This is a genomic window from Photobacterium sp., from assembly GCF_057456235.1.
In genome coordinates this window covers 1-57671 of record NZ_JBVCPH010000019.1, presented here as the reverse complement: position 1 = coordinate 57671, position 57671 = coordinate 1, and the positions used below count along the sequence as shown (strand labels likewise).

Annotated in this window: 50 protein-coding genes and 3 tRNA genes (1 of these 53 running past the window's edge); 18 read left to right on the top strand and 35 right to left on the bottom strand. The window is 49.7% G+C overall.

The genetic code is table 11. From position 1 onward, the window contains the following. On the top strand, positions 1-579 hold the 3' portion of the coding sequence (nudC, locus tag AC2204_RS18050; protein WP_318927126.1) for an NAD(+) diphosphatase. 207 nt of this gene lie to the left of the window's left edge; 579 of the gene's 786 nt are visible here — the last part of the coding sequence; the start codon falls outside the window, past its left edge; the stop codon is at positions 577-579. 209 nt (positions 580-788) lie between these two features. Then, entirely contained in the window at positions 789-1856 is a 1068-nt protein-coding gene (gene hemE, locus AC2204_RS18045) for a uroporphyrinogen decarboxylase (protein ID WP_318927125.1), read from the top strand. A 136-nt stretch (positions 1857-1992) separates the two neighbouring features. Here hemE and AC2204_RS18040 read toward each other — a convergent pair whose 3' ends face one another. Together AC2204_RS18040 and AC2204_RS18035 are read right to left on the bottom strand one after the other, a co-directional pair. Continuing rightward, positions 1993-2589: a uracil-DNA glycosylase family protein gene (locus tag AC2204_RS18040; RefSeq protein ID WP_318927124.1), complete on the bottom strand. Its 597-nt coding sequence runs from the start codon at positions 2587-2589 to the stop codon at positions 1993-1995. A gap of 27 nt (positions 2590-2616) precedes the next feature. After that, positions 2617-3528, bottom strand: coding sequence for a D-2-hydroxyacid dehydrogenase (locus AC2204_RS18035; protein ID WP_318927123.1), 912 nt, complete (start codon positions 3526-3528; stop codon positions 2617-2619). 68 nt (positions 3529-3596) lie between these two features. Here AC2204_RS18035 and AC2204_RS18030 point away from each other — a divergent pair, with 68 nt between their 5' ends. Further along, positions 3597-4184: a YjaG family protein gene (locus AC2204_RS18030; RefSeq protein WP_318927121.1), complete on the top strand. Its 588-nt coding sequence runs from the start codon at positions 3597-3599 to the stop codon at positions 4182-4184. 61 nt (positions 4185-4245) lie between these two features. On the opposite strand, the gene AC2204_RS18025 is transcribed toward AC2204_RS18030, so the two are convergent. Beyond that, positions 4246-5301, bottom strand: coding sequence for a hemolysin family protein (locus AC2204_RS18025; protein WP_318927120.1), 1056 nt, complete (start codon positions 5299-5301; stop codon positions 4246-4248). Between the two features lie 226 nt (positions 5302-5527). Between AC2204_RS18025 and hupA the strand changes: the two genes are divergently transcribed. Beyond that, a complete protein-coding gene (gene hupA, locus AC2204_RS18020; protein WP_107284603.1) occupies positions 5528-5800 on the top strand; it encodes a nucleoid-associated protein HU-alpha in 273 nt (90 codons plus the stop codon). Between the two features lie 103 nt (positions 5801-5903). Beyond that, positions 5904-6542 carry a DUF1481 domain-containing protein gene (locus AC2204_RS18015; protein ID WP_318927118.1) on the top strand — a complete coding sequence of 213 codons (639 nt, stop codon included), beginning with the start codon at positions 5904-5906 and terminating at the stop codon, positions 6540-6542. A gap of 94 nt (positions 6543-6636) precedes the next feature. On the opposite strand, the gene purD is transcribed toward AC2204_RS18015, so the two are convergent. Both purD and purH read right to left on the bottom strand, forming a co-directional pair. Beyond that, positions 6637-7926 carry a phosphoribosylamine--glycine ligase gene (gene purD / locus AC2204_RS18010; protein ID WP_318927117.1) on the bottom strand — a complete coding sequence of 430 codons (1290 nt, stop codon included), beginning with the start codon at positions 7924-7926 and terminating at the stop codon, positions 6637-6639. A 209-nt stretch (positions 7927-8135) separates the two neighbouring features. Continuing rightward, positions 8136-9743: a bifunctional phosphoribosylaminoimidazolecarboxamide formyltransferase/IMP cyclohydrolase gene (purH, locus tag AC2204_RS18005; protein WP_318927115.1), complete on the bottom strand. Its 1608-nt coding sequence runs from the start codon at positions 9741-9743 to the stop codon at positions 8136-8138. Positions 9744-9976: 233 nt separating this feature from the next. Between purH and zntR the strand changes: the two genes are divergently transcribed. Further along, complete coding sequence (zntR, locus tag AC2204_RS18000; protein ID WP_318927114.1) at positions 9977-10384, top strand: Zn(2+)-responsive transcriptional regulator; 408 nt, start codon at positions 9977-9979, stop codon at positions 10382-10384. 30 nt (positions 10385-10414) lie between these two features. Here the strand turns inward: zntR and AC2204_RS17995 are convergent, their stop codons facing one another. Then, entirely contained in the window at positions 10415-10624 is a 210-nt protein-coding gene (locus AC2204_RS17995) for a hypothetical protein (RefSeq protein WP_318927113.1), read from the bottom strand. Between the two features lie 229 nt (positions 10625-10853). Between AC2204_RS17995 and ppnP the strand changes: the two genes are divergently transcribed. Beyond that, on the top strand, positions 10854-11135 hold the full coding sequence (gene ppnP / locus AC2204_RS17990; RefSeq protein WP_318927111.1) for a pyrimidine/purine nucleoside phosphorylase: 282 nt from the start codon (positions 10854-10856) through the stop codon (positions 11133-11135). A 212-nt stretch (positions 11136-11347) separates the two neighbouring features. On the opposite strand, the gene fis is transcribed toward ppnP, so the two are convergent. The 11 genes from fis to AC2204_RS17935 all read right to left on the bottom strand — a co-directional run bounded on the left by fis (position 11348) and on the right by AC2204_RS17935 (position 23235). Further along, on the bottom strand, positions 11348-11644 hold the full coding sequence (gene fis / locus AC2204_RS17985; RefSeq protein WP_005372656.1) for a DNA-binding transcriptional regulator Fis: 297 nt from the start codon (positions 11642-11644) through the stop codon (positions 11348-11350). A gap of 23 nt (positions 11645-11667) precedes the next feature. Further along, on the bottom strand, positions 11668-12633 hold the full coding sequence (dusB, locus tag AC2204_RS17980) for a tRNA dihydrouridine synthase DusB (RefSeq protein ID WP_318927150.1): 966 nt from the start codon (positions 12631-12633) through the stop codon (positions 11668-11670). 174 nt (positions 12634-12807) lie between these two features. Next, positions 12808-13692, bottom strand: a complete 885-nt coding sequence (prmA, locus tag AC2204_RS17975) for a 50S ribosomal protein L11 methyltransferase (protein ID WP_318927070.1) — start codon at positions 13690-13692, stop codon at positions 12808-12810. Positions 13693-13868: 176 nt separating this feature from the next. Continuing rightward, on the bottom strand, positions 13869-15323 hold the full coding sequence (gene panF / locus AC2204_RS17970; protein ID WP_318927069.1) for a sodium/pantothenate symporter: 1455 nt from the start codon (positions 15321-15323) through the stop codon (positions 13869-13871). Next, entirely contained in the window at positions 15316-15597 is a 282-nt protein-coding gene (locus AC2204_RS17965) for a YhdT family protein (protein WP_318927067.1), read from the bottom strand. Before AC2204_RS17965 ends, panF begins: the two co-directional genes overlap by 8 nt. 259 nt (positions 15598-15856) lie before the next feature. Beyond that, entirely contained in the window at positions 15857-17200 is a 1344-nt protein-coding gene (accC, locus tag AC2204_RS17960; RefSeq protein ID WP_318927065.1) for an acetyl-CoA carboxylase biotin carboxylase subunit, read from the bottom strand. A 12-nt stretch (positions 17201-17212) separates the two neighbouring features. Further along, on the bottom strand, positions 17213-17674 hold the full coding sequence (accB, locus tag AC2204_RS17955; RefSeq protein ID WP_318927064.1) for an acetyl-CoA carboxylase biotin carboxyl carrier protein: 462 nt from the start codon (positions 17672-17674) through the stop codon (positions 17213-17215). A 27-nt stretch (positions 17675-17701) separates the two neighbouring features. Next, entirely contained in the window at positions 17702-18154 is a 453-nt protein-coding gene (gene aroQ, locus AC2204_RS17950; RefSeq protein ID WP_318927063.1) for a type II 3-dehydroquinate dehydratase, read from the bottom strand. A 450-nt stretch (positions 18155-18604) separates the two neighbouring features. Further along, on the bottom strand, positions 18605-20554 hold the full coding sequence (acs, locus tag AC2204_RS17945; RefSeq protein WP_318927061.1) for an acetate--CoA ligase: 1950 nt from the start codon (positions 20552-20554) through the stop codon (positions 18605-18607). A gap of 201 nt (positions 20555-20755) precedes the next feature. Beyond that, complete coding sequence (locus tag AC2204_RS17940) at positions 20756-21379, bottom strand: 3'-5' exonuclease (RefSeq protein WP_318927059.1); 624 nt, start codon at positions 21377-21379, stop codon at positions 20756-20758. 53 nt (positions 21380-21432) lie between these two features. Further along, positions 21433-23235 carry a DUF294 nucleotidyltransferase-like domain-containing protein gene (locus AC2204_RS17935; RefSeq protein ID WP_318927058.1) on the bottom strand — a complete coding sequence of 601 codons (1803 nt, stop codon included), beginning with the start codon at positions 23233-23235 and terminating at the stop codon, positions 21433-21435. 266 nt (positions 23236-23501) lie between these two features. On the opposite strand from AC2204_RS17935, the gene AC2204_RS17930 reads away from it, so the two are divergent. Then, on the top strand, positions 23502-24719 hold the full coding sequence (locus tag AC2204_RS17930; protein WP_318927057.1) for a 3-phenylpropionate MFS transporter: 1218 nt from the start codon (positions 23502-23504) through the stop codon (positions 24717-24719). Positions 24720-24832: 113 nt separating this feature from the next. Continuing rightward, positions 24833-28294 carry a PAS domain-containing hybrid sensor histidine kinase/response regulator gene (locus AC2204_RS17925; RefSeq protein ID WP_318927056.1) on the top strand — a complete coding sequence of 1154 codons (3462 nt, stop codon included), beginning with the start codon at positions 24833-24835 and terminating at the stop codon, positions 28292-28294. A 108-nt stretch (positions 28295-28402) separates the two neighbouring features. Here AC2204_RS17925 and AC2204_RS17920 read toward each other — a convergent pair whose 3' ends face one another. The 7 genes from AC2204_RS17920 to aspA form a co-directional block, all read right to left on the bottom strand. Further along, positions 28403-30106, bottom strand: coding sequence for a sodium:solute symporter family protein (locus tag AC2204_RS17920; protein WP_318927055.1), 1704 nt, complete (start codon positions 30104-30106; stop codon positions 28403-28405). A gap of 10 nt (positions 30107-30116) precedes the next feature. Beyond that, positions 30117-30383, bottom strand: coding sequence for a DUF4212 domain-containing protein (locus AC2204_RS17915; RefSeq protein ID WP_318927054.1), 267 nt, complete (start codon positions 30381-30383; stop codon positions 30117-30119). Positions 30384-30828: 445 nt separating this feature from the next. After that, complete coding sequence (locus AC2204_RS17910; protein WP_318927148.1) at positions 30829-31467, bottom strand: response regulator transcription factor; 639 nt, start codon at positions 31465-31467, stop codon at positions 30829-30831. Between the two features lie 157 nt (positions 31468-31624). Next, a complete protein-coding gene (locus AC2204_RS17905) occupies positions 31625-33469 on the bottom strand; it encodes a protein-disulfide reductase DsbD (RefSeq protein ID WP_318927053.1) in 1845 nt (614 codons plus the stop codon). Between the two features lie 125 nt (positions 33470-33594). Beyond that, positions 33595-34512, bottom strand: a complete 918-nt coding sequence (locus AC2204_RS17900) for a LysR family transcriptional regulator (RefSeq protein WP_318927052.1) — start codon at positions 34510-34512, stop codon at positions 33595-33597. 433 nt (positions 34513-34945) lie between these two features. Beyond that, positions 34946-36247 (bottom strand): anaerobic C4-dicarboxylate transporter, encoded by a 1302-nt coding sequence (locus tag AC2204_RS17895; RefSeq protein ID WP_318927051.1) that lies wholly within the window; start codon positions 36245-36247, stop codon positions 34946-34948. Between the two features lie 105 nt (positions 36248-36352). Beyond that, complete coding sequence (aspA, locus tag AC2204_RS17890; protein ID WP_318927050.1) at positions 36353-37813, bottom strand: aspartate ammonia-lyase; 1461 nt, start codon at positions 37811-37813, stop codon at positions 36353-36355. A 565-nt stretch (positions 37814-38378) separates the two neighbouring features. On the opposite strand from aspA, the gene AC2204_RS17885 reads away from it, so the two are divergent. Then, positions 38379-38936, top strand: coding sequence for an FxsA family protein (locus AC2204_RS17885; RefSeq protein WP_318927048.1), 558 nt, complete (start codon positions 38379-38381; stop codon positions 38934-38936). 112 nt (positions 38937-39048) lie between these two features. On the opposite strand, the gene AC2204_RS17880 is transcribed toward AC2204_RS17885, so the two are convergent. Further along, a complete protein-coding gene (locus AC2204_RS17880) occupies positions 39049-40437 on the bottom strand; it encodes an MATE family efflux transporter (protein ID WP_318927046.1) in 1389 nt (462 codons plus the stop codon). Positions 40438-40660: 223 nt separating this feature from the next. Here AC2204_RS17880 and AC2204_RS17875 point away from each other — a divergent pair, with 223 nt between their 5' ends. Next, complete coding sequence (locus tag AC2204_RS17875; protein ID WP_318927045.1) at positions 40661-40951, top strand: co-chaperone GroES; 291 nt, start codon at positions 40661-40663, stop codon at positions 40949-40951. 41 nt (positions 40952-40992) lie between these two features. Continuing rightward, positions 40993-42639 (top strand): chaperonin GroEL, encoded by a 1647-nt coding sequence (gene groL / locus AC2204_RS17870; RefSeq protein ID WP_318927042.1) that lies wholly within the window; start codon positions 40993-40995, stop codon positions 42637-42639. A 648-nt stretch (positions 42640-43287) separates the two neighbouring features. Here groL and epmB read toward each other — a convergent pair. Then, entirely contained in the window at positions 43288-44310 is a 1023-nt protein-coding gene (gene epmB / locus AC2204_RS17865; protein WP_318927040.1) for an EF-P beta-lysylation protein EpmB, read from the bottom strand. 33 nt (positions 44311-44343) lie between these two features. Here epmB and efp point away from each other — a divergent pair, with 33 nt between their 5' ends. Next, positions 44344-44910 (top strand): elongation factor P, encoded by a 567-nt coding sequence (gene efp, locus AC2204_RS17860; RefSeq protein ID WP_318927038.1) that lies wholly within the window; start codon positions 44344-44346, stop codon positions 44908-44910. 112 nt (positions 44911-45022) lie between these two features. Here the strand turns inward: efp and frdD are convergent, their stop codons facing one another. The 4 genes from frdD to frdA are packed head-to-tail and all read right to left on the bottom strand — an operon-like array spanning position 45023 to position 48336. After that, positions 45023-45385: a fumarate reductase subunit FrdD gene (frdD, locus tag AC2204_RS17855; RefSeq protein WP_318927037.1), complete on the bottom strand. Its 363-nt coding sequence runs from the start codon at positions 45383-45385 to the stop codon at positions 45023-45025. A 10-nt stretch (positions 45386-45395) separates the two neighbouring features. Then, positions 45396-45779 carry a fumarate reductase subunit FrdC gene (gene frdC, locus AC2204_RS17850; RefSeq protein WP_318927035.1) on the bottom strand — a complete coding sequence of 128 codons (384 nt, stop codon included), beginning with the start codon at positions 45777-45779 and terminating at the stop codon, positions 45396-45398. Positions 45780-45781: 2 nt separating this feature from the next. Beyond that, a complete protein-coding gene (locus AC2204_RS17845) occupies positions 45782-46522 on the bottom strand; it encodes a succinate dehydrogenase/fumarate reductase iron-sulfur subunit (protein WP_318927034.1) in 741 nt (246 codons plus the stop codon). Further along, positions 46522-48336 (bottom strand): fumarate reductase (quinol) flavoprotein subunit, encoded by a 1815-nt coding sequence (gene frdA, locus AC2204_RS17840; protein ID WP_318927032.1) that lies wholly within the window; start codon positions 48334-48336, stop codon positions 46522-46524. Before frdA ends, AC2204_RS17845 begins: the two co-directional genes overlap by 1 nt. A gap of 552 nt (positions 48337-48888) precedes the next feature. Between frdA and epmA the strand changes: the two genes are divergently transcribed. Then, positions 48889-49860 (top strand): elongation factor P--(R)-beta-lysine ligase, encoded by a 972-nt coding sequence (epmA, locus tag AC2204_RS17835; protein ID WP_318927030.1) that lies wholly within the window; start codon positions 48889-48891, stop codon positions 49858-49860. A gap of 120 nt (positions 49861-49980) precedes the next feature. Here the strand turns inward: epmA and AC2204_RS17830 are convergent, their stop codons facing one another. The 5 genes from AC2204_RS17830 to rsgA all read right to left on the bottom strand — a co-directional run bounded on the left by AC2204_RS17830 (position 49981) and on the right by rsgA (position 56537). Next, positions 49981-51864, bottom strand: coding sequence for a methyl-accepting chemotaxis protein (locus AC2204_RS17830; protein ID WP_318927028.1), 1884 nt, complete (start codon positions 51862-51864; stop codon positions 49981-49983). Between the two features lie 236 nt (positions 51865-52100). Then, positions 52101-52817, bottom strand: coding sequence for a glycerophosphodiester phosphodiesterase (locus AC2204_RS17825; protein ID WP_318927026.1), 717 nt, complete (start codon positions 52815-52817; stop codon positions 52101-52103). A gap of 31 nt (positions 52818-52848) precedes the next feature. After that, a complete protein-coding gene (locus AC2204_RS17820) occupies positions 52849-54264 on the bottom strand; it encodes an SLC13 family permease (RefSeq protein WP_318927025.1) in 1416 nt (471 codons plus the stop codon). A 138-nt stretch (positions 54265-54402) separates the two neighbouring features. Then, positions 54403-55281, bottom strand: a complete 879-nt coding sequence (gene asd / locus AC2204_RS17815) for an archaetidylserine decarboxylase (protein ID WP_318927024.1) — start codon at positions 55279-55281, stop codon at positions 54403-54405. Between the two features lie 203 nt (positions 55282-55484). Further along, complete coding sequence (gene rsgA / locus AC2204_RS17810) at positions 55485-56537, bottom strand: small ribosomal subunit biogenesis GTPase RsgA (protein WP_318927147.1); 1053 nt, start codon at positions 56535-56537, stop codon at positions 55485-55487. 79 nt (positions 56538-56616) lie between these two features. Between rsgA and orn the strand changes: the two genes are divergently transcribed. From orn to AC2204_RS17790, 4 genes are all read left to right on the top strand, one after another. Continuing rightward, entirely contained in the window at positions 56617-57162 is a 546-nt protein-coding gene (orn, locus tag AC2204_RS17805) for an oligoribonuclease (RefSeq protein WP_318927023.1), read from the top strand. Positions 57163-57291: 129 nt separating this feature from the next. Then, positions 57292-57368, top strand: a tRNA-Met gene (locus AC2204_RS17800). A gap of 22 nt (positions 57369-57390) precedes the next feature. Beyond that, positions 57391-57466, top strand: a tRNA-Gly gene (locus AC2204_RS17795). A 59-nt stretch (positions 57467-57525) separates the two neighbouring features. Next, positions 57526-57601: transfer RNA gene (locus tag AC2204_RS17790), tRNA-Gly, on the top strand. The last annotated feature ends 70 nt before the right edge of the window (positions 57602-57671 follow it).

Below are 57671 nucleotides of genomic sequence, written 5' to 3'. Positions count from 1 at the left end.
GAATTGTTGGGTGTCGATGGCGAGCTATTTGATCTGGCCGGAAAAGCGACTCAGCTATCGCACATGAAGCAATCCGAAACATATTGCCCCAATTGTGGCGGACAGTGTCAGCTGGCGGCAGAGCAATTGGCCATGGAATGCCAGCAGTGCCAGCGTATCCATTACCCCCGAGTGTCGCCATGTGTGATTGTTGCGGTCAGAAAGCAGGATAAAATATTGCTTGCTCAGCACCCTCGGCATAAGACAGGGATGTACACGGTTATCGCCGGTTTTGTCGAAGCCGGTGAAACCCTGGAGCAATGTGTGGCGCGCGAGATCGAAGAGGAAACAGGAATTAAGGTGGCGAATATTCGTTACTTTGGCAGCCAGCCGTGGGCTTTTCCTTCCAATCTGATGATGGGTTTTTTAGCCGATTACGAGAGTGGCGAAATCAAGCCCGACTATGAAGAGCTGAGTGACGCGATCTGGGCATCGGCTGATCGTTTGCCACCTGTTGCGCCGGAAGGGACGATAGCCCGTCAGCTGATAAATCACACCTTGGCGCTGATAAAAAGCAGCAGTATAAAAAAACCCTCCTAAAGGAGGGATAAGGTGCAGTTACATGCTCATCGACGAGCAAGATATTCTTATTATTGCTAGCGCGCAGATTTTGTATCACGGCTGACTGCTATGTCGCAAATATGGTGAAGAGATTGTTGTAATAAATATGACCGGCTTAACAATTGGGTTCTTTTGTTGCAGCCGGGGAGTGCTACAATACGTCGCAGAATTTATCCATGGAGTCCTCAATGAGCGAATTAAAGAATGACCGCTACCTACGTGCGTTATTAAAGCAGCCGGTAGATTGCACACCAGTATGGATGATGCGTCAGGCTGGCCGTTATTTGCCAGAATACCGAGCTACACGTAGTGTTGCAGGTGACTTTATGTCGCTGTGTAAGAATGCAGAATTAGCCAGTGAGGTGACCTTACAGCCACTGCGCCGTTTCCCTTTGGATGCTGCTATTTTGTTTTCTGATATCCTGACTATTCCGGATGCGATGGGGCTGGGCTTATATTTTGAAGCCGGTGAAGGCCCGAAGTTTGAGCGTCCTATAACCTGCAAAGCCGATGTCGATAAAATTGGTCTGCCGGATCCGGAAGGGGAGCTGCAGTATGTCATGAATGCAGTGCGTCAGATCCGTAAAGATTTGCAGGGCGAAGTGCCACTGATTGGTTTCTCTGGCAGCCCGTGGACACTGGCGACTTATATGGTTGAAGGTGGTAGCTCGAAAGCATTCACCAAGATCAAAAAAATGATGTATGCCGAACCTGCAACACTGCATCTGCTACTGGATAAGCTGGCAGACAGCGTGGTTGAGTACCTGAATGCGCAGATCAAAGCGGGTGCGCAGTCTGTGATGGTGTTTGATACCTGGGGAGGTGTATTAACGCCTCGTGATTACAACGAGTTCTCACTGAGCTATATGCACAAGATTGTTGATGGTCTGATCCGTGAAAATGAAGGCCGTCGCGTGCCCGTAACCTTGTTCACCAAAAATGGTGGCATGTGGCTAGAGAAAATCGCCGCAACGGGTTGTGACGCCGTTGGTCTGGACTGGACGATTGATATTGCTGACGCTAAGCGTCGGGTCGGCGATAAAGTTGCCCTGCAGGGCAATATGGACCCATCGATGCTATATGCACAACCTGAACGTATTCGCCAAGAAGTCGCGACGATTCTTGAAGGTTATGGTGACGAAGGTACCGGCCACGTATTTAACCTCGGCCATGGTATCCACCTCGATGTGCCGCCAGAGAATGCCGGTGTGTTCGTGGATGCGGTGCATACGCTTTCTAAGCCGTATCATAAATAAGAGCATATGCGAGTGCCTGGTGGCGAGTTGCCAGGAAAAGCATTGAAAGCCCGTGCAAGTGATTGCGCGGGCTTTTTTTTATCGGTAAGAACGATGCTATGACCCTGAGATCCTGTGAATAAGCAGTTTCGAGTTGCTAGCCTCTCGTCTCTTTCAAATGCTGGTGGACGTAATCGCGGATATACGGCACCACCTCTTCCTCGAACCACGGGTTGTCTTTCAGCCAGCGGATATTACGCGGCGACGGGTGTGGCATCGGAATGTATTTTGGAGCCCACTGCCGCCAAGCCCTGACGGTATCTGTCAGTGTTTTCGGCTTGTCTTTCAAATACCACTGCTGAGCATACTGACCAACTAATAATGTCATACCGATATTGGGTAATAATGACCATACTTGCGGATGCCATTGCGGCGCGCATTCCGGGCGCGGCGGGAGATCGCCGGATTTCCCCCGGCCCGGATAGCACAACCCCATCGGCATGATGGCGATTTGGCGGGCGTCGTAGAAGGTTTTCCTGTCGAGCTCCAGCCAGCGGCGAAGGCGGTCGCCACTGGGGTCATTCCAGGGGAGCCCGGTTTCATGAACACGGGTTCCCGGCGCCTGGCCGACAATCATCATTCTGGCACTGCTGGCTGCCTGGATCACCGGACGCGGACCGAGTGGGAGATGATCCTTGCAGATCTCACAGCGGCGTATTTGATCCAGCAGATTATCAAGTTGTTGCGGTGCCATAATTACCTTCTTCCTACACCAACGTTCCTAATAGCCACGTTTAAAGTCAATTTGGTACATCAATGGTTGCTGCTGGAGAAAGCGCAGATAGTTTGCAGCAAAGATGTCAAACACTTGCTCAGGAAAGCTCTCTGCGGCGATATGCGGGGTGATTGTTATATCAGGGTGCAGCCAGAAAGGATGCTGCTGGTTAAGCGGCTCATGCTTAAAAACATCGAGGAAAGCATGGGCAACATGACCTTGCTTGATGGCAGACAGCAATCCCTCTTCGCAAACCGCATTTCCACGTCCCACATTAAACAGTAGCGTATTTTGGCAATGGCCGAGGCTGGTGGCATTGAGCAGGTTGTCAGTTGCTGATGTTGCGGGCAGGGTAGAGACCAGAATATCGGCCTGAGCGAGTGCTTGCGGGAGTTCGGATAACGGATAGGTATGGGCAAAAAAGTGACCGGCCGGTTCACCCGAGCGGTTCACGCCAATGATCTGTAGCCCCATTGCCTGCGCGGCTTGGGCCAGATGGCTACCGATGGTACCGGTTCCCAAAATAACCAGGGTTTTGTTGCTCAACGCCGCATAGGTGTGGGGCTGCCATTGGCGATGTTTCTGTTGCTGTCGGTAGCGAGGAAAATGGCGGGTATGCGCCAGTGTCAGGCCAATGACATACTCGGCGATGAGTTGTCCGAAGCATCCGCGAATATTGGTCAGCGAATAGTCCTGACGCAAATCCGGTTTGGTCAGGGCATCGATACCGGCAAAGGTCGACTGCAGCCAGCACAGAGCCGGATAATCGTTAAGGTGTGCGGCGATTTTTGGCGGATCTGCTAAAATAATCGCAGCCAGCCTGGGATCATCGGTGATCTTAAGCTGTGGCAATTGTGCCTGCCGGAGCAGCCGTTGATAAGTTTCCTTCTGTCGGGAGACGATCAGTATCTTGTTCATTGCTTTTCCTTTTGTGCTGACGAGTTATGCATTAAACTCCCGTGCAAATCACTATCGTAGATTATCCCATGCTTAAGAATCCTGTTCAGCTTCGCTTAGAAAAATTAGAACCGTGGCAACACCTTACTTTTATGGTCTCACTGTGTGAACGAATGTATCCAAATTTTGCCTTATTTTGTGAGGAAACGGAGTTTGCGGAGGCACAAAAATACCGCATCATTCTTGATAGTATCTGGGAGATCTTAACGGTTAAGAGTGCCAAGATTAACTTTGAAAATCAGCTGGAAAAGCTGGAAGATTTGGTACCGAGCGCCAATGATTTTGATATTTATGCAGTAAATCCAGCTATCGATGCCTGCGTTGCTTTGGCGGATTTACTTCATGCCATGCTCGATCGTGATTTGATGTTAGAGACAGTCAGCAAGATCAGTAGCTTGTCTGCTGAAACCGTGGCTGATCTTGTGTTTGCCCAAACGGGTGTCGAGATCACCAACGAAAACCAAAAAGAAAATGAAGCCGTTTGCGAAGAATGGGATGTGCAGTGGGCAATTTTCCGTGCGCTGAAAGAAGCGGAACGACGCGATATCGAATTGATCAAAAGCCTGCGTGAAGAATTACGCGATGAGCCCGTCAGTAATATTGGTATCGCACTATAACTGTTCTGATATGCCGGTAGCGAAAAGAGGGCCGACATGGCCCTTTTTAAGCTGAATTTGATCACTCATCATCTTTGCTTTCAATCATACGGTGCTGCTTTTTCCATTTCTCCCAGCGTTGATAAGCCAGTTGCTGCATGTCGGTATTTTTGTCGGCTTCATCGACAATTTCTTCGCCAACCAAACTTTCAAAAATATCTTCCAGTGTGACCAGCCCCTGGACCGTGCCATATTCATCAACGATTAATATCAGTTGTGAGCGTTCTTTCATTATTTTATCAAAGGCTTGCGGGACACTCGCAGTATTCAGCACGACCGGGATCGGACGCATCAGGGTGCCCAGCTCGTCATTAGCGCGGCCAGCCTGATTGGCGGTAAACAGTTCTAAGCGGTGGACAAAGCCCAGAATGTTATCTTTTTGTTCGCTATACACCAGTGGACGTGAGAATGGGCTATCATGGTGCTCGGTTAAAAAATCCTCGATCGATTGTTCTGCTTTTACGCGAAATAGCACCGGCCGCGGCGTCATAATTTTCGTGACACTGACATCACGGAACTGCAGCAGGTTGGTCAGAATTTTTGACTCACCTTCAGCCAATTCTCCGGACTCTTGTGCCAGCATTGCCATGGCAGACAGTTCATCACGCAATTTCGGCGGCTCATGGCCATGGGCCAGACGACTGGTAATTTGCTCCGATGCCCAGACAAACGGGCTTAGCGCCCAAATCATCCAGTTCAGTACTACCGCCGATCCCGGAGCCAGCTGACGCCAGTAGGTTGCCCCAAGTGTTTTTGGGATGATTTCAGAAAACAGCAAGATACCAATAGTCAGTAAAGCAGAGAACAGCCCCAGCCACTGGTTACCAAAAACGGCGGCGGCCTGAGCACCGGCCGTTGCAGCACCAATGGTATGAGCAATGGTATTTAGGGTCAGAATGGATGCCAGCGGACGGTCAATATTATCTTTTAGTGCAGCAAGGCGAGGTGCTGCCGGGTGGTTTTGCTGACGTAAAGTACCAATATAACTTGGTGAAATACTGAGCAATACCGCTTCTAACACAGAACAAATAAACGAAACACCAATCGCAATCGAGATGTAAATCGTAAGGAGGATCATGCAAACCTGTCAGTTATTTATGGAATTACGACCATATTAAGCGGTGCCAAAGGAAATAAATACAGCTATTTCATCAGAGGGATGAGTAACATTTTGTGAACTTGCGCTCAGTTTATGGTTAAAGAGCCCGCATCTAAGCACATGATCGCAGACAAACCTTTGCCACACGGGCTTCTTTTGAATTAGAGTTGTGGCGTCTCAAGAAAAACCTTAGAAGGGAAAACAAATGAACAAGACCCAACTGATTGACCTGATCGCTGACAAAGCAGATCTTTCTAAAGCTCAAGCTAAAGCAGCGCTGGAATCAACTCTTGAGGGTATTACCGAAGCGCTGAAAGAAGGTGACCAGATTCAACTGATTGGCTTTGGTACATTTAAAGTGAACCACCGTGCTGCACGCACTGGCCGTAATCCTCAAACTGGTCAGGAAATTCAAATCGCAGCAGCAAACGTTCCTGCATTTGTTTCCGGTAAAGCACTGAAAGATGCATTGAAGTAATCTATAATCCGCCAGGTAACTTTATCTGGCGGTATTTTCCTTTATGAAGCGGCTCATTGTTCTCCTTTCCTTATCTCTTCTTGCTGGATGTTCAGCCAGCTCAGTGCCTGATAATCCTATCGCTCAGATCCAGACTATGACGGGTGGCCAGACCGCCGGAGATGCGACTTCGCTCTACTGGTATTCCCATCGGCAAAATCGCTCCGTCCAATTATCTGAAGTGGTAATGGCTGGCGATTATGGTGGCTATCAATCGGATTATCGCTGGCAGGATGGTAAATTACGTGAAATTGAACGTCAGGGAACTCTGTTACAAGAGGATGGCCTGAAGTCGTTTTCACTTCGGGTGCGTTATGACACCAAAGGCCGTGCGGTATTCCAGCGCAATACGGTGGCGGATGCGGTCTTACCGTTATCGGATTCCCAGCTTTATCAACTCACCAAGCAAGCGCAGGTTGCGGTAGATACCGTGACAAAACAGCATCAGCAAGGTCAGTCTCTGATCCAGGGGCACTGGATCGATCATCGCTTTCTGCGCTGTGGTGATGAGAAAGAGCTCAATGTGACTTTCCAGCCTAAACCAGCTGATTCGGTTACCCGGCAGTTAAGGCAGCAGGCTCGGTCCGGATATATGGCAGTGACAGGCAAGGTGCGTAACAAAGAGCTGGTGGCACAGCAGCTTTTGCTCCTGCAAGATGAGACTCAGTCCTGTATTCTTCCTCCGCTACTGCTGGATAAATAACCCCACAATAAAGTCCAGACATAAAAAAACGCGCTGACGGCTCGATATAACGTTCGTCAGCGCGTTTTTGTCTCTGGGCAGTAACTGTCAGCGATTAAGCCTTTTGTTCACGCGCAATGGCACGATAGCCGATGTCATTACGATAGAACATACCATTCCATGATATTTTCTTCGCCAGTGCGTAAGCGCGCTGCTGAGCGTCAGAAACGCTATCTCCCAGGGCTGTTGCACACAATACACGGCCACCGTTGGTGACGATGTCGCCATCGTTGGTTGTTGTGCCTGCCTGGAATACTTTCTCACCAGCCACTTCTTGCTGAGGCAGGCCTGAAATGACATCGCCTTTTGCATATTCTGCCGGGTAGCCGCCTGCCGCCAGTACAATACCCACAGATGCACGTGGATCCCACTTAGATTCTGCTTGATCCAGCTTGCCATCAATGGCGGCCAGGCAAAGCTCAATCAGATCAGACTGCATGCGCAGCATAATAGGCTGGGTCTCAGGATCACCAAATCGGCAGTTATACTCGATGACTTTCGGTGTGCCATCGGCCATAACCATCAGGCCGGCGTATAAGAAGCCGGTATAAGGTGCGCCTTCTGCTTCCATACCGCGTACGGTGGGGTAGATAACCTCTGCCATCACACGGTCATGGATCGCCTGAGTCACGACAGGGGCCGGAGAGTAGGCGCCCATGCCTCCCGTATTTGGCCCCGTATCACCGTTACCGACCCGCTTGTGATCCTGGCTGGTGGCCATTGGCAGTACATTCTTGCCATCAACCATGACGATGAAGCTGGCTTCTTCCCCATCAAGGAATTCTTCGATCACCACCCGATGGCCCGCTTCGCCAAACGCATTGCCCGCCAGCATATCACGCACGGCGTTTTCAGCTTCTTCCAGTGTCATCGCAACAATAACGCCTTTTCCGGCTGCCAGGCCATCGGCCTTAACCACGATTGGTGCGCCTTTTTCGCGCAGATAAGCCAGAGCAGGCTCGATCTCCGTGAAGTTCTGGTATTCAGCGGTTGGGATCTGATGACGAGCCAGAAAGTCTTTCGTGAAGGCTTTAGAGCCTTCCAGCTGCGCTGCCGCTTGGGTTGGCCCAAAGATGGGTAAGCCTGCGGCACGGAACGCATCGACAACACCAATAACCAACGGTGCTTCAGGACCGACAATGGTCAGATCGATATGGTTTTCTTGCGCAAAGGCAACCAATGCACTGATGTCTTCAACACCGATAGGTACGTTTTCGACTTTTGGCTCAAGCGCACTGCCTGCGTTACCTGGTGCAACGAAAATAGTCTCTACATCTGTAGATTGTGCCGCTTTCCATGCCAATGCATGTTCGCGACCGCCGTTACCAATAATAAGAACTTTCATCTTTTCATCCTTATAGCGTCGCCATTTTTCTGATTTCCGTGTCAAGCGTACTCATTTCTGTTTATAAACTCCGAGCGCTTTCCTTGAACTCAAAAAAATGGCTTAGCTCTAAACGCTTAAAAGTTGTTAAATGGAGGTGCCCCCGAGGCGAGTCAGAGGCTTTAAATTCATAAAAAAAGACCTACTCGTTATTGGCAGGTCTTTATTGTTTAGTGACGGAAGTGACGCATACCGGTAAACAGCATTGCCATTCCGTATTCGTCTGCCGCCTGGATGACTTCGTCATCGCGCATTGAGCCGCCAGGCTGGATCACACAAGTGATCCCCGCGTCAGCGGCCGCATCGATGCCGTCACGGAACGGGAAGAAGGCATCCGATGCCATCACGCTGCCCGCCACTTCGAGGTTTTCGTCTGCGGCTTTGATCCCGGCAATTTTGGCCGAGTAGACGCGGCTCATCTGGCCTGCGCCGACACCGATAGTCATGTTGCCTTTGGCATAAACAATCGCGTTAGATTTGACGTATTTTGCGACTTTCCAGCAAAACAACGCATCGCGCAGTTCATCTGCATTTGGTTCGCGTTTAGACACCACTTGCAGATCATCTTCGCCAACCATCCCCTGATCACGGTCCTGGACCAGCAAACCACCGTTAACGCGCTTAACATCGAAGCCGGTCGTCTTGGTTGTCCACTTGCCACACTCCAGCAGGCGAAGGTTTTTCTTGGTTGCGACAATCTCAATCGCCGCCGCTGAAATGCTCGGTGCAATAATCACTTCAACAAACTGACGGTCAACAATCGCTTGTGCGGTTGCGGCATCCAGTTCTTGGTTAAAGGCGATGATGCCGCCAAAGGCTGACGTTGGATCAGTCTTGTGAGCACGGTCGTAGGCTTCCAGGATGTTGTCACCCAGCGCAACACCGCAAGGGTTTGCATGCTTCACAATGACACAGGCCGGCTGATCGAACTCTTTGACGCACTCAAGTGCCGCATCGGTATCGGCAATGTTGTTGTAAGACAGGGCCTTGCCCTGAATTTGACGGGCCGTTGAAACCGATGCTTCTTGTGGATTTTTTTCCACATAGAAAGCCGCGTCTTGGTGATTGTTCTCACCGTAGCGCATGTCTTGCTTCTTCTCGAACTGCTGGTTGAACGTGCGAGGGAATTTACTTTTGTTTTCAGGCGAAGGTTCATCACCGTCTCTGTTGTCGCCGTATGATGGCACCATGGTACCGAAGTAGTTGGCGATCATACCGTCGTAGGCGGCGGTATGCTCGAAGGCGGCGATAGCCAGGTCAAAGCGGGTGGCATGGGTCAGTGAACCCTGATTCGCCGTCATTTCGGCTAGTACGCGCCCGTAGTCGTGAGCATTAACAATGATTGTCACATCTTTGTGGTTCTTTGCCGCAGAGCGCACCATCGTCGGCCCGCCGATGTCGATGTTCTCAACCGCGTCTTCCAGCGTGCAGCCTTCTTTAGCTACCGTTTCGGCGAATGGATAGAGGTTGACCACAACCATGTCGATCGGTGCGATACCGTGTTCGGCCATGACTGCATCGTCTTGGCCTCGACGGCCAAGAACACCACCGTGTACTTTAGGGTGAAGTGTCTTTACCCGGCCATCCATCATTTCAGGGAAGCCGGTATACTCAGATACTTCTGTGACCTTGATATCTTGCTCTGCAAGTAGACGAGCAGTACCGCCGGTAGATAGAATTTCTACGCCATGACTGGCTAAGGCTTGGGCGAATTCAACAATACCGGTTTTGTCTGATACGCTAATTAGCGCACGGCGAATAGGACGAGCGTTTTCCATTGCTACCATCTCTTTAAATACACGGTGAATAGGACATTTCCCAAAACCAAGCAAAGTATTTGGTTTTGGGAAATATTCTCAGTTAAAATCGTGTAAAACCGAGCATTGATGGTGTTTGATTCATCATCGACAGCAGGTATTTTACATTAATTCAAAAGCGACGCAAACGTTTGCTCTTGGCGGTTAGCCCCATTTGGTGCAGTAAAATTATCTTCAAGTAAAGGAGACAGCATATGTATCTGATTGGCCAGCTTGCAAAACAGTGTGAGGTCAGTAGCGATACGTTGAGGTTTTATGAAAAAAATGGTTTGCTGGTGCCTGCAGCCCGCAGTGAAAGCGGTTATCGGCTTTATAGCGAAGAAAACCTGTCACGGGTGAACTTTATCCTCAGGGCCAAAACCATCGGGCTGAGTTTGGATGAAATCCGGGAGTTGTTGGATATTCGCCTTGAAGCCAGTCAGCACAGCTGTGCCGAAGTAAAAGCCATTACGCAGGCAAAACTCGAAGAAGTGGATAGTAAAATTGCTGAATTAGCGAGAATTCGTCTCGCGTTAAAAAAAATCAATGATGCCTGCTGCGGTCATGCCGATGACAATGCCAGCCATTGTTCAATTCTTGAAGCTCTGGGCGACACAGAGTAAAGGTCGCCGTGAACGGCGGGTAAGGCCGGGTTACCCTTCGTCCGATGACGTGGCTTCTTTTACATTTTCAATGACATCTTTGGTCGTATCGCGGAAGAAGTGGCCGGTTTCACGTGTTACATCTCGGGTGGCGTGGCCGATTTCTGTAAAGCCCTCTTTGATCCCCTGTTTTTCCTGGGCAGAGCACCCCGTCAATAAAGCGCTGCCTAAGATGCTAATCCACAGTACATATCTTTTCATTCGGGCTCTCTCCGGTAACACTGTTCAAATAATCAGAAGCACCATTGTAGCGAATATTGGGTCATTATTTTAGTCAATTAGGTGATGTTGTTATTTGTCGCTGTAGTGCCCTGGCGAAAAGTAACGGAATTTCTGCGGTACCCGGTATATTGAAGTGGTTTGGGTATATGAACTGTGATAGCTTGAAATTTACGCTAAAACAATAAGTGATAGAGTGATAGGGAATATCATGCTGAAAATAAATGAATATTTTGATGGTCAAGTGAAATCCATTGGTTTTGAAACCCATGGTGAGCATACAAGTGTCGGTGTTATGGCCCCCGGTGATTATACCTTTGGTACCGCCGCGCCAGAACGGATGACGGTAGTGAAAGGATCACTGACGGTGAAATTACCGGGTCATGTCGATTGGGATACCTTCAGCGCGGGTGATGATTTTGAAGTACCCGGTGATGCATCGTTTGAGGTCAAAGTAACAGAAACCACCGCTTACCTGTGTGATTACCTCTAACTTATTAAGTTGTTTGTATTACTAGCTGACCAATGTTGCTAAGCACCCATCGTGTACCATTTAATCGTCATCTTTATTCTTCCCTGATAACCAAGGCTGAAAAAGAATATATTGTTAACTGGAAGGAAAGTGAGGTGTGTAGCAAGCATAAAAAAGCCCATAGCGGATCAAGCTAATGGGCTTTTTAAAAACAGTAACTTAGCGTTAATGTTTTAGTTCATGCCGTATTTTTTAAGCTTCTTACGAAGCGTGCCGCGGTTGATACCCATCATGGTTGCTGCGCGAGTCTGGTTACCACGGGTGTACTGCATGATCGTATCCAGTAGTGGCTGCTCAACCTCTGCAAGCACTAGCTCGTACAGATCGTCGACTTCCTGACCATTCAATTGAGCCAGATAGTTTTTTAGCGACGCTTTAACAGAGTCACGAAGTGGCTTCTGTGTGATTTGGTCTTGTGAAGTTACAGTTGTAACTGTTAACGCTTCGGAAGTCAGATTTTGTTCGAACATAATTCTGTAAGCTCTTCTAGTATTTATGCAACGTTTTCGAAGTAGCCTTGCAGCGCATCGATTTGCTCTTGAGCGTTCTCGATAGCGTTGAAGGACCGGCGGAAATCACCAGCTGGTGCATGTTCTTTTAAGTACCAAGACACGTGTTTACGTGCGATGCGCAGCCCTAAATACTCCCCGTAGAAACGGTGAAGTTCTTGAACATGACCCAGCATAATGCCACTTACCTCATCCAGAGACGGGGCAGGCAGGTATTCGCCGGTTGTTAAGTAATGGTGGATTTCTCGGAAAATCCACGGTCGGCCTTGTGCAGGCCGGCCAATCATCAAAGCATCTGCACCCGTGTAATCGAGTACGAAGCGGGCCTTTTCCGGAGAATCGATATCACCGTTAGCGATCACCGGAATCGAGACAGCTTGTTTAGCTGCTTTGATGTAGTCATATTCCGCTTCACCTTTGTACATACAGGTTTTCGTGCGCCCGTGAAGGGCCAAAGCCTGAATGCCGCATTGTTCCGCGAGTTGGGCAATCTTGACACAGTTTCGGTTGTCTAAGTCCCAGCCGGTTCGCGTTTTCAGCGTCACCGGAACATCCACTGCATTCACCACGCTACGAAGGATCTCTTCGATTAGTGCGGGATATTGCAGCAGTGCAGAACCTGCCAATCGTTTGTTGACCTTCTTCGCCGGGCAACCCATGTTGATATCGATGATTTGCGCACCGTTCTCAACACTGAATTGGGCCGCTTCGGCCATCAGCTTCGGATCGGCTCCCGCAATTTGAACCGAGCGAATCCCCGATTCGCCTTCATGAACCATCCGATTCTGCGATTTAGACGTTTTCCATAAATCTGGATTTGACGACATCATTTCGCTCACAGCCATGCCGGCACCGTAGCGCAGGCAAAGTTCACGAAATGGCCGATCGGTCACACCCGCCATTGGCGCGACTATCAGCTGGTTGTTAAGTTGATAAGGACCGATCTGCAAACGTCTGTACCTGACTGTGCCAGTAAGGGCGCGCATTTTACGCATTTTTTCCCATTCTGAAAAGGCCAATAATTGAGCATTTAGTTTTTGATTAACAAAAAAGTATGATTTTCAATCAATTGGAGATTTTGCACACAGTAAAAATTGATGGAACGAAACTGTATTTATGGATTTTTATGCTTTGTGGCCGGAAATACGGCACCACTCTTCACGTGCCATAACCGGATCTAATATTAGTTCATCGGCGTAGTATGTGGAGACGTCTTCAGCCTGAACTTCCAATACGCCAGAGATCGCCAGATCGCCACCGGATTTAACCAGCCCTTTAATGACCGGAGAGAGTTCACGTAACGGACCGGCAAGAATGTTAGCCACGACGACATCGGCCTGAATACCTTCTGGTTGATGTTGCGGTAAGTACAATTCTAGCTTGTCGGCCACGCCATTGCGCTCGGCGTTATCTTTTGACGCCAGAATTGCCTGTGGATCGATGTCGATACCAATGACTTTTGCAGCACCCAGTTTCAGGGCGGCAATCGCCAGAATACCGGAGCCACAGCCAAAATCGATCACGGTTTTGCCGGTGAGATCCTGGCCGTCAAGCCATTCAAGGCACAACGAAGTCGTCGGGTGGGTTCCGGTACCAAATGCCAGGCCTGGGTCGAGCAGCACGTTGACGGCGTCAGGATCCGGGGCTTCACGCCAGCTCGGGCAAATCCATAAACGGCGGCCAAAACGCATTGGGTGGAAGTTGTCCATCCACTCACGTTCCCAGTCTTTGTCTTCTAACTGCTCGATTTTGTATGCAAAACCGTCAGCAATCAGCGGGCTGTTCTTCAGCATATTCAGCACGAAATCCATGTCGGCTTCAGCATCGTATAAACCAATCACATCAGTATCACCCCATAGGCGGGTTTCACCGGGCATCGGCTCGAATACTGGTGTGTCTTGTGCGTCAAGGAAAGTGGCAGACAGAGCGCCGGTCTCTTCCATTAACATATCGCCAATCGCTTCCGCATTTTCAGCGGTTGCGTTCAGTTTTATCTGGATCCAAGGCATGGGTTAATTCGCTTATTTTTTGACTACTGAAACATAGGGGGCGCAGTTTAGCATGAAATTTCACCAATCCACAGCCATTGAGCGTGAATCATCACTGCTGGTTTTGTGAGCGATAAAAAAGATAGCACCGGGGTGCTATCTTTTGGCGAGGCAGAAACCAATGTTGCAGTGAGGGGCTACTGTTGCGGTGCGATGGCCATTACCGGCTTGGCTAAGCTGCCGATCACAAACGCAATCAGACCAAATGCCAGGGTCGGTACGATGGCATGGAGGCCGGCTAAATCGGGTTTTATCACCGAGAAACCAATGTAGCAAGCCAGGCCGGTGACCATTGACGCAAAGGCACCCGCTGCAGAGGCTTTTTTCCAATACAGGCCCAATACCAGCGGCCACAGGAAGACGGCTTGCATACCGCCAAAAGCCAGCAGGTTGAGCCAGATGATCATATCCGGCGGATTGGTGGCAGCGACGAATACCAGCGCGGAAAAAATGGCGGTAACCCAGAGCGACAGCTTTGGCAGCCGCTTCTCGGCTTCCCGCCCCTGGGCTGCTTTTGGATTGATGTAGTTGAGATACAGATCTTTAAGTAAGGTCGCCGAAGCCTGGATCAGCTGTGAGTCGATAGTCGACATAATGGCGGCCATCGGCCCGGCGAGAAAGATCCCCGCCACGACAGGTGGCAGCACGGTTACCATCAGGGTCGGCATGATCTGATCCGGGCTGGCAATATCCGGCACAATAGCGCGTCCCAGAGCGCCTGCCAGATGCATTCCCAGCATCAGGAAGGCTACCATAGCGGTACTGATCACCATCCCCTTATGCAGCGAGCCGCTGTCTTTGTATGACATGCAGCGAACAGCGGCATGAGGTAAGCCGATCACCCCGAAGCAGACCAGTATCCAAAAACTAAACATGAATGGCTGGCTAAGAAAGTTATCCGGGCCGAACGGGGTGATTAGGGCAGGGTCGATCTGATGCAACTCGGTGATCAGCTCACCGACGCTGCCTCCGGCATGGACGATACCGGCGAGTAAGGCGATGGTACCGATGATCATCATGATGCCCTGAACGGTATCGGTCATGACCACGGCGCGAAAGCCGCCGATGGTGGTGTAAAGTCCGACCGTGATGGCAAAGATCATCAACCCCTGAGAATAGGGCAGTCCGGTGACGGTTTGCAGTAGCCGTGCCCCGCCGACAAACTGCACCACCATGGTGCCGAAGAAGGCCAGTAATAGCGCCAGTGATGCAAAAACAACCACCCCCCGGTTTCTGTAGCGGGCATACAGAATATCATTTAAGGTCAGCGCGTTATGACGGCGGGCTTCAATCGCAAACTTTTTGCCGAGCACCCCTAAGGTTAACCAGGCTGCAGGCAGCTGGATCATCGCCAGCAGCACCCAGCCTAATCCCATTTTATAGGCCGCCCCCGGACCGCCGATAAACGAACTGGCACTGGCATAGGTTGCCGCCAGCGTCATCGCCAGCACGAAACCGCCCATGCTGCGGTTGCCGACCAGGTATTCACTGAGGAAGCCGTTGGCCGAGTGGCTGCGACGGCGGGTCATCAATGCCAGCGCAAATACGGCCAGTAAATAGATCACCATAGGGATAAGTAGTTGGCTATTCATGAGAATTATCCTTTTCGACGTCCAGCGACATATCCTGATAGATAAATTTGACCATCAGGCCGCATAGCACTGTGAATAATACCGGACCAATAATGCACGCCAGCAGGAACCAGAGAGGAAAACCAAAATAGAGTTCGGGAAGGGGGCTGATGGCGTCTGTTGGTGCAAAGGCATAGGCCGAGATATACCACCAGATAAAATAGGCCAACGCTAGACCTACCGCCCATTTAGCCTCTCGATGGGCCTGACGGTAGCGTGCAGAGAGCGTCTTCATGCTTGCTGTCTCCAGTCGTTCAGTGCATCACTCGGTTAACATGTTGACGGTGAGTAATGCTCATACAAATAAAAAAAGGAGAGGTATTGTGGCAAAAGTTATTTCTCAGTGCTACCGACTATGTCAATTTGCAGGGGGAATAAAGAGGGGTGATGATGTTGTCAGGGGGAATGATCATGAAGGGAAAGATGACATGAGCGATAAAAAAGGCTGCCAGATGGCAGCCTGAGACAAGTGATATGCTGGCGGTTATTCCAGCTTATTGCAGACCAAGCTTCTTTTCTAGGTAGTGGATGTTAGCGCCACCATGCTGGAAGTTCTCATCCGCCATAATTTCTTGCTGCAGCGGGATGTTGGTTTTAATGCCGTCAATAATTGATTCAGCCAGTGCATTACGCATACGTGAAATAGCCACGTCGCGGTTTTCACCATACGCAATCAACTTGCCGATCATTGAATCGTAATGCGGCGGTACTGTGTAACCGGCATAAATGTGAGATTCCCAACGAATTCCCATGCCACCTGGTGCGTGGAAGTGTTCTATTTTACCTGGGCAAGGCAGGAAGCGAACAGGATCTTCAGCATTGATACGGCATTCGATAGCATGGCCATGGATCTTAATATCACTCTGGCTGAATGACAATGGCTGACCGGCAGCAACACGAAGCTGTTCTTTGATCAGATCAACGCCGGTTACCATTTCGGTTACCGGATGCTCAACCTGAATACGGGTGTTCATTTCAATGAAATAGAACTCGCCGTTTTCATATAGGAACTCGAACGTACCTGCGCCGCGATAGTTGATCTCGATACAGGCACGCGTACAGCGCTCACCGATGTACTTACGCATCTCTTCAGTGATGCCCGGAGCCGGTGCTTCTTCAACCACTTTCTGGTGACGACGCTGCATTGAACAGTCACGCTCGCCAAGGTGAATAGCATTACCCTGACCATCAGCAATAATCTGAACTTCGATATGACGTGGGTTTTCCAGGAATTTCTCCATGTAAACCACATCGTTGTTAAAGCAGGCTTTTGCTTCTGCGCGGGTCATCGCGATGGCTTCTGTCAGTTCGCCTTCAGAGCGAACAACACGCATGCCGCGACCACCACCGCCACCAGAGGCTTTGATGATCACCGGGTAACCGATACGTTTAGCAAAAGATTTATTTTTCGCCTCGTCGTTATCTAGCGGGCCATCAGAACCCGGTACACAAGGTACACCGGCTTTTTTCATTGCGTTGATTGCAGAAACCTTGTCACCCATCATACGGATGGTTTCCGCTTTCGGGCCAACGAAAATAAAGCCGGAGCGCTCTACCTGCTCAGCAAAATCGGCATTTTCAGACAGGAAACCGTAACCCGGATGAATAGCAACCGCACCGGTGATTTCTGCTGCACTGATAATACGAGGAATGTTCAGGTAGCTGTCAGTACTTTTCGCAGGACCGATACAGATGGATTCATCGGCAAGTAACACGTGTTTAAGATCGCGGTCAGCCGTTGAGTGAACAGCAACGGTCTTGATCCCCAGCTCTTTACATGCACGCAGAATACGAAGCGCAATTTCGCCTCGGTTAGCAATAACTAATTTATCTAACATAATAGGCCTCTGTTACTCGATGATAACCAGAGGCTGGTCGAACTCGATTGCATCGCCATCTTCAGCAAGAATTGCGACAACGACACCGGCTTTATCAGATTGGATCTGGTTCATCATTTTCATTGCTTCAACGATACACAGCGTGTCACCAACGTTCACTGACTGGCCGACTTCCACAAAAGCTTTTGCTTCAGGGCTTGGGGCACGGTAGAAAGAACCTACCATCGGAGAAAGAACTTTATGGCCTGCAGACTCTGCGGGTGCCGCAGGCGCTACCGGTGCTGCTGCTTCCGCAGGTGCTGTCTGAGCGGGTGCTGCAAATTGAGGTGCAGCCATGAATTGCTGTGCAGGCATTGCAGATGCAGGAACATTACGGCTGATGCGTACCGACTCTTCACCTTCAGAGATTTCCAGTTCAGCAATACCGGATTCTTCTACCAGTTCGATTAGTTTTTTGATCTTACGAATATCCATCTATCTTTCTCTTTATATGTTGTTCATTTAGCTTTCTGATTGCAGGCGTCGTACGGCTGCATTCAGGGCGAATTCATAACCATCAGGGCCAAGACCGCAAATCACCCCGACTGCTTTATCTGACAGATAAGAGTGATGACGGAAAGGCTCTCGCGCATGGACGTTAGATAAGTGCACTTCAATAAACGGAATCGCAACACCTAACAATGCATCACGGATCGCGACGCTGGTATGGGTGAATGCTGCCGGATTGATGATGATAAAATCCACGTTGCCATGGGCCTGGTGGATGGCATCAATCAACTCATGTTCTGCGTTTGATTGAATGTGATCTAGCGTCATACCAAGATCCGTTGCTTTAGTCGTTAAATCAGCAACGAGTTGAGCCAGTGTTTGATGGCCGTAGTGGCCGGGCTCTCTGAGACCTAATAAATTTAGATTAGGTCCATTAATAAGTAAAATTCGTTGAACGGTCGACATCTTGACGTATTTTCACTTGTTTTGGAGGTTTTACTCTAACAACGCGCAGGAACCTGCAAAGTCGTTTCCCTGTGACCCAATTTATACTACCAAACCCTGTTTGTTGGATGATTATAGAGAATTCACTGCAAATAGCAGCAAAATACTGGTCTAATCACCGATGTTTTGTGCGCACAAGTGTAAGCTGTATAAATACGGCGATAATTTTTTAGACGTTTGTTTTTATCGTAAGTTCAGCATGAACAGGGAAGGGGACAGCCCTTTTCTGTGACATAGCTGATGTTATTGACTGAAAAACAAATAATTGACCAATGTAGCGACTTTACACTTTCATTATCGCGAGCAAGGTAGAAGATTTGGCGGTGAGTGGTCCGAGCATTGCTGTCGCTGAGTGCTTGCGGATAAAAAAGCCGCCTTGCGGCGGCTGGGTATTATACGGTTATTTCCGGGTTATAAAACGGTCTGCTTTTCGGCAATCAGTTTATCGACAACACTTGGATCGGCAAGGGTTGACGTATCACCCAGGCTGCCGGTATCACCGGTTGCGATCTTGCGTAAGATCCGGCGCATGATTTTACCTGAACGGGTTTTGGGCAGAGCGTCTGTCCAATGCAAGAAATCTGGCGTTGCAATCGGGCCAATTTCTTTACGTACCCAGTCCTTCACTTCTTTATGCAGTTCAGCGCTTGGATACTCACCGGCATTTAAGGTGATATAGGCGTAGATTGCCTGGCCCTTAATGTCGTGCGGTACCCCAACAATTGCCGCTTCTGCAATTTTATCAAAAGCAACCAGTGCCGATTCGATTTCTGCGGTGCCCATACGGTGGCCGGAAACGTTCAGTACGTCATCAACCCGGCCGGTGATCCAGTAGTAGCCGTCTTCATCGCGGCGGGCACCGTCACCAGAGAAGTACATGCCCTGGAAGGTTGAGAAGTAGGTTTGTTCAAAGCGCTCATGGTCACCCCACAGGGTGCGCATCTGACCGGGCCATGAATCTATCATGACCAGGTTACCTTCAGCGGCGCCGTCGAGGATGTTACCCATGTTATCAACGATCGCGGGTTGGACACCGAAGAATGGGCGTGTGGCCGAGCCGGGTTTTAGTTCCGTTGCTCCAGGCAGCGGGGTGATCATAATTCCGCCGGTTTCAGTCTGCCACCAGGTATCGATAACCGGGCAGTGGCAGTTGCCGATAGTGCGGTGATACCACTCCCACGCTTCCGGGTTTATCGGTTCACCGACCGATCCCAAGATCCGCAGTGATTCGCGGCTGGTGCCTGCAATTGCCTGATCGCCTTTTGCCATCAGGGCGCGAATCGCGGTTGGGGCGGTATAAAGAATATTAACGCCATGCTTATCAACCACCTCGCTCATGCGGCTGGTCGATGGGTAATTAGGGACACCTTCAAACAACAGGGTTGTCGCCCCGTTAGCCAAAGGCCCATAAACCAGGTAGCTGTGGCCGGTGATCCAGCCGACATCCGCAGTACACCAGTAAATCTCCCCTTCTTGATAGTCAAAGACGTACTTGAAGGTCATGGCCGCGTAGACCAGGTAGCCCCCGGTGGTATGCAGCACGCCTTTAGGTTTGCCGGTTGAACCTGAGGTGTAAAGAATGAAAAGGGGATCTTCGGCATTCATTTCTTCCGGTTCGCAGTGGGAAGAAACAAGCGCTGTTACTTCATGCCACCAGAGATCTCGTTCACTGTGCCATTCGACCTCACCACCGGTACGTTTCAGCACGACGACTTTTTCCACACTGGTGACCTGATCGTTAAGCAAGGCGGCATCGACGTTCTTTTTCAGTGGCACGGCGCGACCGGCGCGGACCCCTTCATCGGCGGTAATGACCACTTTGGCGTTGGAATCAATAATACGTCCCGCCAGAGCTTCAGGAGAGAAACCACCGAATACGATAGTATGCACGGCACCAATTCGGGTACAGGCCAGCATTGCCACAGCCGCTTCGGCAACCATTGGCATGTAAAGACAAACGACATCACCTTTACGTACGCCCTGGCTTTTCAGGGCATTGGAGAATTTGCAGACTTGCTCAAAAAGTTCGTTGTAGGTGAAGGTTGCATCATCGGTCGGATCATCACCTTCCCAGATAATGGCCGGCTGATCGCCGCGAGTGGCCAGATGGCGGTCAAGACAGTTGGCAGAAACGTTCAGAGTGCCGTCTTCAAACCAATTAACTTTGACATGACCCGTATCAAACGAGGTATCTTTAACTTTCGTGAATGGTTTAATCCAGTCGATGATTTGGCCTTGCTCACGCCAGAATCTTTCAGGGTTGATAATCGATTGCTGGTACATCTCACGATATTGCTTATCATTCACGTGGGCGGTAGCTGCAATCTTGTGATTGACCGGATAAACATGAACCTCACTCATTCTCTTCTCCTTGTGTTTCTGTCGGTGTCCTTCTGATGGACCAGATTATTTTTGTTATAAGCCGCTGTCTCTGTTGGTACTAACTTCCGACAGATCGGGATTTGCCACAATTAGACTTTAGGATGAGAGAGGAGGCTCAGACGGGGTTCACCGGCGTTACATAGTTGTTACATTAAAAACCTTGCACTTGGAAGGGTTGTGTTATGCCGATCTGAGCATAGGAATATCACCGTGTTTAAGCCGGACATAAATCAATGCCGCGGTAATGGAATCTTCCAGGGCGTCATGGCGCTGGGGAACTGGCAGATCAAGATGGCGGCTAATCGCTTCCAGGCTTAAGTCATAATAAGCATTGGGTAACAGCCGCTCTAAGCGATCATGGTAAAGGTGGCTGACTTCGACCATTTTGTTTGGTAGCGCAAAGCCAAACAGAGCAAGGTAGTAGCGATCGAGAATGGTCTTGTCATAACGGATATGGTAGCCCACTAAAGGGCGGTTGCCGATAAACTCCAGTAAGGTTGTTAAGGCCTGGCGCACTTCTAGCCCGGCTTGTAAATCCTGGTGGCGAATGTGATGAATGGCCACAGAGTCAGCATTCAGGCTGGCCGGTGTACGCAAGGTTAAATGGAGCGACTGGCTGGTTAATATTCGGTTGTCTTTTATTCGTGTCGCCGCAATGGTGACTAATTCCGCGCGATGGGGATCTAAGCTGGTGGTTTCACAGTCGAGTGAGACCAGTTCATCGCCCTGATAACGGTTGAACAGGTAATGGTAGGGGCTGTGTTTTAACTTACGCTGATACCAGTAACGTCTTAATATATTCATATTGTCGTGTCGAGTACCGAGGTTCTAGTCTCTAGTTTCTCGGCGCTCGCTCCCTAGTCTCTGATCTGATAGTGATAGCCGAGCCACTCTTTAAATTTCTTCACAACATGAAGACTGTGGCGCAGCAAGTCACGTTCGGTACGGCTGAGATAGCTGATATTCAGCGGCTGGTTTTGGCCGTCGGCCTGATGATGCAACTGCTGGCGCAGGCGTATTTTAATAAAGAGCTTTAAGGCTTCACTTAAATTCGATGCCGTAACGGGCTCCAGTACTTTGTGCTGTTCCAGCCGATTGATGCGATCGAAAGTGTTGTTGTTTTCGATGGCGTATTCCAGCGCCAAAGCACGAACGCCGTGCACGATGGGAAAGATACCGCCGCGCTTAATATCAATACCTTGCTTGCCGGATTTGATCTTGCCGAACAAGGTGAGAGGAACACTGAACCTGAGTGCCGGGCGGGTGAAGGTCGACAGTAACAATTCTTTTTCTGCCAGCTGCTGATGCAGGCGGAGTTGCAGTGGGGTCAGTAAATCCGGGTTGCCGGCAACCGCATGGCTATCAGCCAGAATCGCCAGATCCATCAAACTGTCTTCGGTTCCCTGCCGGCAGCACTGGCTGATGGTGTGTAACCACTCACTCTGGGTTTTCACCCATTTGGGGTTGTTGACCATGACGTTGCCGGGACAGAGCGGATAACCCAGTTGTTGTAATGTTTGGGTCAGCTGTTCCATGACCCGCGGGCAATCCGGCCAGTCAGCGCCGTCCTGTATGATCAAGGCATTATCCTGATCGGTTTTCAGGATCTGTTCTCCCCGTCCTTCAGATCCCATGACCATCAGGCAGCAGAGGTTGTGCATATCGGCCGGTACAATAAGCTGAAAGGCTTTTTCGATGATCTGTTCGTTGACGGTGGCGATCAGCTCCATCACGAACAGGGTATGAATTCCGTTATTGAACAGGGTCTCTACCAGCCGCTGCTGACTGCCGGCAGCAAGGGATAATTCTTCAATATTATCGGCCCGGGCAATGCGCAGCGTCAGTACGTGGGAGTGGGTCGAGAACAAGCTCAGTACCTGGGTCAGATCCAGCATGCCGACGACCTGCCCGCAGTCCAGTACCTGTACCCGCTTCACTTTATGCCGGGTCATGGCAATCATGGCATTGAACAGAAAGTCACCTTTATTAATACTGATCACCGGTGTGGTGGCGACGTGACTGACGGCGGTATCGGGAGATTGCTGCTCCAGCATAACGGCGTGGAGCAAATCCGTGCGGGTAACAATACCGTATTGCGGGCTAGGGTTGAGCTCAACCAGAGCGGCATCGAAACCCTGTGCGCGCATTTTTTCCGTGACGGTTTTCAGGCTGGCGTCACGTGGCACCATCAGACAAGGTTGAATGTTATCGTCATCGATTTTGGTAAGAATAAACTCGGCCAGGTTCTGCTGACGCTGTGCTTCTTCAATCAGATCCTGGCGACGCGCGAGGTTGGTATCGAAATAGGCAGCAAACTGAGCATTAGACTGGTAAAAATTGACAAAAATCTCTCTTGGCAGCAGGTAGCATAGGGTATCTTCCAGCGCGATATAGTGATGACGGCTTTCACTTTCCAGCTGAGCCCGGACATCGAACATATCGTCACGGGCATAGTGGGCATAAGTTTCCTTGCCGTCGGTGGAGATCTCCTCGACACCGCCTTTGATGATGATGAATAGTTGGCTGCAGATTTCTCCGGCCCGGATTATGGTTTCGCCCGTCCGAAAATAAGCCACATCCAGCGCATCTTTCAGTACCTGTTGCTGCTCAGGGTCAAGGCGATCAAATGGTGTCAGTGAGGTGTCTAACTTATCAGGCATCTTACTCCCCGCCGGGCCGTCTGTTGGTTCCTGCCGACAGTCTCGCTTAACTTGCCGGCAAGCTCCAGACGACTTTAGTCTATAGCCAACTAACCTCAATCCCGGCTCAATTCTGTATTGTGAGCTGATTTGGGTATCGTCGCTGTCCTCGGATTCTGGCTCATACAAGGCGGTCTGGTTGATTTGTCTGATTAATCCATAGGCTTGTCGGTTCCGATTGGGCATAATGTCGGCACGTTCACCTCGCAATGCATTTAGGAATTGGCATGTTTCGTAGTAGTCCTTATGGCTGGACCTCGCAATATCTGTTGGGTTTTTTCTTCACTTATGGTGTCTATCTACCATTCTGGGCGTTATGGTTCGCCCATTTAGGGGTCGACGCCTCTGATATTGGCTTGTTGTTAGGGCTGGGCTTCGGGGTACGTTGTCTAGCTAACTTGGTGCTGACTCCGCGTATCCATAAAGTCGAACAGTTAATTCCGGCATTGCGTTGGCTTACGTTGGCGGGACTGATTGGATGTGTTTTATACATCTTCTGTGGTGGCAGTTTGTGGGCTCTTACTGCGGTGACCATTTTATTTAACCTGGCCGCAGGTCCGGTGGTCCCTATTTCAGATGCTTTAGCGAATCATTACGCCAAAGACGGCCACTTAGACTATGGCCGCACGCGCTTATGGGGATCGATAGCGTTTATTGCCGGATCGACTGTTGTCGGTATTCTGGCGGCGGAATACGGGGCAAATGTGATCCCTTGGGTCGCGATCTCAGGGTTAGTGGTTGCATTAGTACTGTCGATGCGCACACCCGCGATTGCCCCACGTGAAGATGAACACCATGATCTGCCGCGCCCGGCGCTAATGGATATGCTGAAAGACAACAGCGTGATGCGTTTTCTGTTAATTGTTGCTTTGTTGCAGGGCAGTCATGCCGCTTATTACAGCTTTAGTGCGATTTACTGGAAAGAAGTGGGTTATAGCGAAGCGATTATTGGCTATTTGTGGAGCTTCAGTGTCGTTGCTGAGGTTGGAGTCTTTGCCCTGAGTAAGCGTATTTTTGCCGGTTGGAGTGTCAGCGGGATGTTCCGTTTGGCGGCGATGGGGGTATTGCTACGCTGGGGGATCACGGCCACGATGACCGAGCTACCTTTACTGGTGGTCGCGCAAGCGATGCACGGTATTACGTTTGCAGCGGCGCACTTAGCCGCTATTCGTTATATCCAGCACGCCAAAAGCAACCAAATGGTCGCACTGCAGGCGCTGTATAATGCCTTGCCTTTGGGGGCGTTCATGGCCTTAATGACAGCATTAAGTGGCTGGCTGTATGGTCTGTGGGGAGCGAATTTATTCTGGCTGATGGCCGCCATGGCAATTCCGGTGCTGCTGATGAAGATTGAAGCCAAACCCCACGGCAGCGACCATTTTTTATCGCAGAATCCGGATCCCCAAAACAGTCGGGATTCACATAAAGCGGTAACCGAGTCTTAATATTACGACTTTGCAGATCGGCACAGAAAGAACTGTGATCTATCCTGATTGGTGTCCTTAACCAGATTGGTTAGTATGGATTAACGTATCGTTAACACTGTCAGGGAAGTAACATGGCGCAGGGATGGATTGTCGTGCCGGTCTCATTGGCCTATCTGGGGCTGTTGTTTTTTATCGCCTGGTATGGCGATAAAAAACCGCAATGGATGGCGGGGTATCGGCCTTGGATATATAGCTTATCAATCGCAGTTTACTGCACCTCCTGGACATTCTATGGCACGGTCGGCCAGGCCAGCCAGAATATCTGGTCCTTTCTTCCGATCTACCTTGCTCCGATGATTGTTTTCACGGTTGGCTGGCGAATTCTGGCCCGACTGATCTTAATTGCCAAACGCGAGCACATCACTTCCATTGCCGACTTTATTGCCGCGCGCTATGGCAAGTCTCAGGGATTGGCGGTACTGGTGACCATTATTGCGGTGATCGGTATTCTGCCCTATATCGCCCTGCAGCTCCGGGGCATTACCATGGGGCTGGAGCAGATCACCCCGGATCTTGGCCGCGAGATTGGCCTTGAAGAGATGGATACCGCGTGGTTAGTTACCCTGGCATTAGCCGCTTTTACCGTCTTGTTCGGTACCCGCCATATTGATACCACAGAACACCATCGTGGCATGATGATGGCGGTAGCGTTTGAGTCCTTAGTGAAGCTGGCGGCCTTTTTAATTGTCGGGATTTTTGCGGTCAGCTTGTTGTTTGAACTGCCGGACTTTCAATGGGTGAAAGAGACGTATTTGCCGCCGACATCGCCGAATATCGGCAGTTTGCTCATTCACACCATGCTGACCATGGCGGCGATCATTTGTTTGCCGCGGCAGTTTCATACCACGGTGGTTGAGAACAGCCGGGCGCAGGATCTGCATAAGGCGCGCTGGATATTTCCGCTTTACCTACTGTTGATGGGGGCATTCGTGGTGCCGTTGGCGCTGGCCGGTCAGGTATTCATGCCGCACATTGCTGCCGACACCTATGTGATCAATCTGCCATTGCAGCAAGGTGCCAGCGGTATTGCGCTACTGGCCTTTTTGGGGGGAACCTCGGCAGCCAGTGGCATGGTGATTGTGTCGACGATTGCACTGGCGATCATGGTGTCGAATGATCTGGTATTGCCGTTACTACTCCGGCGCTTGCGGGTGCCCGGACGTAATTTCAGTGCATTTTCCGGGTTGTTGCTGAATGTGCGACGCGCCTTGATTTTGCTCTTACTCTTTGCCGCGTGGGGCTTTTATCACGTCCTCGATAATATTTCCTCACTGTCAGGCATTGGCTTATTGTCGTTTGCGGCGATTGCGCAGTTTGCCCCGCCACTATTAGGCGGAATCTACTGGCGGCAAGGCAACCGCAAGGGGGTCTATGCCGGTCTGCTCAGTGGTTCTGCCATCTGGCTAATCACCATGATGGCGCAAACGGGGCTGCTGGCGGGCTCCGCGGATACCAACCTGTTGCTATGGATGCTAAGTCCGCCGCAATGGCCGCTGTTAGATCAACTGGCGTCGGTTGACTGGGGCATGCTGCTCAGTATGGTGGCCAATATGGCGCTGTATGTCAGCGTTTCGCTGATGACACGCTCGTCACTGACGGAGCGGCTACAGGCCGCCACGTTTGTCGGTGCGCCGTTGCCGGAAGCGGGCAATGCCAGCCTGTACCAGACCCGGGTAACCGTGGCTGAACTGGAAATGCTGGCTGCGCGTTTTGTCGGCCGTAAGCGAGTACGTTATGCCTTCCGTCAGTTCGCCGAGCAGCATCAGGATCCCTTATTGCCGCAACAGCAAGCCTCAGCGGCGATGATCCGTCATACCGAGCGGGTGCTGGCCGGGGTATTCGGGTCATCCTCGGCCCGGCTAGTATTAACGTCTGCCCTGCAAGGGCGCAACATGCAGCTGGAGGAAGTGGCGACCATTGTCGATGAAGCCTCTGAGTTATTTGATTTCAGCAGGGGCCTGCTGCAAGGCGCGATAGAGCACATCAGTCAGGGGATCGCGGTGGTCGACAAGCAGTTGCGGCTGGTGGCATGGAACCAGCGTTATGTCGAGCTGTTTACTTTCCCGCCCGGGCTGATACAGGCCGGACGGCCGATTGCTGATGTGATCCGGCATAATGCCAGAGAGGGGTTGTGTGGTCCGGGAGATCCCGAGAAGCATGTGGCCAAGCGGGTTGAACACCTTCATCGCGGTACGGCACATACCTCATCACGCACCCGTCCTGATGGCCGGGTCATTGAAGTGCAGGGTAACCCAATGCCCGGTGGCGGGTTCGTGATGAGCTTTACGGATATCACCGAATTTATGCAAGCGGAACAAGCCCTGAAAGAGGCCAATGAAAATCTGGAAGCACGTGTTCAGCAGCGTACCCGGGAGCTGGAACAGTTGAACCAGCGTCTGGTGTCGGCGACTCAGCAGGCCGAACAGCAGGCGCAGTCGAAAAGCCGTTTTCTGGCGGCCGTCAGCCATGATTTGATGCAGCCGCTCAATGCCGCGCGTTTGTTTTCATCGTCGTTAAGCGAAGTGGCCAAGGGGGAAGAAACGGTCAAATTATCACGCCATATTGAAAGTGCGCTGGGTGCGGCAGAAGATCTGATTGGTGATTTGCTCGATGTTTCCAGGCTGGAGGCCGGTAAGCTGCGGACCAATGTCCACCCGTTCCCGATCAGGGATGTATTGTCTATCTTAAGTGCAGAGTTCAGTGCGCTCGCGAAACAGCAGCATATTCACTTTGAAGTGGTAAACAGTGATGCGGTGATTGTTTCTGATCCTAAATTACTGCGCCGGGCACTGCAGAACTTCCTTACCAATGCTTTTCGTTATAACCCGAAAGGCAAGGTGGTACTGGGGGTCAGGCGGATCAAAGGTAAACTGCAGATTGAAGTATGGGATAACGGGCCGGGCATTCCGAAAGAGAAACAAGCCCATATTTTTGAAGAGTTTACCCGAATAGAACGCAGCGGTGTCGATCATGGCTTAGGCCTTGGCCTGGCGATAGCCCGAGGTATTAGCCGGGTGCTGGATCATCCACTGTCACTTCGTTCATGGCCGGGGCGGGGAACCGTGTTTGCTTTATCGGTCCGCCGTGGTGTGATTGCGCATCAAGAGGAGGGGGGCCAATTGCCACCCGAAGCCGAGAAAGCCGCACCTCTGGCCGGGGTCAAAGTGCTGTGTGTGGATAATGAGCCGGATATTTTGCTGGGGATGGACACCTTACTGGCTCGCTGGGGCTGTGATGTGCGGTTAGCCGAGAGCGTCGAGGAGACGATACAGCAACTGGCAGATGGCTGGTGCCCAGAGTTTGTCCTTAGCGACTATCATCTGGCAAAAGGACAAACTGGTTTGCAGGTTTTGCAGCAGTGCAGCCTGCGGTTAGGTTCCGCCTTTAAGGGGGCTGTGATCAGTGCTGATCGGACCCGTGAAACCCAGCAGACGATCCGCCGGCATGGTTTCAGTTTTATCAGTAAGCCGGTCAAACCGCTCAAGCTGAGAGCGTTGCTTAATCAGCATGCTAAGGCAGAAGAGAAAAACTGATCTCAACAACGGGAAAGCGTCGATTGGTATCATAAACAAGCAATAAAAAAACGGAGCGTAATGCTCCGTTTTTTGTATGCTTGTCAGCACGCTGGTAAAGTCTGCACCTTAATGTTCATGCGCTTCACCGGCTCCTTTTGGATAGCGGATCGATTCCACCATATCCTGTACTTCTGTCGGTACTTCGGCGGTCACCTTGTTCACCACAATCGATACCACAAAGTTCAGGCACATACCCAGCGTACCGATCCCTTCCGGACTGATCCCGAAGAACCAGTTCTCGGGAGTACTTGCCGCCGGATTAATGAACTTGAAGTAGATGATATAAGATGCGGTAAACGCAATACCTGACAGCATTCCGGCAATCGCCCCTTCTTTGTTCATCTGCTTGTAGAAGATGCCCAGAATGATTGCAGGGAAGAAAGATGCCGCCGCAAGGCCGAAGGCGAAAGCAACCACCTGAGCCACAAACCCGGGCGGATTAATGCCTAAGTAGCCGGCGCCGACAATCGCGACGGCAGCCCCTATGCGGGCCGCTAGCAGCTCTTGTTTATCGGTCATATCAGGTTTGAAGCCTTTCTTCAGTAAATCATGGGAAATCGAGGTGGAGATCACCAGTAGCAGACCTGCTGCGGTTGAGAGTGCAGCAGCCAGACCACCCGCCGCCAGTAGCGCCACGACCCAGTTAGGCAGTTTAGCCAACTCCGGACTTGCCAGTACGATAATGTCACGGTTGATGTTCATCTCATTGCGCTCATCGCCCGAGTAGAACATCTTGCCATCGCCGTTTTTATCTTCCCATTGAACCAGGCCTGTTTTCTCCCAGTTAGTGACCCAGCCCGGGGCATCTTCTGCCGCGACACCTTGCATGTCGGGGCCATTGATCGTGTTGATCATATTCACGCGGGCAAAGGCGGCAACCGAGGGTGCCGTGGTATACAGCAGTGAAATAAACAGGAGTGCCCAACCGGCAGAGATACGGGCATCTTTCACGCGAGGTACGGTGAAGAAGCGGATAATGACGTGCGGCAGACCGGCAGTACCCACCATCAGCGCGGCGCAGATGAAGAAGACGTCAACCATGCTTTTTGAGCCGTCGGTATAGGCGGTAAAACCGAGTTCAGTGGTTAGGCCATCCAGCTTGTCTAACACATAAGTTTCAGAGCCTGTCAGCGTCGAGCCTAAGCCAATTTGTGGCACAGGATTCCCTGTCATCATGATAGAGGTAAAGACCGCCGGTACCAGAAAAGCAAAGATCAGAACGCAGAACTGAGCAACCTGGGTGTAGGTGATCCCTTTCATCCCGCCTAATACCGCATAGAAGAACACGATACCCATGCCGATGATAATCCCCATATTGATATCAACTTCGAGGAAGCGGGCGAAGACGACGCCAACGCCACGCATCTGGCCTGCAACATAGGTAAACGAAACGAAGATGGCACAAAAGACAGCGACCATACGTGCAGTTTTGGAGTAATAACGCTCACCGATAAAATCAGGCACAGTAAACTGACCAAACTTGCGCAGGTAAGGCGCAAGGCAAAGAGCAAGCAGTACATAACCGCCGGTCCAGCCCATCAGGTAAACGCCGCCGTCATAACCAACAAACGAAATAATACCGGCCATGGAGATGAAAGAGGCAGCCGACATCCAGTCAGCGGCCGTTGCCATACCGTTTGCCACAGGGTGAACACCGCCGCCAGCGACATAGAATTCACTGGTTGAGCCGGCCCGGGCCCAGATGGCGATACCGATATAAACCGCAAAGGTTATACCGACTAAAATAAACGTCCAGGTTTGGATATCCATGAATAACCTCTTAGTCTTCTTGTACGTTGAACTTACGATCAAGCGCGTTCATACGCACCACGTAGACAAAAATCAGTACCACAAAGGTATAAATAGCCCCCTGTTGTGAGAACCAGAAACCCAGCTTAAAACCACCGAGTTGGAAGCTGTTGAGGGCGTCGACAAATAAAATGCCTGCGCCATAGGACACCAAGAACCAGATAGCTAACAGGGAGCCCATCGTTGCGAGGTTTTCTTTCCAGTACGCCTGAGCGTGCTCCTTGGATTCAAACGCCATTATCATCTCCTTTCACGTGTGCAAATCGCGTTAATGAAATGTTACCGAATGACAATAGCAACGATTTGACAGGGAAACAGTGCAACTTTAGTCGAGCCGGGAATGCAAAAATCGCCCGCAAAGCGGCGATTTTGTGACATTGGCTGACTTTTGAAGGTGTTAATGAGATGTAACGTTAGCCTAAGGTCTAATGCATTAAATAAAAATCTTTGATCCCGAGAAGGAGGTTGTTCACGGTTATAGCAGCAAGGGTGAAATGTTATAGGTTACAAATCCTCAATTCATTTTGATTTCAGGATGCTTAGTGAGGTCTATTGTGTTTTTGGCAGTTAATGACAATTTTAAGGTGAAGAGGGTAAATAACTGTGTTTATTTAAACAAAACGGAAGGTATCAAGCGAGATGATTTGATACCTGATGCTTTTGTAACCAACGGGTTTTATGACCTATTGGGTTAAATCCATTTGCTGGAGCAAAATGACGGCCTGGGTGCGATTTTTCACATCCATCTTTCGAAAGATTGCCGTCATATGGGCTTTAATGGTGGCTTCTGACACATTGAGTTCATAGGCAATTTGCTTGTTGAGCAGCCCATCAGACAACATGCATAAGACTTTGTATTGTTGCGGGGTTAACGTCGCGATCTTTTGCGCCAGTTCGTTTACCTCGTCATCCTCTTCTTCGCCAATTCCTTCAGGGAAAAACGGCTCACCTTCCAGTACCTGATTGAGTGCACCGATCAAAGCCCGCATATCACTGGATTTTGGGATAAAGCCGAAGGCACCATGATGGCGAACTTGCCTGATAATGGTCGCTTCTTCACTGGCAGAAATAACCACAACGGGTAAATCAGGGTACTGGTTGCGTAGCTGGATGAGGCCTGACAGGCCATTTGAGCCCGGCATTTTTAAATCAAGCAACAAAAGATCGACCTCGGGTTCTTTTTCTAACAAGCTGAGCAGGGTGTCGAGCGCGTCGGCTTCCAGCAAATTGGCACCACTGATGGCCATATGCACTGATTGAAACAGCGCATTACGGAATAGTGGATGATCATCGGCAATAACAATCGTGTATTGAGCGTCCATGGCAGTCATTTTGTAATTCATTTCGATTAAGGTATCACTGCGATCAGGGGAGATCAATTTGTTAACACCCAAGATAAGAGCTGGATCGGCGCTTAGGTAACAGCGAGCGCCAATAAGGGCCCGGCATGAGCCCTTATTGTTGATTTATAAAGTCTAATTAGTCAGTGAGCTGTCGGCTTTTAAGGTGCTGCAAGAAAGGCTCGGCTGCCATGAACCCCGTCAGGCGAGCGCTCTGCTGTCGATTACCTTGGGCATCCCAGAAATCGAGAGTCGGTAAGCCCAGTACGTCCAACGCCTGTAGTAGCTTGATATCTTCCGGTGAGCTTTTGGTGACATCCGCTTGCAGTAACACAAACTTGCTCAGCACCGGAGCGACAGCCTGATCGTGGAAGGTATACTTCTCGAACTCCAGACAGGCGACGCACCAGTCAGCATAGAAATCTAACATCACGGGCTTGCCCTGGGCCTTGGCATCGGCGAGTGCTGAATTCAGCTCATCAATAGTGCTGATGCGGGTAAATTCAATGGCGACAGGGTTGGCGGTTACGGATGATTGAGGCTCTGTTATCCGCTGGTATAGCGGCTGGGTCGCCACGAGCAGGCCCACAATCGCAATCACTGCCAATGTGCTGCTACGCCACGATACTGGCATGGTGGTTTTGACATGATACAGCCAGCCAAAGGCTGCAATGCCTAATACCGACCACAGATACGGAACCAGAGTATGCGGCAGAATTCGTTCTAATAGGAAGATCGGCACCGCCAGCAAGACAAAACCGAAGAAGACCTTTACGTGGGTCATCCAGTTCCCCGCTTTAGGCAACAGTTTGTTACCGAACATCGCGGCCAGGATCAGTGGGATCCCCATCCCGATAGCCAGGGCATACAAAGCAACGGCGCCGGTCAGTAAGTCACCGCTTTGCGCGACATAAATCAATGCGCCGGATAACGGGGCAGTGGTGCATGGCGAGCAGACCAAACCGGAAATCGCCCCCATGGCGAATACGCCACCGATGTGGCCACCTTGCTGCTTGTTGCTCAGTCCGCTGAGCCAGGTCTGAACTGTGCTAGGCAGCTGCAGGGTATAAGCCCCAAACATCGACAGGGCCAGCAGTACAAACAGGACACTTAAGCCGCTCAGTACGTACGGATGCTGCAAAGCGGCCTGAAACTGCATGCCCGCCGAAGCGACCACTAACCCCAGCAAAGTGTAGGTCAGGGCCATTCCCTGAACGTAAATGAAGGCCAGCCGAAAAGTGCGGCCGTGGCTGAGCTTGCCGCCACCTAATACGATACCGGTCAGAATGGGGTACATGGGCAAGACACATGGCGTAAAGGCCAGCCCGATACCCAAGGCCAAAAAGATCAGGGGCGTCCACCACTGGTCGGCGAGATCGCTGGCCAGCTGATCTTGCTGTGTTGCCGGTGCGGTTGTTGTTTGCGTGTTAGTACTTACTTCACTCTGTGGTGCTGCCGTTGTTGCTGATGGGAGCGCAGGCGTTGAACTATTAGGTTTTTTTGCGACGGCAGATAAAGGAACCTGGCGAATCTCGGGAGGATAGCAGAAACCGGCCTTGGCACAGCCCTGGTAACGCACCGTCAGGCTTGCCCCTTCGCTCGCTTCTATCAGTGGCACGCTGACAGTCAGTGGTTCGGTGTAAATATTGACTTCACCGAAGAACTCGTCTTGATAAGGCTTACCCGCCGGGATCCCGACTTGCCCCAGCGTTGCGTTGTTACCGGTAACCGAAAGTTGATGCTGGTAGAGGTAATAGCCCGGCTTCACCTGCCAGTCAAGGTAGACTCTGTCGCCTTGCTGGCTGAAGTTAAAGGGAAATGCTTCATCGACGGTCACAAACTTATTGGTATTGCTATCCGAAAATCCCGGCAGAGAAAACTCAGCCAGAGCAGGCTGGCTGAGCGCACCGATCAGCAGGTTCCCCAATAAAACAAACAGGGAAACGATACGGGCAACCCCGTTATTTTTTTTCAATCCTATCATTCTTACTCGACTCGTCTGCAGGGCGTACCCGGAAACTGGCTACCAGGGTCTTTGGTTCTGTACCATTAACTATACTCCGTAAGACCGTCATATACAGTGATTGGTTTCATCACCATGCCATCAATTTATTTTCCAGTCAGGCCGTCACGCATAAAATCGGTAAAGCAGCGGATATGGCTGGGTACATAGCCCAGGCGCTGATAAAGCATATAGATAGGACGCGGCGGTGAATACCAGTCGTTCATCATGGTTGACAGCAAACCCTGTTCCAGTGCATCGGCGACGACGTAATTTGGCAGGCACGCGATGCCTAATCCTTTGATTGCGGCTTGTTTGACACTGTTGAGATCGGCGATGGCCATCCGTACCGGTGAGTTGATCCAGATTGTTTCCGGACTGACAGGATCCGCTTTTCGAGTGAGTGCCCACTCAAATTCGGGCACTGTCGCCAGGCGGGCATGGCTATTGAGCTCGTCGGGATGAGAGGGGATGCTGTATTGGGCTAAATAGTGCGAAGAGGCCACTAAAGTACGCTGTGATTCGCCAATTTTGGCGGCGGCAAAACTTGAGTCAGGCTGATGACCGACGCGAAAGACCACATCGTATAGCTCCGGGCTGTAATCATGATGCTGATTGGAAAGATGGTTGAGCGACAGCGTGATCTCCGGGTATTGCACCAGAAACTGATTAAACAGCGGCATCAGCTGATACGTCAGCAATCCAACCGGTGCCGATATGCGCAGTGCACCTCGGGGATTGTTATTGCTGGTATCAATCAGCTCTGTGGTGGTGGCTTCCAGTTCGTCAAACAGCGGCTGGCAGCGCTCGACATAATTCTGGCCGAGTGGGGTGAGGGCAACATTACGGCTGTCTCTGATCACCAACTGGCTACCGAGAGTCTCTTCCAGCCGTTGTAACCGGCGGCTAAGTGTCGTCGGCGGGATATCCAGTGCACTGGCTGCGGCCCTGAAACTGCCGTGTTGGGCAATCGCAATCAGTGTCCGCAGGTCATCCAACTTCATCCCATTTTTGCATCGCTGCATAACGCTTTTACCTCTATCGCATGGCTCTCTCAGTTATTACTATAGTGTTTCAGGCTCTCCTGTCTTGAGCCTGAACAGTAGCAAACTGAGACATGATATCGGATCAGCCGCTGGGGAATAACGGCTGCTCCGGTCTGAACAAATACGCCGGGAATCGTATCTGTTCTTGGTCTTCGCCCCTGGATGGGGCGGAGACAAATATTCAAATTAAATCTCTTCGTAATTCTTCGTAACTCTTCTTATCTCATCGTAATACTTCACTTTTTCTGAATGTTTCCTCTGTACTTGTACTGCCGTAACAATGCATTGATACAACGTATCCCAACGTTATGCCTTTTCTTGCCTCTTGTACCAATAAAAAAGGCTACCCGCAGGCAGCCTTTTCATGGTCTTGCAAAATTGTCGCTATATCAACAACTGCCTTGTCAACCTGTTACAGGAAGATACCGCCGACGGCGAAACCAAGTGCAACCGATGTTGAAATTGTTACCAGACCCGGAATGAAGAACGGGTGGTTGAATACCAGGTTACCGATACGGGTTGAACCTGTTTCATCCATTTCAACCGCTGCCAGCAGAGTCGGGTAAGTTGGCAGTACGAACAGCGCACTTACCGCTGCGAAAGACGCGATAGCAGTGAGTGGTGCAACGCCAATGGCCAGTGCCGCAGGCATCAGAGCCGTCGTGGTTGCGCCCTGAGAGTAAAGTAGCATAGAAGCAAAGAACAGCGTCACAGCCAGCATCCAAGGGTATTGCGCCAGAATTTCACCCGCCAGTTCTTTGATTTCAGAGATATGCCCAGATACGAACGTATCACCTAACCAGGCAACACCCAAGACACACACACAAGCACTCATACCTGACTTGAATGTCGCGGCATTGGCAATCTGAGATGCATCAATCTTAGTGAATGTCACGATAGCCATCGCTGCTGTCAGCATGAATACCATGATTGCATCATTACGGCCCAATGCAGGGTTTTCGATCAGGCCTACAGCACTTGAAATCATAGTGGCATAAGCAACTACCGCGACGATAGCCACAATAAAAATGTATGTAGCTGTTTTCGCTGTTGGCAGAATTTGACGTTTGGTTGCGCCCTGGATTTTGATCAGACCTTTAGCCAGGTGATCTTGATAAACAGGATCGTCTTTTAGCTCACAGCCGAGGAAGTTAGAAACAAATGCACCTACCATACAGGCGGTAAATGTTGTTGGGATACAGATTGCCAGCAGTGTCAGGTAACCGACACCCAATGGCTCAAGAATACCGGAAAAGAATACAACTGCAGCAGAGATAGGCGATGCAGTGATTGCAATTTGTGATGCGACAACGGCAATAGAAAGTGGACGAGAAGGACGGATACCTTGCTCTTTGGCCACTTCCGCGATAACCGGCAGGGTTGAGAATGCAGTATGGCCGGTACCTGCAAGCAGGGTCATGAAGTAAGTCACTATCGGCGCATAGAATGTGATGCGCTTAGGGTTTTTACGCAGAAATTTTTCTGCCAGATCAACCAACCAGTCCATACCACCGGCAACTTGCATTGCGGCAATGGCAGTAATGACTGACATGATGATCAGGATGACGTCTACAGGGATATTACCTGCATCCATCCCGAGAAAAAGGGAAAGCACCAGTACACCAGCACCGCCGGCAAAACCAATACCAATACCACCGATTCTTGCGCCAAGGTAAATAAACGCGAGAACGACAAATAGCTCTACACCAATCATAAGATTGTCCTGTCTTTAAAGTAAAAAAATAAAATGGGAATTTGTAGCAAAAAGGGGGCAGATTTTCGTCCTGAAAACCCGCCCATTTATCTAGCGTTTGCGTTATTAGTTGTAACGCTTCGCTTTATATTCTGGATGCATCAGATTTTGTACTGAGAAGATGTCATTTAGCTGCTCTTCTGTCAGAAGCCCACGTTCTAGTACGACTTCACGGACATTTTTACCTGTTTCTGCACAGATTTTACCGACGATGTCACCTTCATGGTGGCCAATGAACGGGTTCAGGTAAGTCACGATACCGATAGAGTTGAACACGTAGCTTTCACAGACCTCTTTGTTCACTGTGATGCCCGTAATACACTTATCACGCAGGTTGATAGCGGCATTTTTCAATAGGTCGATAGATTCAAATAGCGCCTGACCGATAACCGGTTCCATGACGTTCAGCTGAAGCTGACCGGCTTCTGCTGCGAAAGTAATGGTAGTGTCGTTACCGATCACTTTGAAGCACACCTGATTAACCACTTCAGGGATCACCGGGTTTACTTTCGCCGGCATGATAGAAGAGCCTGCCTGCATTTCAGGTAGGTTGATTTCGTTCAGACCAGTACGAGGACCAGAAGAAAGCAGGCGTAGGTCGTTACAAATCTTAGAGAGTTTAACGGCAGTACGCTTCAGCGCACCGTGAACCATCACGTAGGCACCACAGTCAGACGTTGCTTCGATCAAATCTTCTGCAGGGGTACACGGCAGGCCGGTGATTTCAGCCAGACGCTGAACTGCCAGCTCCTGGTATCCCGTGGCAGCATTCAGGCCAGTACCGATAGCGGTTGCACCAAGGTTAACTTCCAGCAACAGTTCTGCGGTGTGGCGAAGGTTCTTGATTTCTTCTTTGATCAAAATGGCGAACGCGTTGAATTCCTGGCCTACGGTCATAGGCACCGCGTCTTGCAGCTGGGTACGGCCCATTTTCAATACGTCTGAGAATTCGTGATTTTTCGCGTCGAAGGCTTCTTTTAGATAGATCAGCGCTTCAACCATTGTCATGATGCTGTTATATACCGCAACACGGAAACCGGTTGGGTAGGCACAGTTGGTCGACTGGCTCTTGTTAACGTGATCGTTCGGGTTAACGATGTCGTACTCGCCTTTCGCTTTGCCCATAAGCTCCAGAGCAAGGTTGGCGATCACTTCGTTGGCGTTCATGTTAACAGAAGTACCGGCACCACCCTGGAAGACGTCTGATGGAAATTGATCCATGCACTTGCCCGTGTCCAGGATTAGGTCACAGGCTTTGATGATGTATTCGCCAACTTCAGATGGAATTGCACCAAGTTCTTTGTTAGCCATTGCAGCCGCTTTCTTGGTAAAAATCATACCGCGAACAAAGTCTGGCACATCAGAGATAGTAGTTTTAGATATGTTGAAGTTTTCAACAGCGCGAAGAGTGTGAATGCCCCAGTAAGCGTCAGCAGGAACGTGACGATCGCCAAGTAAATCTTCTTCGATGCGGGTAGCAACATTCAGAGTTGCTTCATTTTTTTCAAGATCAATCATCTGAGACATGAGGTAGCCTTATGGGAATCTGCTAAATAAAATTCAAACGTTGAGCCAATTCTGAATTAAGAGTCCATTCCGCAGGAGTGTTGGCTAGATGATCGTACCTGACACCTTATGTGAGGCTGATAATACTCCCCTTTATGGGTAAAAACATAATCTGGATCACTTTTTTAAAGCGCATGAAAACATATGCACAAAAACGAGATCGCGCTCACAATTGCTGTTAACAACAAGGAGGCTAAATGCGTCGAGAAATGATCTAAAGTGACAGGATGTGAATAAGTTGTTTGCTATCCTTGGTGCCCGCTAATGCTAACGGGCAACGACGACAGGTTGTTGAAAATCAATGTTAATCATGTTGGATTTTAATGTATCGAAAAGTTTCGGGTTGTGGTGTTGATGTGACATCGGTGTTGGTTTTTGTTCGGAGATCAATAATGCGGACTGGTAACGCGCACAGGCGGCTGAAAAATGCCACAATACTCCACATTGATTAGACTATATAAATAAGCTGGCCATCTCTGATGGCATTACCGTCAGCAAGTGTTGACCAGTGACAAAGAGGTGAGTCGTGTTTCCTGTATTACTGTTTTTGTTTATCGTTGTTCCCATTGTTGAAATTGCCTTATTTGTTCAGCTCGGCGGCTTATTTGGGCTATGGCCAACGCTTGCTTTGGTACTGATCACGGCGGTGGTCGGGGCATCATTGGTCCGCAGTCAGGGCATTGCGACTTTGATGGCGGTACAAACTAAATTGCAGCAAGGCGAACTGCCGGCTCAGCAAATTGTTGAAGGAGTCATGCTGGCGGTTGCCGGGGTATTGCTGCTGACCCCGGGATTCATGACGGATGCACTTGGTATGTTGGTGCTTCTGCCAGCCCCGCGGGCGATGTTAGCCCAGCAGCTAATGAGCCGCGTGAAGGTGAAGGGGATGGCGTCAGGCTCTGGTTTTAGCGCCGGTTTTGGCGGTGGCCCGGGTTTTACTGAGCAGCGGCCTTTTGAGAACGGTACCGATCCTTTTGAACCACGCCGCGACAAAGATGCCAATAGTCAGGGGGATGTATTCGACGGTGAGTTTGAGCGCAAAGACGATAATAAAGATAACGATCAGCAAAATCGTCTGAAGTAATCACTGACGGAGACATTAAAAGGATAGGCAATACCACGCGTATGTAAAAGGCAGCCTAAGCTGCCTTATTTGTTCATGCTGTTCATATTATACAATGAAGATATCGCGGGTTTTAACTTGCATATAATCCAGACTGCCGACGCATTCTTAGCGCATAAAAGTAAGCGCTGATACCACTGGCAATATTGGCGACAGCAATACCGATAAATAGCCCTTCTGTCCCATTAAGCTGACTGCCGAGCCATGCTGCAGGCAGTAAAAAACCAAATAACCGCAACAGATTCCACACCAGTGCGTGCATTGGTTTATGCATGGCATTTAAGGCACTGATCAGCAACATGCATACGGCCTGCATACCATAGCTCACTGGCACAACAATCAGGTAATGCCATATCTGTTGCTGTACCGCGCTATCCTGGCTGAAGAGTGAAGATAGCGGCCAGCTGAGTGGCACCATCATAATAAAGACCAGCAATTGAAAAACAATCGCAAAGCGCATGGTCATAAATAATGCATGAAATGCCCGGCGGGGGTTATCAGCCCCTAAATTTTGCGCGATAAAGGGCATTAACGCTGAGCCCAAAGCCATTATCACGATCACCAGCAAAGATTCGATACGCATTGCCGCGCCATAGGCAGCAACCGACGATGTGCCCTGAGCGGCCAGAAGTGACATGAGCAGTGCGCCTGATAATGGGTTCATTGCATTGGACAAGCTAGCCGGAGTACCAATTTGCATCACCTGTTGCCAGTCTTTCCAAATGCGTGCCAGCTGTGGCCAGGCCAGTAGTTTTTCACGTTTAATTAAGATATACAGGGAATTTATCAACGCGAATGCCCAGCTGATCCCACTGGCAATCGCTGCCCCCTTCACGCCCAGTTCAGGAAAAGGGCCATAACCAAAGATCAGTAAAGGATCCAGAATACCGTTGATCAACCCGGCCAGCATCATGATCTTGGCCGGGGTTTTAGCATCACCCGTTGCACGGATCGCACTGTTTCCGGCCATCGGTATCACCAATAGTGGAATGGCGAGATACCAGATATTCATGTATTGGGAGATGATTGGCAATAATTCTGGCGTGGCCCCAATCAATGAAAAGAGTGGGGTGATGGTCATCGTCCCCAGGGAAGAAGCACCGATCATTAAAATGACCGCCAGCAGTAATCCGTGGCTGGCGAAGCGTGCTGCGGAATTATTTTCCCCCTGACCTAACAAGCGGCCCACACTGGTGGAGATCCCCACACTGACACCCATGGTAATGCAGTTAAGGGCAAAGGTGACCGGAAAGGTAAAACTGACAGCAGCCAGCGCTTCGGTGCCTAACAGGGAGATAAAAAAGGTATCGACCAGATTGAACATTAAGATCGCCACCATTCCGAATACCATGGGTACGGTTAGGCGACGCAATACTTCTGCAATAGGATCAGAGAGCAGCCCGTGCTTGTCAGGCCGTATATTGGCCGATCTACTTTCTGCTGACTGTTGTTCTGCTGACATAGTGGTCTCGGATTTGATTGGCTGGCTTACCCTAAAGCAAAAGAGTGTGATCGGGCAAAAATTCTCAGAGAAATTATAAAAAAATAACGGTACAGGGCTTGGGTTCCAGAAATTTGACCCAACATGTCTAAGTATCAGAAAAACGCTATTTCATGAAAGTAGGCAGTTTGATGCTTACTTCTTTTTATCTTATGGATCTTACCAAAATCTGGAGAGACGACCGATGAATATTCGTCCATTACATAACCGAGTTATCGTAGAACGCCAAGAAGTTGAATCTAAGTCAGCTGGTGGTATCGTTCTAACTGGTTCTGCTGCCGAAAAATCAACTCGCGGCGTAGTCGTTGCTGTAGGTAAAGGCCTCGTTCTGGAAAACGGCACTGTTCAGCCGTTGGACGTAAAAGTTGGCGATACCGTTATCTTTGCTGAAGGCTACGGTATTAAAACTGAAAAGATTGATGGCAAAGAAGTCCTGATCATGTCAGAAAATGACATTATGGCAATCGTTGAATAATCCGTTCACTTCAAATAAAGAACTAAGAAAGGAAGATAGACATGGCTGCTAAAGACGTAAAATTTGGTAACGACGCACGTATTAAAATGCTGGAAGGTGTCAACGTTCTGGCTGATGCAGTAAAAGTAACCTTGGGCCCTAAAGGCCGTAACGTTGTACTGGACAAGTCGTTCGGTGCACCAACTATCACCAAAGATGGTGTTTCTGTTGCGCGTGAAATTGAACTGGAAGACAAATTCCAGAACATGGGCGCACAGATGGTTAAAGAAGTTGCTTCGCAAGCGAATGACGCAGCGGGTGACGGTACAACAACAGCAACGGTTCTTGCTCAATCTATTATCAGTGAAGGCCTGAAAGCCGTTGCTGCCGGCATGAACCCAATGGATCTTAAGCGCGGTATCGACAAAGCGGTTATTGCTGCTGTTGCAGCGCTGAAAGAACTGTCAGTTCCATGTGCAGACACCAAAGCAATCGCTCAGGTTGGTACAATTTCTGCCAATGCTGATGCAACTGTGGGTAACTTGATTGCAGAAGCAATGGAAAAAGTCGGCCGTGACGGTGTTATCACGGTTGAAGAAGGTCAGGCGCTTCAAGATGAGCTTGATGTTGTTGAAGGTATGCAGTTTGACCGCGGTTACCTGTCTCCTTACTTCATCAACAACCAGGAAGCCGGTTCTGTTGATCTGGACAACCCGTTCATTCTACTTGTAGACAAGAAAGTATCGAATATCCGTGAACTACTTCCTACGCTGGAAGCGGTAGCGAAAGCATCTCGTCCACTGCTTATCGTTGCAGAAGACGTTGAAGGCGAAGCACTGGCAACGCTTGTTGTGAACAACATGCGTGGCATCGTGAAAGTTGCAGCAGTTAAAGCACCTGGTTTTGGTGACCGTCGTAAATCAATGCTACAAGATATTGCGGTTCTGACTGCGGGTACGGTTATTTCTGAAGAAATCGGTCTGGAGCTGGAAAAAGTTCAGCTTGAAGATCTGGGTCAGGCTAAGCGCATTACGATCACCAAAGAAAACACCACTATCATTGATGGTGCGGGTGAAGAAACAATGATTCAGGGCCGTGTTGCTCAGATCCGTCAACAAATCGAAGACGCGACTTCAGACTACGACAAAGAAAAACTTCAAGAGCGTGTTGCTAAACTGGCAGGCGGCGTTGCTGTCATCAAAGTGGGCGCAGCCACCGAAGTTGAAATGAAAGAGAAAAAAGACCGCGTTGAAGATGCCCTGCACGCAACGCGTGCCGCGGTAGAAGAAGGCGTGGTTGCTGGTGGTGGTGTTGCACTTATTCGTGCTGCATCTAAAGTGGCTGGTCTTGAAGGCGACAACGAAGAGCAGAACGTCGGCATCCGTGTTGCTCTACGTGCAATGGAATCACCACTTCGTCAAATCACGACCAATGCGGGTGATGAAGAGTCTGTTGTTGCGAACAACGTTCGCGCTGGCGAAGGTAACTACGGTTACAATGCGGCAACGGGCGAATACGGCGATATGATTGAAATGGGTATTCTTGACCCAACGAAAGTCACGCGTTCAGCACTCCAGTTCGCGGCTTCTGTTGCGGGCCTGATGATCACGACTGAAGCAATGATCACCGATATGCCAGCAAAAGACGCTGGTGGCATGCATGATATGGGCGGCATGGGTGGTATGGGTGGCATGGGCGGCATGATGTAATCATCCCTCTAAGCTAACTGCTTGATTTAAAACCCGCCGGAAGGCGGGTTTTTTATGCCTGTCTATTTTCTATTTTCTCCGTCGCAAGTTGATAAAGAAAAATGCTCGAAAAGCTGTACGTGTTTTTTTTGATTTAAAATCAATTGCTTAATGGCTACTTTGGCATTTTTACTACAGAAGTCAAAAAAGTACATCATTTTGCTGTCAATAGAGTAAAAAGCTGAACGGCATGAGAGGTTAAAGTACACTATGGGCTGGTGATGACGAACAGGGTTTACTCTAAAAATTACCAGAAAAGCTGTACACACTTAAAAAGTAATTATTTATCAGTACATTAGGTCGGAATATTTGATCTTGCCCTTGTCACTCTTGCGCGTGACCACCTTTTTGCTGAACTTTGACTTAAAAGCTGCTCGGGCTCAGGGGCGCTTCTGATTTGTAATGATCAAAAAGCGGTACGAGCTGCACTGCCTTTAAGAACAATGGATTAAAAGGGGTTATTGTTTACGGGGAAGAGGCTGGAACATAGCAGCTGTACTTTGTTGTCCATGGCTGGACATGCGGTATGTGACGCGATGAGATCTCAACAAACAACGGCCAATGAATACGGCTTTATCCGAAATGCATTCATTGGCTGGTGTATTGGCGTTACTCTAAATGTAAATCGAGCGGGGTTTTACTAGCCCGTCCGCCGACTTCACGGGTCAGTTTAGGGACTAAATATCCAGAGACATTCTGTAGCAAGCCTGCCATCAACTGACGAGCCTCTTGGTCGCTCACCATAAAATGGGCCGCCCCCTGCACTTTATCCAGCACATGCAGGTAGTAAGGCAGAATACCGGCGCTAAATAATGCTTCACTGAGCAAGGTCAGTGCGCCTACTGAATCGTTGATCCCTCGTAGTAGCACTCCCTGGTTAAGCAAGGTCACATTGGCCTGTTGTAATTTGGCCATTGCCGAGGTTAACTCATCATTAATCTCATTGGCATGGTTGATATGGGTAACCATAACTGTCTGCAGCCGGCTGTTATCCAGCATCTGGCAAAGTTCAGCGGTAATGCGTGCAGGAATAACCACGGGCAGACGTGAGTGAATTCTGAGGCGTTTAATGTGTGGTATCAGCTCGATAGCGTTAATCAGCCATTGCAGTTCATGGTCTTTGGCCATTAATGGGTCACCGCCCGAGAGAATAACTTCATTAACTTCCGGGTGGGTCGCGATATAGTCGAGTGCCGTTTGCCAGTGGCGCTTGCCGCCTTTGTTTTCATCATACGGGAAATGTCGGCGGAAGCAGTAACGGCAGTTGACGGCGCATCCCCCCTTTACGATCATCAGTACGCGGTTTTTGTACTTGTGCAGCAGCCCGGGTATGGCGTTGTCCTGCTCTTCAAGCGGATCGAGGGAATAACCATCATGAACCTCGAATTCCTGCTCAAGCGGCAGCACCTGTCGCAACAAGGGATCGTAAGGGTTGCCAATTTCCATTCTGTCGACAAAGCTCAGTGGAACACGCAGCGCAAATAACTTCCGTGCAGTTAACCCGTTTTCCCATGGGGCCGGATCAATTTTCAGGATTTTTAATAGCTGAAAGGGATCGGAAATCGCATTAGCTAGATCATTAAGCCAGTTTTGCTCAACAGTTGAGGCGTTTCGGGTTATTATATGCGGCATTAAATACAACTCGAAGATGTTAAGAGGATAGAAATGGCGTCTTTCAGCACCAATGAATTCCGCGGCGGAATGAAAATTATGCTAGATAATGAACCATGTGTCATTATCGAAAACGAATTTGTTAAGCCCGGTAAGGGCCAGGCGTTCAACCGCGTTAAGATCCGTAAGCTAATTTCAGGCAAGGTGCTTGAGAAGACTTTCAAATCTGGCGACTCGGTTGAAGCTGCAGACGTAATCGACATCGAGCTTGATTACCTATACAACGACGGCGAATTCTACCACTTCATGAACAACGTAACATTTGAGCAGTTAGCTGCTGATCTGAAAGCGGTTGGTGAAAATGCGAAATGGTTGGTAGAAAACAACACGTGTACGCTGACACTGTGGAACGGTAACCCAATCATTGTTACTCCACCAAACTTCGTTGAGTTAGAAGTCACTGAAACCGACCCTGGCCTGAAAGGCGATACTCAGGGCACGGGGGGTAAACCAGCAACGCTAGTCACTGGCGCTGTGGTACGTGTACCGCTATTCATTCAGATTGGCGAAGTAGTCAAAGTTGATACGCGTTCGGGCGAATACGTAAGCCGTGTGAAGTAATCACTGCTTGCTGCTGAAAAAGGTCGCCTAGGCGACCTTTTTTGTGCCTGTCAGATATAAAAAAGCACCGCAATGCGGTGCGGTGCTTTTTAAACTGGTATCTAGATGATGGTTAGATCATGAAGACAAAGATAACAGCCAGTGCAGACACGAGGAATGCTGTCGCGTAACACGCGATTTTACCTGCCACACCGGTGTGGAATTTCAGATCATGCATACCGTGATGCAGGCGGTGCATCGCATGCCACATGGGTAGTGCCAGCGTACCGATAGTAAATAGCGCGCCGATAATACTGGTTACGAAGCCTGTTACACGCTCGTAGCTCATCGCTTCAGCATCAATGATGCCTAGCGGCACCATGATACCCAGAACAAGTACAGTTACTGGTGTTAGCATTGCGAACCAAGTACCGCCAGCACCAAACAGACCCCACCATACTGGCTCGTCAGAACGTTTAGGATTTAGATTTACCACGTGGTTCTCCTTAAACTAGCACTAGAACGAAGAGTGAGATAGCAGCCACTGCAGCCCACTGCACCAGTACAACAATTTTCTTATCAAGTGCTTTGCCTTTGATTTTAATCGGCATTACTTGAGGCATCATGCTGAAGAAGGTTTGTGCGTGGAACAAACTGCCGAGAAGCGCAACAATGTTCAAAACGACAACGATGGGGTTAGACATAAAGTCTAACCAACCAGCCCAGGCTTCAGGACCTTTCACCAGGCTGCCAAGACCGAAGGTCAGGCAGATTGTGAAGAAGATCAGCGGTAAGATTGTTGCTTCACGAACCATATAAAAGCGGTAGAAAGGATGATCTTTCCACCAGGTACGTGTCATTTCGCGAACGTAAGGTTTACGGTTGCTCATCCTTATGCCTCCTGAGGCTTAATCATGGCAATAACAAAATCTTTAGAAGATTCAACTTTACCCTGGTTAACCGCTGCTGCCGGATCAACGCTCTTCGGACAAACTTCAGAACAGTAACCCACGAAAGTACAACCCCAAGCGCCGTTCTCGCCGTTAATCAGCTTCATACGCTCTTTAGCGCCGTTATCACGGCTATCCAGGTTGTATCGGTGTGCAAGTGTTAGCGCTGCCGGACCAATGAACTCAGGATTCAGACCAAATTGAGGGCAGGCTGAGTAGCAAAGACCACAGTTGATGCAACCGGCAAATTGCTTGTACTTAGCCATTTGCTCGGGCGTCTGGTTGTTTGGACCATCTTCAGGTGTGCGATCGTTACCGATGATGTATGGCTTAATTGCTTCAAGACGCTCGATAAACGGCGTCATGTCGACGATCAGATCTTTTTCGATAGCAAAGTTAGCCAGCGCTTCAATTTTCAGACCGTTCGGGTAGTCACGCAGGAAGGTTTTACAAGCCAGCTTGGGTACCTTGTTAACCATCATGCCGCAAGAACCGCAGATCGCCATGCGGCAAGACCAACGGTAAGCCAAATCTTTGTCTAGGTTATCTTTGATGTAGCCCAGTGCATCAAGCACAGACATAGTTTCGTTAAACGGTACTTCGAACATTTCGAAGTACGGTTCTGCATCTTTTTCCGGGTCATAACGCAGAATTTCAACTTTCTGGATACGGTTGCCTGACATTATGCCTGCTCCTCTTTGTTCGCTGCCGCTTCTGCTGCTTCTTTCGCTGCTGCCTCTTCTGCTGCTGCACCGTATAGACGCGCTTTAGGCTGAGACTTGGTGATTGTCACGTCGCTGTATTCGATACGAGGTGCTTTGTCACCGTTGTAGAATGCCAGTGTATGCTTCAGGAAGTTGACGTCATCACGCTCTGTACAACCTTCGTCTAGACGCTGGTGTGCACCACGAGATTCAGTACGTTTAATCGCAGAGTGAGCCATGGCTTCTGCTACTTCCAGGCCGTAGCCCACTTCGATTGCGTAGAGCAGATCGGTGTTGAATACTTTGCCTTTATCTTTGATGCTGATCTTCTTATAACGCTCACGCAGCTCTGCCAGTTTATCAACAGTCGCTTGCATCAGGTCTTCTTGGCGGTAGATACCACAACCCGCTTCCATGGAGTGACCCATTTCAGTACGGATATCAGACCAGTTTTCGTCGCCTTCTTGTGATAGCAGAGCGTCGATACGGTCTTGAACAGCCTTCATTTGCTTAGTGATCCCTTCTTCGTTCCAGCCTTTGAATTCTGCCGCACGCTTTGCAGCGCCTTCACCCGCCAGGCGGCCGAATACAACCAGCTCTGCCAGAGAGTTAGAACCCAGACGGTTAGCACCGTGCAGGCCAACAGAAGAACACTCACCGACGGCGAACAGACCAGAGATACGTGTTTCGTTGTTTTTGTCTGTTTCAATACCACCCATGGTGTAGTGCACGGTTGGACGAATTGGAATTGGCTCTTCCGCAGGGTCAACGTTCACGTAGGCTTTCGCAAGCTCACAGATGAAGGGTAGACGCTCGTGCAGGTATTCTTTACCCAGGTGGCGCAAATCAAGGTGAACAACATCGCCCAGTGGGTGCTTGATGGTGTTGCCTTTTTGCTGTTCGTGCCAGAACGCTTGAGAAACTTTGTCACGCGGACCCAGTTCCATGTATTTGTTCTTCGGCTGGCCGATTGGTGTTTCAGGGCCCATGCCGTAGTCTTGCAGGTAACGGTAGCCGTTTTTGTTCAGCATGATACCGCCTTCACCACGACAACCTTCGGTCATCAGGATACCGGTACCTGGCAGGCCTGTCGGGTGGTACTGAACGAATTCCATATCACGCAGAGGGACACCGTGGCGGAATGCCATCGCCATACCGTCGCCTGTTACGATGCCGCCGTTGGTGTTGCAGTTGTAAACACGGCCGGCACCACCTGTCGCAAGCACAACAGATTTCGCTTTAATACAAACCAATTCGCCTTCAGCCATGTGAATCGCGATAAGGCCTTGTACTTCGCCCTCTTCTACCAGCAGGTCAACCACGAAGTATTCGTCAAAACGGTTGATTTGGGTGTATTTGATAGAAGTCTGGAACAGTGTGTGCAGCATGTGGAAGCCGGTTTTATCGGCCGCGAACCAGGTACGCTCAACCTTCATGCCACCAAAACGACGAACGTTAACGTCACCGTTTTCTTTACGGCTCCAAGGACAACCCCATTGTTCCAGCTGGGTCATCTCGCGAGTCGCGTTTTCTACAAAATATTCAACAACGTCCTGTTCACATAACCAGTCACCACCACCAACTGTATCGTTGAAATGATTGTCCAGGCTATCCTCATCCTTGATGACGGCAGCGGAGCCACCCTCTGCCGCTACGGTATGAGAGCGCATAGGGTAAACTTTAGAAATCAATGCAATTTCTAAGTTAGGGTTTGCTTCAGCAGCAGCAATGGCAGCACGTAGTCCTGCGCCACCTGCGCCAATTACAGCGATATCTGTGGTAATTGTCTTCACAGCTATCCTCCGGAGGTAAGACGAAAAATTTAACAGGCATGCATATACACACCTATCCTTGAAATCCTGGGGTTATTCTATGCAACAAAACCGATAGAAAATTTGATTTAGACGCATCTTTCGAAGTGATGTAGGCCTAAACTGTCAGGGTATTACAGATTTTGTGATTATTGTCACAATTTGTAATGTGGTGTGCTTGTTAATTGGCTGGTGTTTCGTTTGCCAGTTGTTTCTGGCCCGTTAGTTTTGTGTTTCTTTTTTTGTGTGTAAGTCATTAATGTTAAAAAAAAACCAATCCCAGCTGGGGGGGGGGATTAAATGTAATGTTAGATTTATGGGGTGTTGGTTATAACCGTGTGATTTTTGTGTTTTATCTTGTGTTTTTTTTGATCTCGGAATATCACGTCAGAGTTGTCGGTTGTTCATATTTCTCTATAAAAAGGAATTATTGAATATTTTCGGTTTACGGGGCGGTGGGGCTGCTATGTGAACAGCTGCCTGGTTTTGGTAAACTGTCGGCAGATGATCAGCCTGAAACTATGAAGTGGTATTATGTCTTTACCTTGGCAACCAACGGCCTCAATGGCGCAGCTAAAACAACGTGCTGCTATTCTTTCTTCTCTCCGTGATTTCTTTTCCCGCAAAGATGTGCTGGAAGTCGATACGCCAGCCATGAGCCAGGCGACGGTAACGGATGTCCATCTGCATACTTTTCAGACGGAGTTTGTCGGCCCGGGATATGCCGGCGGTCAGACACTCTACATGATGACCAGCCCTGAATTTCATATGAAGCGTTTGCTGTCTGCGGGTAGTGGACCTATCTATCAGATTTGTAAGTCATTTCGCAATGAAGAGTCGGGTCGTTATCACAATCCGGAATTTACCATGCTGGAATGGTACCGTCCTGACTTTGACCATCATGAGCTGATGGACGAAATGGATGAGTTACTGCAGCACGTGCTGGGTTGCCAGCAGGCTGAGCGTATGAGCTACCAGCAAGCATTTTTACAGGTGCTGGGTGTGTGTCCGCTGGAATGTAGCATGGATGAGCTTAAAGTGGCTGCCGCGACGCTTGGTTTGGCTGATATAGCAGAGCCGGAGCAGGATCGCGACACCTTGTTGCAACTACTGTTTAGTGTCGGTGTTGAAGTGAAAATTGGCCAGCAGGTTCCGGCGTTCGTATATGATTTTCCGGCATCACAGGCGGCATTAGCGCAGATCAACCCGGCGGATAGCCGAGTGGCGGAACGCTTTGAGGTGTACTTTAAAGGCATTGAATTAGCGAACGGTTTTCATGAATTAGCCGATGGTGATGAGCAGCTTGCTCGATTTGAACAGGACAATAAGCAGCGTCTGGAAATGGGATTGAAGCCACAACCGATTGATTTACATCTGGTGGAAGCGCTGCGGGCCGGTTTCCCTGATTGTGCCGGTGTGGCGCTGGGGGTTGATCGTTTGATCATGCTGGCGCTCAAGTTGGATCATATTGATCAGGTTACCGCTTTTCCGATCGACATTGCCTGATTTTTTAAGGCGATGATCCTGGGGGGAGCAAGCAGAAAAAAACGCTGTGAATCACCATAATGGTATTCATCAGCGTTTTTAACCATCGGCTTACTTATAAACCATACGGGTATGGTTGCTTTACACCTTAAAGCGAGAAATATCTTGTCGCATCGCTTCTGCTGAATCACTCATCTCGCGGGCACTTTGGCTGACATCTGCCGTTTGGTCCGCTAAATGGTCAGAGACATCTTTAATTGCCTGAGTATTTCGGCTGATGTCTTCACTCACTGCGCGTTGTTCTTCGGCAGCACTGGCAATATGGGTTGCCATGTCAGAAATTTCTGTAATGGCTGCAGTGATTTTAGTCAGGCTGCTGTTTGCCGATTCTGCGTAACCGACGCTCTGATCGGCCAGTTCAGTGCTCGCCTGCATGCTGTCAACGGCCTGATGGGTGTTCCGCTGCAAGGTTTCGATCATGCTGCGGATTTCTTCCGTCGAGTCATGGGTGCGCTTACTCAGCACCCGCACTTCATCGGCCACAACTGCAAAACCGCGCCCTTGTTCACCGGCACGCGCGGCTTCTATGGCAGCATTCAGTGCCAGTAAGTTAGTTTGCTCTGCAATGCTCTGAATAGTCGAGAGGATCTGGTTAATGCCCTGGGCATTATTTTCCAGCTCATGGATGACGGTTGCTGCTTCCTGGACCTGATTCGCTAACGAGGTGATCGCATCTCGGTTCTGTCCGATCACCAGCTGGCCTTCATCACAGGCATTGGTTGAAGCCTGTGCGGCGGCGGCGGTCATTTCAGCGTGACTGGCCACTTCTCCTGATGTTGCCGACATTTCATGAATGGCTGTGGCGATCTGGTTCACATCGTTCTGCTGATCGGCGACTTTCTGCGATGCCAGAGCTGATTGCTTGGAAGATATGTCAGCGTGTTCACTCAAAGTATGTGAGTGGGCCACAACGCCTTTTATCATCCCTTGCAGCTGTGCTAAGAAGCGGTTCATGTTATCAGCCAGTTCGCCGATTTCGTCCATACGCTCAATTTCAATCCGCTGGGTCAGATCGCCACTGCCCTGAGCAAGCTGGTTGACCGACTGATTCAGGTTATTCAGCGGACGTAACAGGCTGTTAATGATCAGGGTCGCAATGATTGAAATGATGATATAAAGACCAATGGAGGCCATAACAACGAAGGTGATCTGTTCTGAGATTGAGGCAAATGCCAGAGATTTATCTTCGATAAGACCCAGAGTCCAGTTGGTGCCTGCAATTGGTGCAACAAAAATGAGTTTGTCTTTGTTCTCACTGTCTAACGAGAATGTCTCGATTGTCTGCCGGTTTTGCAGCTGACGGATCAGGTCCGGGGTTAGTTCGCTGTCTAACTGAGTTAATGGCTGCTGGCTTAAGGTCTCATCCCGGTAGGCGACAATGCGGTTGTTACCATCGATTAAAAAGGCGAAGCCATCATGATCCAGTTTCATGTTCAGCACTTGATCGATGATATGGCTGACGGTCAGATCTGCGGCCAGCACCCCGGAGTGTTTGCCCTGAAAGGCTTTGGCAAAACTTACCACAATACTGCCATCAAAATCCTGGTAGGGTTCCGTTAGCGTCAGTTGGCTTGTGTTCATAGCATCCTTATACCAGGGACGGGTACGCGGATCATAATCGGCAGGCCAGTCTTCTGATTTATCACCATAGGCGATGGTACCATCCGTGAAACCGGCATAGACGGATAGGAAATGGCCAGCACGTTTGGTTAGCAGCAGTTCACGGTCAACGTTGTCCTGAGCGGCAATAAGGGATTCGTTGGCCAGCATCATATCGCTTCGGGTGCTTAGCCAGTCGGCAATATAGCGGCTGGTGGCCTGACCGATATCCGTCATTTGGCTGGTGACTTCTGAGGTGGTTTCTTGTTTCAGCTGATTAATGGAAATCCAGGCCTGAACTGCGCTAACCGAAGCGATAATCGCGGCGATGGCAATCTGTATTTTAAACTTGATCGTATATCTCATCGAAGACTCTTATATTTGGTAGCAAAAGGTGACTTCAAGGCACTAAAGGTATGAAGTATGAGTGGTTATTCTGAACTCTTGCATTTATCACTTATAGTATCGGCCTGAAGGGCATAATCATTAGTGATAAGGTTCATAAATGCAGCGATGAGGATACTGAAATAAAAGTAACTGTGAGCTTTCTCCCAGCCGGGCGTGATAAAAAGTAGGGTACTCTTTCGCTGAGCGATGAGCACCTACTCCCAGACAGGCCGGACAGCCGTTTGTGGAAAAGAGCCAACGGCGGCTTCAGGTATATCGCAGAATATGCCATCGACCCCCATCTGATTTAACCACTGCCAGTCATCAGGTTGGTTGACGGTGTAGACATAACATTTCAAACCGCGCTGATGGGCATCCGTTACCAACTCCGGACATACCGTATCGATATCCAGATTGACAGACCAGGCACCCAGGTTTTCGGCAAATGCACATTCATCCACCGGGCGAGAAGCCGTTAATGCGCCAAGCTTCAACTCGGGTGCCAGTGTTTTAAGTTGCTTGAGTAAGTGGTGATTAAAGGACGAAATCAAAAACTGATCGGCGCTGAAGTTTAGTTTTTTACAGGCCAGTTCGAGTTGCTTCACTAAAGGTGTCAGACGAGTGACGCATTTTAGCTCAATGTTAAGCGCGCACTGACCGTTTACCAGTGTCAACAGCTGCCATAGGGTTGGCACGGATTCACCATTACCGGCATCAAGCCGTTGAATATCAGCCAGACTATATGCCTGTAGCAATCCTTTGCCATTGGTGGTGCGATCAAGCCAGCGATCATGGATCACCAGACATTCATCACCATGGCTGTGAATATCGAATTCAATGGCTTTTGCTCCGCCGTTAATCGCAGCCTGCATGGCGGCAAGGGTATTTTCCGGGGCAAGTGTTCTTGCCCCGCGGTGAGCGATGATCAGCATACAATCCAAACTCCATTCATAACTTAGCCACTCAGGTCAACACAAGAGCGGCAGTATAGACAATTGCCAAGCCTACCAAGCCAATAATAATACCGGTTTTTGCCATGTCTTTACTCTCAATTAAGCCGGTAGAGTAAGCCAATGAATTTGGCGGGGTTGATACTGGCAATATCATGCCGAGGGAAGCTGAAAACGCGACAACAATCAATACGCCCTGCAAGCCGCCGATCGAAGCCAGGCTCTCCATTGAAGCGGCTACTGCCGCCGCAATCGGCATCAGTAAGTTGGCCGTCGCAGTGTTAGACATGAAATTTGCCATTATCCAGCAAATCAGCGACAGGGTCAGTACGACAGCAATCGGTGAAAGGGCATCATAATCAATGGAGTGAGCCAATGCTGCTGCCAGGCCGGTTTTGTCCAAACCAAGGCCGATGGCGATACCGCCCGCAACCAGCCACAAGACATCCCAGTTGATCAGCTTCAGCTCTTCTTTACCCATGATCCCCGTTAGAGTGAAAACCGCCAAGGGAATGATGGCAACCACATAGGTATTCATGCCGTGCAGCGCGGTCGTCATCCACATCAGAATAGTAAGGGCAAAGGTGATATATACCACGATCGCCTGCCAGCTTTTCTGGAAGGTACCTTCTAGCTTAAGCTCCATTTGTTGCTGGGAAGAAGGGAACAATTTCTGCAGTAACCACCAGGCAAAAGCCAGCTGCACTATGACAAATGGCAGACCGAGCATCATCCAGCCAAGGAAGCTGATGCTGTGCTCTCCGGTCAGATATTGCAGGGCGATTGCATTGGGTGGGGTCCCGATGGGGGTTGCGATCCCCCCGGTATTCGCGGCGATTGGGACACAGAGTACTAACGCTTTAATCCCGACATCTCCTTTCGGTACCGAGGCAACAATCGGTGCTAACAGGGCCAGCATCATCACTGTGGTGGCGGTGTTTGACATAAACATCGAGAATACGGCGGTGATCAGCATTAAGCCGAGCATAATAAATTTAGGCTGGGTGCCGAAAGGTTTAAGTAATACCCGGGCCAGGTTGTTATCAAGCTCGTATTTTGATGCAGCAATGGCTAACGCAAAACCGCCCATGAATAGAATGATAATCGGTGAAGAAAAAGCACCGAAGATATCGGTGTATTTCATCATATCACCCATATCATGGCCTGTTGGCGGAGTGCGGAACAGGTGCAGACCTTTATCAGAAATCATGATCAGTTCGAGGGCTATGATCAGGATGGAGGTTGCGAATACGGGAACGGGTTCGAGCACCCAAAGGAGTGCGGCGAGAGCAAAAATAGCCAGCAGGCGGTGCTGGATCAGCGTCAGGCCTTCGATGGGAATGGCATCGATAGGTAGCATTAAAATACCGAGCGGGATCCCGAAGGCCACAAACAGCCGAATGAGTTGCGATATAGATATTCTCTTCATAGTGATGTCGGCTTGCTTATTGTTTAATCATTGCAAATCAGCATACTATTTGAACGAATGTAAAATCCTCGACATGGTCAATTTTTGGGATCAAAAAAGGGGCGGTAGTCGCCCCTTTATTCCAGAAATGTTAACTGGTTACGCTTTGTCTTGGTTTCCATTGAGCTCAGCGTATGGCTGACCCATCCGGGTTGGTTGCTCTGGTTTCATTTCTTCGACAAAGTGAAGCATCGCTTTCGGGAACAGGTTAATCACGGTTGAGCCCAGTTTGAAGCGACCCATTTCCTGGCCTTTCTTCAATACAACGGACTGAGCGCCTGAAGCCGGGTACTCCCAACGCCGAACGTCCGGGCCTGTAGGCGGAGTGACGGTGCCAGCCCATACCGTTTCGATACTGCCAACAATGGTCGCCCCAACCAGTACCTGAGCTACCGGACCGTGAGCGGTATCAAAAATACAGACGACCCGCTCATTACGGGCAAACAGATTCGGTACATTTTGCGCGGTCAGCGGATTGACCGAGAACAGATCGCCAGGAATGTAGATCATCTGGCGCAGCGTACCGTCGCATGGCATGTGAACGCGGTGATAATCACGCGGCGATAAATACAGGGTTGCGAAATCTCCCCCCATAAATTCTTCAGCCAGCGTTTTGTCGCCGCCCAGCAGTTCGCAAGCATCAAAGTAGTGACCCTTGGCTTGAAACAGGCGTCCTTCTTTAATCGGGCCGAGCTGACTGACACAGGCGTCAGCAGGGTAGCAGAAGAGATTGTCGTCAGCATTAATCGGACGAGCGCCCTCTTTGAGCTCACGAACAAAGAAATTGTTAAAGGTCGAGTACGCGACAGGATCCGGATTGCGTGCTTCCGACATGTCGACGTTGTACTGGCCGATGAACCAACGAATAACTGCGGTGGTAAGTTTGCCCGCTTCTAATGAAGCCAGTCTACCGGCCAAGCGGGTTAGGGCATGTTTCGGGGTGCAATACTGCAGGCCAATTTTGATGTTATCTAGCACGATATGTCTTCCGGAAAATGTCAATTAATCAACAACCTAGCTATTCTCTTTAACATCTTGGAATAACTTCAACCGAGAATAATACCTAAAATGTGCCTGAAAGTCAGTTAATTAGGTCCGGGTATGTCGATCATGGAAGGTGGGAGAAGGCTTGAGGCGACGGGCAATCTCCGCTTTTGGGAACGGATAATTGCCCGACAAGCTTAGCTCAGTTTATTGCGTGAAAACTGGCGGTTAGCCACGTTTTCCGACATGCTTTCAATGATTTTATGGTAGCTGTCGTAACGTTCACGGCTTATCTTTCCAGCTTCGACCGCCTCTCGGATCAGACAGCCGGGATCATTGCCATGTTTACAGTCACGGAATTTACAGCCGCCTAAGTATTCACGAAACTCAACAAAGGCTTCAGTGACTTGTTCCGGCTCTAAATGCCATAGGCCAAATTCACGGACTCCAGGCGAATCAATAAGATCACCGCCACCAGGGAAGTGGTAGAGCCTTGCAGCCGTGGTGGTGTGCTGACCTAAACCCGACCCTTCGGAGACATCGCCGATATCAGCTCCGACCTCAGGCATCAGGGTATTAATCATACTGGATTTACCCACACCGGATTGGCCAGCAAAGATATTGACGTGATCTTTCAGGTCATTTTTCAGGGCTTCCATCCCTTCGCCAGTTTCAGAGCTGACGAAACGCAGTTCGTAACCTATTTTCTGGTAAAGAGAGAGTGTTTTTTCGACTTGCTTGCGGACATCCGCCTCTAACAAATCAATCTTGTTCAAGACTATCAGAGGTTCAATACCGACGGTCTCTGCTGCAATAAGGTAACGGTCAATAATGTTAAGCGACAGTTCCGGTAATATGGCCGAGACAATAATGATCCGGTTAACATTGGCTGCAACCGCTTTTATACCATCATAGTAGTCAGGTCTTGTGAGCATGGATTCACGTTCGTGAACGGCTTCGACAACACCAGAAATGCCATGTAGCGCCTCAACACCTGGCCGCCAGACAACGCGGTCGCCAGAGACTAAGCTCTGAATACTTCGGCGCAGGTTGCACCGATGAATCACTCCTGTTTCAGGATCTTCAACATCAGCATGTTGACCAAAGCGGGTAATAACCAAGCCTTCACGGGCTGATTCCAGTAGCGCTTCATCCCATTGGACGTCGGCTTTTTCGCGATTTAGTCGTTTGTTTTGGTTAGAGCGTACGCGACGGCTCTGGCCTTTAGTCAGCTTTTTCTTTTTTGCCACAAGAATATCGTCAGTTTGGTTGGCTTTCGGTATAAGCCAAGTATGATACATGGTTTAGTCATAAAATAGGCAATATCAAATGACAATCAGCGATCAGAATCTTATTTGGGTTGATTTGGAAATGACTGGTTTAGATCCAGAAGTCCATCAAATCATTGAAATTGCAACGATAGTGACCGATGCCCAATTAAACATTTTAGCTGAAGGTCCGGTTTTGGCGATCCATCAGCCAGAAGCGGAATTAGCTAAAATGGATGACTGGTGTACGAATACACATACCAATAGTGGTCTGGTTGCACGTATTCGTCAAAGTACCATTGATCAAGAGGAAGCGGTACGCCAGACAATCGCTTTCCTGGAAAAATGGGTTCCGAAAGGTGCATCACCTATTTGTGGTAACAGTATTGGTCAGGATCGTCGTTTTCTTTACAAACATATGCCGGAGTTGGAACAGTATTTCCACTACCGTTATATTGATGTCAGTACGATTAAAGAGTTAACCCGTCGTTGGCAGCCTGACTTGCTTACCGGCTTTACCAAGAAAGGTAGCCACCTGGCGCTGGATGATATCCGTGATTCGATTGCTGAGTTACGCTACTATCGTGAGCATATTTTCACTATTTGACGGTAAAATAAGCATTTGGAAGGAAAAGTGCGGATTTTTTTTTAGAACTATTGCATCCGTCATTTTTCCTCGTATAATGCGCAGCCTCGAAAGGCAATAACGAGTTTGTTTCCTTTTGATTGTTTCGGACGCGGGATGGAGCAGTTTGGTAGCTCGTCGGGCTCATAACCCGAAGGTCGTTGGTTCAAATCCAGCTCCCGCAACCAACTTACTTGTTAAGTCAAGTATGCGACACTAGCTCAGCTGGTAGAGCGCAACCTTGCCAAGGTTGAGGTCACGAGTTCGAACCTCGTGTGTCGCTCCAGATTTAATTGGTCATTGCTCTTGCAGTGGTGACCGGAAGGTGAAAAACTTCCATGTGATGCGACACTAGCTCAGCTGGTAGAGCGCAACCTTGCCAAGGTTGAGGTCACGAGTTCGAGCCTCGTGTGTCGCTCCAAATTGGTTTTTTCAGTCACTGACTGAGAGAGCAGTAGTTGTGACCGTACTCTAACGGTGAGATATAAATC

Coding starts and splice junctions, on each gene's coding strand:
- hemE (WP_318927125.1), top strand. CDS start 789: ATGAGCGAATTAAAGAATGACCGCTACCTACGTGCGTTATTAAAGCAG.
- AC2204_RS18040 (WP_318927124.1), bottom strand. CDS start 2,589: ATGGCACCGCAACAACTTGATAATCTGCTGGATCAAATACGCCGCTGT.
- AC2204_RS18035 (WP_318927123.1), bottom strand. CDS start 3,528: ATGAACAAGATACTGATCGTCTCCCGACAGAAGGAAACTTATCAACGG.
- AC2204_RS18030 (WP_318927121.1), top strand. CDS start 3,597: ATGCTTAAGAATCCTGTTCAGCTTCGCTTAGAAAAATTAGAACCGTGG.
- AC2204_RS18025 (WP_318927120.1), bottom strand. CDS start 5,301: ATGATCCTCCTTACGATTTACATCTCGATTGCGATTGGTGTTTCGTTT.
- hupA (WP_107284603.1), top strand. CDS start 5,528: ATGAACAAGACCCAACTGATTGACCTGATCGCTGACAAAGCAGATCTT.
- purD (WP_318927117.1), bottom strand. CDS start 7,926: ATGAAAGTTCTTATTATTGGTAACGGCGGTCGCGAACATGCATTGGCA.
- purH (WP_318927115.1), bottom strand. CDS start 9,743: ATGGAAAACGCTCGTCCTATTCGCCGTGCGCTAATTAGCGTATCAGAC.
- zntR (WP_318927114.1), top strand. CDS start 9,977: ATGTATCTGATTGGCCAGCTTGCAAAACAGTGTGAGGTCAGTAGCGAT.
- AC2204_RS17995 (WP_318927113.1), bottom strand. CDS start 10,624: ATGAAAAGATATGTACTGTGGATTAGCATCTTAGGCAGCGCTTTATTG.
- ppnP (WP_318927111.1), top strand. CDS start 10,854: ATGCTGAAAATAAATGAATATTTTGATGGTCAAGTGAAATCCATTGGT.
- fis (WP_005372656.1), bottom strand. CDS start 11,644: ATGTTCGAACAAAATCTGACTTCCGAAGCGTTAACAGTTACAACTGTA.
- prmA (WP_318927070.1), bottom strand. CDS start 13,692: ATGCCTTGGATCCAGATAAAACTGAACGCAACCGCTGAAAATGCGGAA.
- panF (WP_318927069.1), bottom strand. CDS start 15,323: ATGAATAGCCAACTACTTATCCCTATGGTGATCTATTTACTGGCCGTA.
- AC2204_RS17965 (WP_318927067.1), bottom strand. CDS start 15,597: ATGAAGACGCTCTCTGCACGCTACCGTCAGGCCCATCGAGAGGCTAAA.
- accC (WP_318927065.1), bottom strand. CDS start 17,200: ATGTTAGATAAATTAGTTATTGCTAACCGAGGCGAAATTGCGCTTCGT.
- accB (WP_318927064.1), bottom strand. CDS start 17,674: ATGGATATTCGTAAGATCAAAAAACTAATCGAACTGGTAGAAGAATCC.
- aroQ (WP_318927063.1), bottom strand. CDS start 18,154: ATGTCGACCGTTCAACGAATTTTACTTATTAATGGACCTAATCTAAAT.
- acs (WP_318927061.1), bottom strand. CDS start 20,554: ATGAGTGAGGTTCATGTTTATCCGGTCAATCACAAGATTGCAGCTACC.
- AC2204_RS17940 (WP_318927059.1), bottom strand. CDS start 21,379: ATGAATATATTAAGACGTTACTGGTATCAGCGTAAGTTAAAACACAGC.
- AC2204_RS17935 (WP_318927058.1), bottom strand. CDS start 23,235: ATGCCTGATAAGTTAGACACCTCACTGACACCATTTGATCGCCTTGAC.
- AC2204_RS17930 (WP_318927057.1), top strand. CDS start 23,502: ATGTTTCGTAGTAGTCCTTATGGCTGGACCTCGCAATATCTGTTGGGT.
- AC2204_RS17925 (WP_318927056.1), top strand. CDS start 24,833: ATGGCGCAGGGATGGATTGTCGTGCCGGTCTCATTGGCCTATCTGGGG.
- AC2204_RS17920 (WP_318927055.1), bottom strand. CDS start 30,106: ATGGATATCCAAACCTGGACGTTTATTTTAGTCGGTATAACCTTTGCG.
- AC2204_RS17915 (WP_318927054.1), bottom strand. CDS start 30,383: ATGGCGTTTGAATCCAAGGAGCACGCTCAGGCGTACTGGAAAGAAAAC.
- AC2204_RS17910 (WP_318927148.1), bottom strand. CDS start 31,467: ATGGACGCTCAATACACGATTGTTATTGCCGATGATCATCCACTATTC.
- AC2204_RS17905 (WP_318927053.1), bottom strand. CDS start 33,469: ATGATAGGATTGAAAAAAAATAACGGGGTTGCCCGTATCGTTTCCCTG.
- AC2204_RS17900 (WP_318927052.1), bottom strand. CDS start 34,512: ATGCAGCGATGCAAAAATGGGATGAAGTTGGATGACCTGCGGACACTG.
- AC2204_RS17895 (WP_318927051.1), bottom strand. CDS start 36,247: ATGATTGGTGTAGAGCTATTTGTCGTTCTCGCGTTTATTTACCTTGGC.
- aspA (WP_318927050.1), bottom strand. CDS start 37,813: ATGTCTCAGATGATTGATCTTGAAAAAAATGAAGCAACTCTGAATGTT.
- AC2204_RS17880 (WP_318927046.1), bottom strand. CDS start 40,437: ATGTCAGCAGAACAACAGTCAGCAGAAAGTAGATCGGCCAATATACGG.
- AC2204_RS17875 (WP_318927045.1), top strand. CDS start 40,661: ATGAATATTCGTCCATTACATAACCGAGTTATCGTAGAACGCCAAGAA.
- groL (WP_318927042.1), top strand. CDS start 40,993: ATGGCTGCTAAAGACGTAAAATTTGGTAACGACGCACGTATTAAAATG.
- epmB (WP_318927040.1), bottom strand. CDS start 44,310: ATGCCGCATATAATAACCCGAAACGCCTCAACTGTTGAGCAAAACTGG.
- efp (WP_318927038.1), top strand. CDS start 44,344: ATGGCGTCTTTCAGCACCAATGAATTCCGCGGCGGAATGAAAATTATG.
- frdC (WP_318927035.1), bottom strand. CDS start 45,779: ATGAGCAACCGTAAACCTTACGTTCGCGAAATGACACGTACCTGGTGG.
- AC2204_RS17845 (WP_318927034.1), bottom strand. CDS start 46,522: ATGTCAGGCAACCGTATCCAGAAAGTTGAAATTCTGCGTTATGACCCG.
- epmA (WP_318927030.1), top strand. CDS start 48,889: ATGTCTTTACCTTGGCAACCAACGGCCTCAATGGCGCAGCTAAAACAA.
- AC2204_RS17830 (WP_318927028.1), bottom strand. CDS start 51,864: ATGAGATATACGATCAAGTTTAAAATACAGATTGCCATCGCCGCGATT.
- AC2204_RS17825 (WP_318927026.1), bottom strand. CDS start 52,817: ATGCTGATCATCGCTCACCGCGGGGCAAGAACACTTGCCCCGGAAAAT.
- AC2204_RS17820 (WP_318927025.1), bottom strand. CDS start 54,264: ATGAAGAGAATATCTATATCGCAACTCATTCGGCTGTTTGTGGCCTTC.
- orn (WP_318927023.1), top strand. CDS start 56,617: ATGACAATCAGCGATCAGAATCTTATTTGGGTTGATTTGGAAATGACT.